Genomic DNA, 55405 nt, shown 5'->3' on the forward strand with positions numbered 1-55405 from the left:
TGGGCCCCGCCGGCGGTGGGGTCGGCTGTGCCGGTGGTAACCAGGGGTCCCTGGCCCGCGCCGGGCGGTGCGCACCGCCCGGCGCTCGCCCGTTGTGTCAGCGTCGACGCGGCCAAGTTCGCGGGCGCGTACTGGGGGCGGGCGCCGCTGCTGTCCCGCGCCGACGAGCTCGACGGCCCCGACGGCTTCCGCGACCTGCTGTCCCCGTCGGACGCCGACGAGCTGCTCAGCCGGCGCGGCCTGCGCGTCCCGTTCCTGCGGGTCGCCAAGGACGGCGCCCTCGTCCCACCGGGCCGCTACACCGGCGGCGGGGGAGCGGGCGCCGAGATCGACGACCAGATCATCGACGAGAAGATCATGGGTTTGTACGCGGACGGCGCGACCCTGGTCTTCCAGGGGCTCCACCGCACGTGGCCGCCGCTGGTCGCCTTCGCGGGAGAGCTCGGCACGGCGCTGGGCCAGCCGTTGCAGATCAACGCCTACCTGACGCCGGCCGGCAACCAGGGCTTCTCGACCCACTACGACACCCACGACGTCTTCGTGCTCCAGGTCGACGGCCGCAAACGCTGGCGCGTCCACCCGCCCGTATTCCCCGATCCGCTGGAGCGCCAGGCGTGGGGCGGCCGCGCCGAAGAGGTCTCCGCGACGGCGGCCGGCGAGCCGGCGCTGGACGTGGTGCTCTCGCCGGGAGACGCGCTCTACCTGCCCCGAGGCTGGCTCCACAGCGCCGCCGCCCAGGACGACTCGTCGCTGCACCTGACGATCGGCATCCGGGCATTGACGCGGTACGCCCTGGTCGAGGCCCTGCTGGCGGAGGCGGCCGAGGACCCGCGCCTGCGCGCGACGCTTCCGTACGCCCTGGACGTCAGCGACGCCGACCAGCTCGAACCGGAGCTGACCGAGACGGTCGAGGCGCTGCGGTCGTGGCTGGAGACGGCGTCGCCGGCGGCGGTCGCTTCGCGGTTGCGCCGGCGGTCGTGGCCGGCCGCGCGCCCGGCCCCGCTGCGGCCGCTGGCCCAGGCGGCCGCCCTGTCCTCCCTGACCGCTGACTCGCTCGTGATGCCGCGGCCCGGCCTGCGCTGGCGGCTGGAGCCGGACGGCACCGAGAAGATCAGCCTGCGCCTGACCGACCGCGTGGTGACCTTCCCGGCGGGCTGCTTCGCGGCGCTGACCGCGTTCCTGAACCGCGACGTGACCCGGGTGGGCGACCTACCGGGCCTCGACGACGACGAGTCGCGCGTGGTCCTGGCCCGCCGCCTGCTGCGCGAAGCGGTCGCGGTGCCGGGCTAACGCGCCCAGAACTCGGTGATCACCTCGGCGGTGTGGGCGTCGAACAGGGGCGCGAGCTCAGCCTGGCCGCCACCTCCGAGCTGGTGAACGACCTGCAACGGCTGGGCTACCTCGAACGCCAGCCGGACCCGCAGGACGGCCGGGCCAAGCTGATCGTCCCGACGGCGCGGGGCCGGGCCGCGCTGTCCGACGCCGGCGACCGCGTCGCCGAGATCGAGCAGCACTGGGGCGAGGTGATCGGCCAGGCCCGGTTCGCGGACGCCTGTCGCACCTTGCAGGACCTGTTGGACGAACTCGAGCGTCGTTAACCGCGACGTGATACGGATTGGTGCCGTGACCGACTCCGCACTCGTGCTCGGCGCCGGCGGCATCACCGGCATCGCCTGGCAGCTCGGCCTCCTCATCGGACTCCGCGAGGCCGGCGTCGACCTCACCGACGCCGACCTGATCGTCGGCACCTCCGCCGGCGCGGTCACCGGCGCCCTGGTGGCGTCGGGCATCGACCCGGTCGACGGCGCGAAGCTCGAGGCCCCGCTGGCAGACGACGACCCACCGATCCGGCCGGACTGGGCACGCGGCGCCGAGGTCTTCTCGCTGCTCGGCGACGAGAGCCGCGACCCGGCCGAGGTGCGTGCCCGGGTGGGTGAGCTGGCCCTTTCCGCGCGGGTGGGCGCGGAGGCGCCGTACGTGGAGTCGCTGCGCCGCCGGTTGCCGCCCGGCGGCTGGCCGACCCGCCGCCTGCTGGTCACCGCGGTCTCCGCCGAGACGGGCGTTCCCGTCGCCTGGGACGCCGACTCCGGGATCCCCCTGGCGCTGGCCGTGGCGGCGAGCTGCGCGGTGCCGTGCGTGTTCCCGGCGGTGACCATCGACGGCATCCGCTACATGGATGGCGGAGTCCGCTCGGGCACCAACGCCGACCTGGCCGCCGAGGCCGCCCGGGTGGTCGTGCTGGCACCCCTGGCCCCAATCCGCCCGCGCGGCGCCCCGGCCGCGGAGCTCGACGCGTTGCGGCAACGGTCCGCGGTGGCGCTGGTCGCACCGGACGAGGCGGTGCTGGAGGCGCTCGGCCCCAACGTGCTCGACGCGGCTCGCTGGGAACCGGCGGTCGAGGCGGCCACAGTCCAGGGCCGGCGGATCGCCGATCAGGTGGCCGCCGTCTGGCGAGGCTAGTTGCGCGGCCCGACGATCCTGGTCCTCATGGACGGACTGTCGTGGTGGCTGGACGAGCTCGACCTTGGCTGGGTCGGCCCGGCCTCCGAGGTTCCGGCGCTACCGGCAGGACTGCCGGACACAGCCACGATCGGCGGCGCGACGGCGCTCCGCAGCAGGTGATCACCTCTTCGATGTAGAGGTCGGCCGGACCGGCCGGACGCCCGATGGCCAACGCTCGATGAACTGGTTCGCCCGCCGGCGGCTCGTGAGGACCACCAGGCGCACGTGAGGACCGTGCGCCGCGAGCAACTCCCGCACCCGTGGGCGCATCCGCCGCCGGAAGCCGACGACGTACCGGACGAAAGCCACGTTGACGAGGCCAGGTTCATGGCGTCGGCGGCGCTGGGCGATGCCCCACAGGCAAGTGGCCGCCGGGAGGTCGAGGAAGACGACCGTGTCGGCGGCCGCCAGCCGGATCGGCAGCGTGCTCGCGTAATTCCCTTCGATGACCCAGCGCGGCGCGGCAACGAGGGTCCGTTGCCGCGCCGCGAATTCCTCCGGTGAGGCCGGTGCCCATCGCTCGTCGTAGTACACCGCGTCCAGGTGGGTCAGCGGCGCGTCGAGGATCCGGGCCAGCTTGCGGGCCAGCGTGGTCTTCCCGCTGCCGCCGCAACCGATCACGAGCACCCGCTCCACGGCGTCAGCCGAGGGGGCGGCGGGGCCAGGTCGTGGCGTCGTGCGGTTCGCCTGTCGGCCTCAGCCCGTTGGCGATCGCATCCGCCTGAGCGTCGCCGCCCGGCAGATAGGTGACCCATGCCTGCAGCCCTGGACTCAGGGTTCGTCTGGCCGTCTCGTTGTTGGACGCGATGCGCCCGCTCGGCTCCGTCGCCTCGACGCTCGTCGGCTGGACCGAGGGATGCATCGTGGGGAGGCCGCTGCTGGCGGCCGCCTCGGGGTCCGCGGGGCCTGGTTCCGCCTCGACCGTGCCGGCCGGGATGGTGCGGTAGTCGACCTCGACCAGCCCGTCGGTATCCAGCACCATGCCGCCGTAACGTAGCTCGCCGCCAGGATCCATCACCGCGACGGTACCGAGGCACGTGAGCTGGCGGGTGTCGCGCGGCACGAACGTCAGCCGGTGGGGTGCGGAGCACGCCGTCGTCGTGTCGAGCCCGCACCGCGTTCGCGAAGTCCACGAGGTCGGCAACGGTCACGGCCGCGGACTGCTCCGCATCGGCCAGACCTTGCGTAACCTCGTCCCGGATGCGACAAGTCCTACCCGGGCTAGCACGTACTCCTCGAACATCACGATGAACAGACGCCGCCCCGGCCGTCTCGCTGACAAGCTCGAGAAATCGATCCGGCGTACGATCGGCGACGCGATGGACTACGACGAGATCTACCGACACGGCGCGGCGCCGTGGGAGATCGGCGGCCCGCAGCCGGCCCTCGCGGCGGTCGTCGACCGCGGTGTCACCGGCCCCCGGGTGCTCGACCTCGGCTGCGGCACCGGCGAGCTCGCGCTCGCGCTGGCCCGCCGCGGCTACGAGGTGACCGGCGTCGACATTTCCCAGGTCGCGATCGACCTGGCCCGCGTCAAAGCAGCGCGGGAGGGACTGACCGCCCGATTCGAGGTCCAGGACGCCACCCGACTTTCGGCGGCGCCGGCCAACACGATCGTCGACTCGGGCCTGCTGCACAACCTGCACCGCGAGGACGAGGCCCAGACGGCCGCCTACCTGGCACTGCTCCCGACGGTCGCGGCCCCGGGCTCGACCCTCTACGTGCTGGGCATCTCCGCGGCCGCCGGCCACGGCTGGAACATGACGGAGGAGTTCCTGCGAAGGAGCTTCCCGGAGCCGACCTGGACCGACACGACGGTCGACGACATCGAGGTGTTCGCGAAGGTCGAGGGCGAAGACCTGAGAATGCCAGGCTTCCTGCTGAGGACGGTTCGCGCCGACGCGTGACCGCTCGCCGCGGACCGGATATCTCGGCCTCACCTCGGCGCGGGTGGGTGACGGTCGCACAGTCTGTGCGACTACGCGGTGCTGTCGGTGCGAGTCTCCCTGTCAAGGATCTGAAGCCGGTGACGTGGCGGGAGGCGGCGTGACGGATCTCGGGACGAAGCTCGAGCTGATCGGAGAGCGGGGCCTGCAGGCACTCTACGGGTCCGAGGAGCGGGCGCGGCGGTTCTACGACACGCAGCTGCTCGACCACCTCAACCAGACGATGCGAGAGTTCATCGGCCGGCAGGAGATGATGTTCGTCGGCACCGCGGACGACGGTGGCAACTGTGACGCGACGTTTCGCGCCGGGCCGCCCGGGTTCGTGGCCGTGCTCGACGAGCGTCGGGTCGCCTGGCCGGAATATCGCGGCAACGGCGTCATGGCCAGCCTCGGCAACATCTCCACCAACCAGCACGCCGGGCTGCTCTTCGTGGACTTCCACGACTCGATCGGCCTGCACGTCAACGGTCGAGCGACCATTGTGGAGCGCTTGGAGCATCCCCGGCTACCGGTCGACTCCGCGCCCGGGCGGCGGCCCGAGCGGTGGGTGCTGGTCGACGTCGACGAGGCGTACATCCATTGCCGTAAGCACATTCCGCGCCTCGTCAAGGTGCCGCACGACCGGAGCTGGGGCACCGACAACCCGCGCTCAAAAGGGGGCGACTACTTCGGCGTCGCCGGCGGACCCGCGCCGGCCGCGCCGCCCGTCGCACGACGCCGGTGGTGGCATCGGCTGACGGGCGGCGCATGACCGGGTCAGCGGGTCAGCGGTAGTCCCGCCGCTCCGTGTAGACGCCGACGATCGCCGCCAGGTGCGGGTCGGACGTGATGGTGAGGAAGCGCCCGGGGCGCAGCTCGACGCTGGACGGGTTGGCCTGGTCGGCCGTGGCCGGTCCATGGATCGCCGCGTCGTAGATCAGGATGTCCTTGTCGGCGTCGATGGAGCGCTCGGGATGCCGCAGCAGCCGCCCGACGGTCGGACGGCCCGGCCCGAAGGTCCCGGACAGGTCGCCGTACGTGAACAGCACGTCGCCGTTGCGCAGCACCAGCTGGTGGTGGGACGACGCGGGCAGCCCCGTCGACACCGGCGTCGTCCAGGTGTGGCCCTGGTCGTACGACCGTGACACGTACGCGATGTTGATCGACGTGCGGATGACCGAGAGCAGTGAGCCGTCCTTGAGCAGGCTGAGGTTCGGCTCCTGGAAGTCGAAGGTCGCGGCGCGGCCGATGACCGACTCGTTCTCCTTCGGCCAGGTGCGGCCGCCGTCGGTGGACCGGACCACCGTCGCCGGACCGGTGCCGCCCTCGGGCAGCCGGCCGTAGAGCGGCACCAGCAGGTCGCCGTTGCGCAGCTCGAGAATCGGCCCGTGGGTGGCCGCGTGGCCGGCGTAGTACGCACCGACCACCACGTCGGACGGTCCCTCCAGGGCAGTGCCGACCTCCAACGGCGTGCTCCAGCTGGCGCCCTGGTCGGTCGACCGCGTGACGAACGTGCCGACCAGCGTCACCGGCTTGCCGGGGTAGCCCGTCCAGTCCGTGCGGAAGAAGTTCATCAGCACGGTGCCGTCGCTCGTCTGCATGAGCTTGGGGTCGCGGTCGTCGATCGGCGTGTCGATCGCGACGCGGGGCGTGCTCCAGGTGTGGCCCTGGTCGCGGCTCTGCACGACCATGATGCGGCCGTCCTGGTCGATGTGCGCGACCGACTCGCGGTAGGCGACCAGGAGGCGGCCGTCCTTGAGCTTGATCATGTCGCCGAAGAACGCACGCTTGCCGCTCTCGGCCGGCGCGACGATGACGGGGTCGGTCGGGGTGCCGGCCGGTCTTTCCGCCGCGGAGGCGGCGGTCGAGGTCGCGGCCAGGGCGGCGGTCGAGGCGAGCAGCGTGGCGCAGACGCCACGGAGGAGACGACGCACGAGAACACTCCCATCAGGTACGGGGTCCGGCGGGTCGGCCCGAAAGCTATCTGGAACGCCATTTCATGTCAATCGATGCGCCCGTTGACATGGAATGTTGTTCCAGATGGACTGTCGGCCTCGGCGACCGCGCTTTTCGGCGCGACCGTTAACATCCGGGCACCCCGACCGCGTTCTGTCGGTTGTGAGAGGTGCAGGTATGTCGGGCTCGCCACCGGACGGGTTCACCGAGTTCGTGGCCGCGCGGTCGGACGCGCTGCTGCGCTCGGCCTGGCTGCTCACGGGCGACGCGGGCCGGGCCGAGGACCTGCTCCAGACGGTGCTCGCCACCGCGTGGGGCAGGTGGCCGCGGATCGTCGCCGGTGGGCATCCGGAGGCGTACGTCCGCCGGGTGCTGTTCACGACGTACGTCTCCTGGTGGCGCCGCCGCTGGCGCGGTGAGGTGCCGTCCGCCGACGTGCCGGAGCCGGCGTCGCGGGTCGACCTCGCGGGTGAGCACGCCGACCGCGACGTCGTGCGCCGCGCGCTGGCCGGGCTCAGCCGGCAGCAGCGGGCCGTCGTCGTGCTCCGGTACGTCGAGGACCTCTCCGTGGAGCGCACCGCCGAGGTGCTCGGCTGTTCGTCCGCGACCGTGCGGGTGCAGGCGTCGCGGGCGCTGCGGGCGCTGCGTGCCGACCCGGCACTGAACCCCCAACCGTCCAGCGAGGAGGTCGGTCGATGAACGTCCGCGACATGCTGCTCGACGCGGTTCCGCCGCTACCGTCACCTCCCGACCGGATCGCGGCCGTCGGGCGGCGCTACCGACGTCGCCGCCGGCGGGCCGCGGTCGCCGGCACGCTCGCCCTCGCGATCCTCGCCGGGGTCGCGGCCGGCCTGCCTCAGCTGACCAGGCGCGAGAGCCTGGAGCCCGTGCGCCCGGTCGGCCCGGCCACCTGTCCCCAGACCACCGGGGACCGCGCGGGCCGGGACTGGGTCAGCGCCGGTGACGGCCGGGTCCTACCCGGCAACCCGGTGGAAGTCGTCGCCTGCGACCTTGACGTCGACGTCCGGTCTCCGGCGGCGGACCCGCTCTATCCACCGGCGAGCCCGCCGCGCGCCCTCTCAGGTGGCGCGGACGTGGTGGCGGCCCTCAACCGCGTCTCGCCCGTCATCGCGTGCTACGACATCTATGGCCTGCGGCAGCCGGTGTTCCTCCTCCGCTATGCCGACCGGCCACCCGTGTTCGTGAACCTCAATCCCGACTGTCGGAGGGATGCCTCGTGGGACGAGCCGTTGCGGGTCTTCCTCACGGACTTCCGCGAGCAGCGGCTGCGGACAACGACGGCGGCCGACGTGCCAACGCCGACCTGCGATCCGACCGTCGATGTTCCCTCCCTCTGGCTGGACCGGACTCCGCCGTGGGCGGGGCCGTTGACCCTTGGCGTGCTGGCCGGCGAGCCGCCGCTGCCCTTCGAGCCCGCCGCCGCGACCTTCTGCCGCTACGCGTTCGAGCGGCCCCTCGCATCGCTGCGCACGGCCGAGCATGCGACGGACGCCGGCCAGCGGTTCCGGACGGCGGTCAACGAGGCACCGTCGAATGGCGCAGGCTGCCCGAAGCGGACCGACCACCTCGTGCTCGACGTGGTCAAGGTCGCCGACCTGGCCGGCGTCGCACCGGCCGAGTTCCGCTACCTGCGCACGCGGTCCTGCGTGGACGGCGTCCAGGCGTCCCCGGCGGTGCTCGCCGCAGTCGACGAGGTGTTGGGTCCGATCAGTTGATCAGTCTCGCCAGGCCGGGCCGGCGGCGGCCTCGGCGGTGTAGTCGGCGAACGACTTCGGGTCGCGGCCAGTGACCTCGCGGACGACGTCGGTGGCCTCCGCGTCGCCGGCCGCTCGCAAGCCCGCGAACGCAGCCAACGCCCCGCGGGTCTCGTCGTCAGACGCGCCGAGTGCGCGCTGCTGCGCCAGGTAGTCGTCCTCCTCGCCGCCGAACCGGACCGGCCGGCCGCTCGCGTGGCTGACCATCGACAACGCCTCGGCGAACGACAACGGTTGCGGGCCGGTGACCTCGTAGGTGCGGCCCTCGTGCCCGTCCTCGGTGAGCGCGACGGCCGCCACCGAGGCGATGTCGTCCGCGTCGACGAAGGCCTGCCTAGTGTCGCCGATCGGCAGGGCGAGGGAGCCGGCGAGCACGGCCGGCCGGAAGAACCCCTCGTCGAAGTTCTGGTTGAACCAGTCGGCGCGGAGGATGGTCCAGCCGGCCCCGGAGTCGCGCACGGTCCGCTCGGCGGACAGCAGCCGCTCGTCGCCCATCTCCTCGATGCCCCGGCTCGACAGCAGCACGATGCGCCGCACGCCCCGCTCCACCGCGAGCCGCACGAACGCCTCGTCGATCGGGGTCTCGTGGGGCGCCATCAGGTACATCCGGTCGACACCCGCCAGTGCCGGCTCCCAGGTCTCGCGATCCGACCAGTCGAACCGCACGTCACCCGAGCGCGACGCGGCCCGCACCTCGACTCCCCGCGCGCGCAGCAGCCGGACCAGCCGCCGACCGGTCGTACCCGTGCCTCCTAGCACCAGGGTCATCTCGCCAGTCAACCAGCCGTCGCGCCCTCCCGCAGGCCGAGCGGGCAGCCGGGCGACCGACATCCGGATATCGTCGGTCGTCGTGGAGACCGCGATCACGGTGTCGGCGTTCCTGGTCACGATGGTCGTGTCCGTGCTGCTGTTCGCCGCGGTCATCCGGCGGCTGCTCGGCGTCCGGGTCGGACCCGTGCGTACCCTCCTGTCCGCCCTGCTCGCGCTCTTCGTCGCCGCACCCGTCCTCCAGGCGCTCGCGCCGCCCGATCCCGAGAGCCTGGGCGCCGGCGAGCTCCTTCTCCTGGGGCTCGTCGCCGTCGTCGTGTCGGCGTTGCTCGCCATGGCCGCGCTGGTGATCCTGGAGGTCCTGCTGCCGACCGGGTCGATGCCCGGGCCGGTCGAGCTCTGGCGCGGCACCCGCAGGAGGATCAACCGCACCCGGCGGTACGCGACCATCGTGCGCATCGCCCTGCGCCACGGGCTCGGCCGGTTCCTGCGTGGACGCCCGGCGCGCGGCCCGTCGTCGGCCGCCGCCCGCCGCCGGCTCGGCCGTTCGTTGCGGGCGGCGCTCGACGAGGGCGGCATCACCTTCGTCAAGCTCGGTCAGCTGTTGGCGACCCGGCGCGACCTGCTGCCGGTGGAGATCGTCGACGAGCTGACCGCGTTGCAGGACCGGGCGGCCCCGGTGGCCTGGCCGGAGGTGGCCGCCGTCCTCGAGGCGGACCTCGGGCGACCCGTCGAGGAGGTGTTCGCCGACTTCGACCACGAGCCGCTGGCCGCCGCGTCGGTCGCGCAGGTGCACGCGGCGCTGCTGCCCGACGGCACCGACGTGGTGGTCAAGGTGCGCCGCCCGGGTGTGGCCGCGATCGTCGAGCGCGACGTGGACATCCTGCTGCGGCTGGCCGGGACGCTGGAGGAACGGACCTCGTGGGGACGCCCGCTGGGGCTGCGGGCACTCGCGACCGGGTTCGCGGCCGCGCTGCACGAGGAGCTCGACTTCACCATCGAGCGCGACAACCTCCAGGCCATGGCGGCGGCCCTCGCCGACTCGCCGGACCGGGGCGTGCTCGTGCCGACGCCGCACGCGGAGCTCAGCTCCGAGCGGGTGCTCGTGATGGGCCGGTTGCCCGGCACGTCGCTGAGCGCGGCGGCCGAGGTGCTCGACGGGCTGGGGGAGGAGCGCCGGTCGGAGATCGCCGCCGGCCTGGTCGACACCATGCTCGACCAGGTGCTCGTGCACGGCATCTTCCACGTGGACCTGCACCCCGGCAACGTCCTGGTGACCGGCGACGGCCGTCTCGGGCTGCTCGACCTCGGGTCCGTGGGCCGGCTCGACGCGGCGACCCGGGAGGCGATCGGCCAGCTGCTGGCGGCGCTCGGCCGGCGGGACTCGGTCGCCGTCAGCGACGCGTTGTTGCAGGTCGTCGACCGGCCCGCCGAGGTCGACGAGCGCGAGCTCCAGCGGGCGATCGGGGCGTTGATCGTCCGGTACGCGGCCCCCGGCAGCAGCGCCGGCGCGGCGGCCGTGGCGGCGTTGTTGCGGACCTTCGCCGCGTACGGGCTGGGCGTGCCGCCGGCCGTCGCCGCCGTGTTCCGCGCCTTCGCGACCCTCGAGGGAACGCTCGGCCTGGTCCGGCCCGGGTTCGACCTGGTGACGCACGCCCGCGCGGCCGGCACGCGACGCTTCGCCGAGGTCCTCGGCCCGCAGCGGCTGCGCGGCTCGCTGGAGGACGAGCTCGCGGCTCTCCTGCCGGTGCTGCGGCGCCTGCCGCGCCGGATCGACCGACTCGGCGACGCCCTGGAGCACGGGCGGCTGCGGCTCAACGTGCGCCTCTTCGCCGACGACCAGGACCGCCGGCTGGTCACCGACCTGCTGCACCGCGTGCTGTTGACCGTCATCGGCTCGGCGGCGGGCATCATCGCGGTGCTCCTGCTGCGCACAGGAGGCGGCCCGCGGCTCAGCGCCGCCGTGGCCCTGTTCCCGCTGCTCGGCTATTTCCTGCTGGTGGTGAGCATGGTGCTGATCCTGCGCGTCCTGGTCGTGGTCTTCCGCCGCGACCAGTGACCGCCCTCAGGCGGGATCGACCGTCTTCACCATGACGCAGTTCTTCAGCCCTTTGGGCCGGTCGTAGGTGAAGCCGAGCCGCTCGTAGAGCCGACGGGTGCCGTTGTAGAGGAAGGACGACGACATCTTCTTGGTCTGGTCGGTCAGGTCGTGGGGATAGCTCTCGACCCGCCCGCCGCCGGCCCGCGCGATGAGGTCGAGCGCACCGGTGATCGCCAGCTCCGTCACACCCCGGCGCCGGTGGCGCTTGTCGACGAAGACACAGGTGATGCGGTAGTCGGGATCCGCGGTCTTCGTGGCGTCGTACTGCTTGCGGTGGTGGATCGTGGGCAGTTCGACCGGCGTGCCGTACTCGGCCCACGCGATGGCCTCGTCGCCGTGCATCACGAGGGCGGCGTGCGCCTTGCCCTGCTCGACGTATGCCCGCTTCAGCGCTCGGTTCGCCTCCGCGCCCTGACCGCGCTCGGGTCCGTCGGGGTGGAACCAGATGCACCAGCAGCCCCCGAAGATCCCGTTGTGTCGCTGCACCAGGGCATCGAAGGCAGGCCACGTCTCGGGGCTGAGCGGCCTGATGGTGTACGACTCGGCAGCCATGCCGCTCACGGTAGTGCGACTCCGCCGGCCGAGGTGACCCGCTAGCCGCGCAGCCAACGAGGACCGTGCGCGGTGGCCCCGAGCGCGGCAACCCGGCCGCGCAGCTCACGGTCCGCGGTGACCACCACGACCGCCCGATCCGAGCCACGCGAGCGGACCACCTCCACAATGGCGTCGTCGCCGGACCCGGAGGCGGAGACCACCTCGACCCCGGGCACCGAGCCGACCCCGCCCGCCTTGCCCTCGACCACCAGCACCAGCTCGGCCGTCGACAGGTCCCCGATCGGATGGCCGGCGGCGACCGAGGCGGCGAGCTCGTCCCGCAACCGCGTCGCCGCGGCGGCCCGGTCCCGCCACCAACCGTCAGGACGCGACCCGATCACGTTGGCCACGTCCACGACCACGAGGGCAGCGACCACTAGGGCTCGTCGATGCTGGGTGCGCTCAGGCCGAAGGCGTCCAGGGCGTCCTGGCGTTCCGCGCGGACCTCTTCCTCGCGCGCCAGCAGGGTCGCGAACTCGGCGATGTCGGCCGCGTCCGGCACCTCCGGCGCCCGGCGCAGGAACGCCTCGAGCTCGCGGGACGCCTCGGTGTGCGCGGCGGCGGCGCGGCGCGCGTTCTCACGATCGTCGGTCATGAACCGCAACCTACCCCGCCCGCCGAGAAGAAGGCGGCGAGCGGGGCAGGAAGGCCTGGCGAAATTACGGGTTCGAGTAGCCCAGCGAGTAGCTGCCCGAGCCGCTGTACGCGTGCACCCGGTAGCGGTAGTAGCCGGCGGTCCCGTTGTAGGACACCGTCTCGTCCGGGTTGGCGGACGTGCCCTGCGCCACGGTGACCCAGGTCGAGCCGCTGTACTTCTGCAGGTACAGGTCGAAGTCCGTGCCGGTCGGGCCGTCGAGGCACGCGCGGTGGGTGCCGGACAGCGACGAGTAGTAGTAGCTGCCGTTCGGCTGGTAGACGCTGCCGCCGGAGGACAGCGAGCCGCTCACGGTGAACTCGTACCCGCTGCACCCGGTCGGCGGGTTCGGGTCACCGCCGCCGCCGGAGGTGCGCAGCGTCAGGCCGTACGCCGAGAGGATCTCGTTGACCGGCTGGTAGTAGGTCGTGCCGCCGCTGGAGCAGTTGCCGGAGCCACCGGAGGTGACGCCCTGGCCCTGCTGGCCGCTCATCCAGCCGCCGCCGGAGTCGCCCGGCTCGGCGCAGACGTTGGTCCTGGTCAGGCCGCTGACCGAACCCTGTGAGTAGTTGACGGTCTGGTTCTTGGCGGAGATCGTGCCGCAGTGCCAGCCGGTGGTGGAGCCCGAGCGGCAGATGGACGCGCCGACGGCCGCCTCGGTCGAGCCCGCCACGGTCACGTTGCCGCCGCTGTAGTTGTTGACCCACGGCTGCGGGGTCCAGTTGCTGTTGACCGACACCCACGCGTAGTCGTTGCCGGGGAACGAGGAACCCTGGAACGTGCCCTGGGACACCTGGTTGTAGCCGGTCGTCGCCTGGCCCCGGGTGCCGCAGTGGCCGGCGGTCACGAAGCCGCCGTTGACCGACAGGCCGACCGAGCAACGCCCGCCGCCCATGTAGTAGGCGTCGCCGCCGCGCACGTCGTACAGCAGGCGCGGTGTCTCGGACGAAGCGACGACCGACACAGCGGAAGCGTCCGCGCCGCTGGCGGCGACGAACCGGGAAGCGGCACCAACCCCGCCCTTCGCGAGCACGACGACCCGGTTGGTCGTGACATCGACATACCAGCCGGGTACGCGCGACGCGGGCGCCTTGGCCGCGGCGGCGTCGAGCCGGGCCTTGACCGCGTCGAGCTCCGCCGAGCTGCGACCGACCACCTTGGCCGTCGCGCCGGCGGCGGTCACCTCGGCGACCCGGGCCGCCGAGGTCACGTTGACGACGAACGAGCCGTCCCGGGTCAGGTACGCGCCGCCGAACGCCCCGCCCAGCGTCTTGCGCAGGCGCAGCTCGGTGCGGCTGGCGGCGTCGTCCTTGGCGATCCGGACCTTCGCCTGATCGGCGGTCAGACCGAGGTCACGCTGCATCGCGGCGAGCATCGCAGGGGAAGCGGCCTCGGCGGGGGCGGGAGCGGGTGCCGGCGCCGGTGCCGCCGCGGCCGGTGCGGCCACGGCCACGGTGATGCCGGCGGGCAGCAGGGTCGCCGCTGCCAGGCCGGCCAGGAATCTGTTCACGGTGCACTCCTTCGGGGGTGAAAGGAAAAGCACCGTCAACGTAGCCAGGGAAAATCGAAGGTGGTATATACCACCTGGCTCATACCGCCGGCTCGAACTCCGTGCCGGCCTGCGCGCCGAAGCCCGGATGGCGGCGCAGCCACGCCTTGTAGTCCGGGTTGCGGTCGAGGATGTCGGCGTACGCGCCGGCCGCGTGCTTGACCATCAGGTCCGCGAACCCGGCCGCCTGCGCCTCGGCGTGCCAGCCGAGCAGCAGCCGCCAACGCAGCGGCGCACCCTTGATCGGCCGCGTGATCAGGCCGGGCACGGGCCGGAACGTGGCCTGGCAGAGCGCGATCGCCTCGCCGGCCTCGACCAGGTCGATGCTGCCCTTCAGGTCGGTCTCGTAGACCTTGCGCGGCGTGAACCCGGACCGCGCGCAGGCGGCCGCGAAGCAGTCGGCGAAGCAGCCGTCGCCGGGCGCGGCCACCCAGCGCTCCTCGCTCAGGTCGGCCAGGTCGATCTCGTCGTGCCCGGCCAGCGCGTGGCTCTCCGGCAGCAGCAGCCAGACCGGGTCGACCGCCACCACCCACCAGGCCAGCCCGAGCTCCGCGCTCGGTACGGCGTCGCCGCAGACCCCGCACAGCGAGTAGTCCAGTCGCCCCGACAGGACCATCCGGGCCAGCTCGTCGACCGACCAGCTCGCGTGCGTGCTGATCTGCGCGGTGGGCTGGTCGGCCGTGAGCCGATGCACGAGCCGCCCGAGGATGGGGCTGTTGACGCCGCCCAGCCGGTAGCGGCTCAGCGCGTCACCCCCGGCCAGCCGCGCGGCCTCGTCCTGGAGCCCCTTCATCGCCGGCAGCAGCACCCGGGCGCGGTCGAGCACCAGCTCACCGAGCGCGGTCGGCCGGGCGCCACGCCGGTCGCGATCGAACAGCGGGCCGCCGAGGGCGCGCTCGATCCGCTGGAGCTGGGCGGTGAGCGCCGGCTGGGCGAGCCCGAGCATGGAGGCGGCCTTGGTCACGCTGCCGGTCTCCGCGATGGCGGTGACCACCCTCAGGTGCCGCAGCTCCAGGTTCATAGCGTGACGGTAGGACTCCGGGGCGATTCATCGGAAGACCTTGATGTTTCCTTTCAGAAAAAACCAGTCCATGTGTCGAATCCGGCGAAGCCCGTTCGAGCTAGGGGTGAAGGGACCCGAACGGGCCCACGAAGGAGATCGACATGACCGCCACGACCGCCTGTGAGACGCCGGCGCTCGCCGAGCGCGTGACGAAGAGCCTGCTCGGGTACGGCGTGATCGCCGGCCCGCTGTACGTCGGCGTCGCGCTGGCCCAGGCGTACACCCGGGAGGGTTTCGACCCGACCCGGCACGCCTGGAGCATGCTCCAGAACGGCGACCTGGGCTGGATCCAGACCACCAACCTGATCATTTCCGGTCTCATGGTCGTCGCGGCGGCCGTCGGAGTGCGGCGTGCCGTCGGTCGCGGCGCCGTCCCGCTCGGTATCTACGGTGTGGGGATGGTAGTGGCCGGTGTGTTCCGCGCCGACCCTGGTCAGGGCTTCCCGCCCGGCTCCGAGGGCGGCACGCTCAGCTGGCACGGCCTCGTCCACCTCGCGGCCGGCGGCGTCGGCTTCGCCGGCCTGGCCATCGCCTGCTTCCTGCTCGCCGCCCGGTCCGGGTTCCCACTGGTCTCGCGCGCCGTCGGGGTGCTGTTCGTCGCCAGCTTCCTGGCCATGACCGCGAGCGCCGGCGCCCCGTGGGGCATCGTCACGTTCACGGCCGGCGTGCTGCTGGTGTCGGCGTGGCTGACCACGATCTCCATCCGCCTCTACCGCACCGTTGCCTGAAAGCGAGGAACCGCCATGCGCTACATCGCCCTGCTCACCGCCACCCGACCCGACACCCCGCCGCCCCCGGAGCTCATGGAGGCGATCATGAAGCTCGGTGAGGACGCCACCAACTCCGGCGTCCTCGTCGACCAGGCCGGCCTCTCGCCGAGCGCGTTCGCCTCACGGGTCGGCGTGGCCGGCGGCGAGCTCACCGTCACCGACGGGCCGTTCGCCGAGGCCAAGGAGGTGATCAGCTACGCCGTGTACGACGTGCGCGACCGGGCGGAGGCCGTCGAGTGGACGTCCCGCTTCATGCGTGCCCACCGCGACCTGTGGCCCGGTTGGGAAGGGGAGTCGCAGGTCTTGAAGGTGATGGGACCCGAGGACTTCGCGCCACCCGCGTGACGCACTCTGGCAGGATCGGCGGCGATGGGGGCCGCCGATCCTGCTCTGGTGCACCGCACGGTCGAGGCGGTGTGGCGGATCGAGGCCGCCCGGATCGTGGCGGTGCTCGCCCGGCTGACCGGCGACATCGGGCTCGCCGAGGAGATCGCCCAGGACACCCTGGTCGTGGCGCTCGAGCAGTGGCCGCGCGACGGCGTACCCGATGATCCGGGTCCGTGGTTGCTCGCGACCGCGCGGCACCGGGCGATCGACCAGATCCGCCGCCGGCAGAACTACGCCGCGAAGCTGCGGCTGGTCGCCGGTGGGGTCACGGAGAGCCATGACGGTGGGTACGACGCGGTGCTCGACTCTCGGATCGGCGACGACCTGCTGCGGCTGATCTTCACGGTCTGCCATCCGGCGCTGCCGGCCGAGTCCCGGGTGGGCCTGACGCTGCGCCTGCTGGGCGGACTGACCACCGCCGAGATCGCCCGGGCGTTCCTGGTGTCCGAGCCGACCATGGCGGCCCGGCTGACCCGGGCCAAGAAGGCCCTGGCGGGCGTGGAGTTCGCCCTGCCGCCGGCCCCCGAGCTGGCCCCCAGGCTCGCGTCCGTGCTGGCCACGGTCTATTTGATCTTCAATGAGGGGTACGCGGCCACGGGCGGCCCGGTCTGGGTCCGGCCGGAGCTGGCCGACGAGGCGGTGCGGCTCGGGCGGCTGTTGCAGGGGCTGCTCCCGCGCGAGCCCGAGGTGCACGGCCTGACCGCGCTGATGGAGCTCCAGGCGTCGCGGCTGCCGGCGCGCGTCGACCCTTCCGGGCGACCCGTGCTGCTGCCCGACCAGGACCGGCGCCGGTGGGACCGGCTGCTGATCCGCCGCGGGCTGGCCGCCCTGGCGGTGGCGGGCGACCTGGGCGGCGGGGTCTACACGGTGGAGGCGGAGATCGCCGCCTGCCACGCCCGCGCCCGTTCACACTCCGGCACCGACTGGGAGCGGGTCGCGGCCCTCTACGAGGTGCTGTTCCACCTGCGACCCTCACCGGTGCTGCGGGTCAACCAGGCCGTCGCGTACGGGATGGCCGGTGATCCCGCCCGTGGCCTGGCCCTGGTCGACGCGGTGGCGGGCGAGAAGTCGCTGCGCGACTATCCACAGTTGCCGGCCGTCCGCGGTGACCTGCTGGCCCGCCTGGGCCGGGCCGACGAGGCGCGGTCGGCGTTCGCCGAGGCGGCGGCGCTGACCCGCAACGAGGCCGAGCGATCACTGTTCGCGGCCCGTGCCGAGAGTGACTGATGTTATCCACAGGCGCGCGTGCCCGGTCGGCCACGGCGGCCGCCCGGCTGGTAAGAAAGAGCGCATGACCAGCCCGACCCCTTCCAGCGCCGACGAGGTCGTCGACCTGTGCCGTGACCTGATCCGGATCGACACCACCAACACCGGCGACAACGCCACCTCGGCGGGGGAGCGGGTGGCCGCCGAATACGTCGCGGAGAAGCTGGCCGAGGTCGGTGTCGACGCCGAGCTCCGCGAGTCCGCCCCCGGCCGCACCAGCCTGATCGCGCGCATCCCCGGCACCGACCCGTCCCGGGGAGCGCTGCTCGTGCACGGCCACCTCGACGTGGTCCCGGCCGACCCGCAGGAGTGGTCCGTCGACCCGTTCGGTGGTGAGATCCGCGACGGCTACCTGTGGGGCCGCGGCGCGGTCGACATGAAGGACTTCGACGCGATGGTGCTCGCGGTGATCCGCGACTGGCAGCGCACCGGCGTCCGGCCGCCCCGCGACCTGGTGCTCGCGTTCACGGCCGACGAGGAGGCCGGCGGCGACTACGGCGCGCACTTCCTGGTCGACAACCACGCCGACCTGTTGGAGGGCTGCACCGAGGCGATCGGCGAGGTCGGCGGGTTCTCCTTCACGGTCTCCGAGGACCTCCGGCTCTACCTCGTGCAGACCGCCGAGAAGGGCATCCAGTGGCTGCGGGCGACCGCGCACGGCCGCCCCGGTCACGGCTCGATGATCCACGACGACAACGCGGTCACGGCGCTGGCCGAGGCGGTCGCCCGGGTCGGGCGGCACCGGTTCCCGATCGTCCTGACCGACACCGCCAAGGCGTTCCTGGCCGAGGTGGCCGGGCTGCTGGGCATCGAGTTCGACCCGGAAGACCCCGAGGCGACGATCGCCAAGCTGGGCCCGATCGCCGGTTTCGTCGGCGCCACCGTGCGCAACACGGCCAACCCGACCCGGCTCGACGCGGGCTACAAGGAAAACGTGGTGCCCAGCCAGGCCCACGCCACCCTCGACTGCCGCACCCTGCCCGGGCAGTCCGAGGCGTTCCTGTCCGAGATCCGCGACCTGCTCGGCCCCGACATCGACATCGCGCACATCCAGCGGCAGCCGGCCGTCGAGACGACCTTCGACGGCCCGCTGGTCGACGCGATGTCGGCCGCGCTGCGCTCGGAGGATCCGGGCGCCAAGGCCGTGCCCTACATGCTCTCCGGCGGCACCGACGCCAAGGCCTGGCAGCGCCTGGGTATCCGGTGCTTCGGCTTCGCCCCGCTGCGGCTTCCGCCGGACCTCAACTTCGCCGGCCTGTTCCACGGCATCGACGAGCGGGTGCCGGTCGAGGGTCTACGCTTCGGCGCGCGCGTGCTCGACCGTTTCCTCCGCACCAGCTGACGGCTCTTCTCTCTCCCCGAGGATGGTTTCACCATGACCGACGACCACGCTTCCCTCGACGCCGCCCTGGAGGAGGTCATCGCCGCCGCGCGCACGCACCTGGCCGCGGTGAAGGCCGCCGACGGGCGCGTCGACGACGACGACGTGTGGCAGGCCTACGTGACGCTCAACAACGCGTCATACCACTACGACGAGCTGCTGCTGGAGGCGTTCGGCGAGGTCACGCCGTGGGATGTCGAGTCGATCGATCCCGACGAGGTCGAGGGCGCGCTCGGCGGCGTGACCGTCGAGGGCGACGAGAGCCGGGACGCCCACCCGCACGTCATCTCCGTCCGGCAGCGCCGCGACTACCGGGTGCCCAGCGTGGTGGCCCTGGTCCGCCGCGCCGAGGAGGTCCGCGCCGAGGCCGGCCCGGAAGAGGCCGGCGGCCCGGTGGAGACGGTGGGCGAGGCGGTGCTGGAGCTGCTCCAGGCGGGCGACGGATCGCTGAGCTCGCTCGACGTCCCGGAGCTCGAGCCGCTCGACGGGGTGGTGATGGTCAGCGAGGTGCCGTCACCGCTCGACCTGGAGAGCTACGAGGAGCACGACAGCTCCGGCCCGTTCGCGCCCGGCGGCACCGACCGCCTGGTCGGCCGCCTCGACGAGCACCCGTTCCTGCCCGGTGACCTCGACGGTGCGCTGCCCGACGACGAGGACGGCGACGACGAGGACGACAACCCCCGCACAGCCTGACGCCCGACGCCGGCCACCCCGCTCTCACAACCCTGGGGTGGGGTCGGCCGCGTCCGGCAGGAGGACCGGTCTATTCAGTAACTGAGGCCCGGTTGCGTCTTGTTGACCAGACGGCGCCGCAGCATCACCTGTCGCGTGCCGTCCCGGAACAAGCGCACCCGGGCCAGTTCCCAGCCGGAGAACTCCGCCTGGATCGCCAGCTGCGCCTCTGCGGTCGGCCGGTCGACATTCGGTGGTAACCGCAGGGGCGCGTATTCGTAGTCCATGGCACCTATCCTGCCCACTCTCCGTGGGCCGGCACCAGCCCTTCCCCCAACCAGCTAACAGCCTGTTCCGGGGCCGGACCCACCCGTCACTCCAGGCGCAGGATCGTCTCCTCGATCTCGGCCTGCCGGGCGTTGGCCCAGGCGATCTCGGTGCCGACCACCTGGAAGCCGGCCCGCCGCAGCACCGTGAGCGAGCCGATGTTGTCGCTGGCCGCCCGGGCATTGATCGGCCGGTCCGGCAGCTCCCGCAGGAACGCCTCCAGCGCCCGGCTCGCCACGCCCTGGCCCCAGAACGCGCGGTCGATCCAGTAGGTGAGCTCGCGCTCGCCGTCGGCGACCCAGCTCCCGATGCTCCCGACCAGGACCCCGTCGAGGGTCACCGCCCGCGACACGATCGTCGGCTCCCGGAGTTGGCGTTCCATGCGGGCGTCGAACGCCGCCCGGTCGGACGGGTCCAGGGGAGTGAACGCCGCCATCCGGACGGACTCCGGATCGCGGGTCTGCGCGTAGAGCGCGTCCAGGTCGTCGCGCGATACGGCGCGTAACGTCACTTCCGTCACGCGGTCACCATGCCACGGGAGCTTGATCATGTCTGCCCCGGCCGCCGCGAGGTCTCCGACCCCGCTGGTTAGGCTGGCGGAATGCAGTCTTGGACCGGGCACGACGTGCCGCGGCTGCCGGGCACCGGCCAGCCTCTCGTGTTGTTCGACTCGGCAGTGCAGAGCGCTCACCAGACGAGCCCGGACCGGGAGACCGGGGCGACGATGTACGTCTGCGGGATTACCCCGTACGACGCCACGCACCTCGGCCACGCCGCCACCATGATCACCTTCGACCTGGTGCAGCGGGCCTGGCTCGATGCCGGCATTCCTGTCCGCTATGTCCAGAACGTGACGGACATCGACGATCCGCTCCTCGAGCGGGCCGAGCGCGACGGCGAGGACTGGGTCGTCCTGGCCATGCGCGAGACCGCCCTGTTCCGCGAGGACATGGAAGCCCTCCGGATGATCCCGCCGGCGCACTACGTGGGTGCCGTCGAGTCGATCCCGACCATCGCGGACCGGGTGGTCCGGCTGCTGTCCGACGGCGCCGCGTACGTGCTCGAGGACGGCACCGGCGACGTCTACTTCGACATCTCCACGACGCCGAACTTCGGCTACGAGTCGAACCTGAGCCGCGACGAGATGCTGGTGCTGGCCGCCGAGCGCGGCGGCGACCCCGAGCGCCCGGGCAAGCGTGACCCGCTCGACCCCCTGCTCTGGCGTGGCGCCCGCGACGGCGAGCCGGCCTGGCCCGGCGGCCCGCTCGGCCCCGGCCGACCCGGCTGGCACATCGAGTGCGCCGTGATCGCGCTCGGCCTGCTCGGCGACACGATCGACGTCCAGGGCGGCGGCAACGACCTGCTCTTCCCGCACCACGAGTGCTCCGCCGCGCACGCCGAGAAGCTCACCGGGCAGGCGCCGTTCGCCTCGCACTACGTACACGCCGGCATGATCGGCCTCGACGGCGAGAAGATGTCGAAGTCCCGGGGCAACCTGGTCTTCGTCTCCCGCCTGCGTGCCGACCACGTCGACCCGATGGCGCTGCGGCTGGCGCTGATCGCCGACCACTACCGCGGCGACCGCACCTGGAACGACGACCTGCTCAAGACCGCGCAGGAGCGGCTGGCCCGCTGGCGCGCGGCCGCGTCGGCCACCGCGGGTCCGTCGGGCGCCGACCTGTTGGCCGGGGTACGCAGCCGCGTCGCCAACGACCTCGACACCCCGGGTGCGCTGGCCCTGGTGGACGCCTGGGCAGACGCGACGCTGGCGGGCGCCGGCGACGACCCGGACGCCCCGAAGCTCATGGCACACACAGTGGACGCCCTGCTGGGCATCACCCTGGAGCAGACGGCGATCTGACGGGCCGCGCGGCGCTCCCACGCCATGCGCCCTGGTCCGGCGCCGCATCCAGGCCGCGTGCTGCGGTCCGGCGCTGCCTACATCGGGGGCCAGGGCACCGACGGCCAGTCGGTGCCCGGCTCCGGAAAGCTGGCGTTCTCCAGCAGCCGGCGCACCCGGCCCCGGACCCGGGCCACCTCGGCCCCGGTCAGGTGCTCGCGGAGCGCACCACCCAGAGAGTTGCGCAGGTCGCTGGTCAGCCGGCCCAGCACGTCGACCGCGTCGTCCGGCAGCACCGCGCCCGTCCAGCCCCACAGGACCGTGCGCAGCTTGGGCTCGACGTTGAAGGTCACGCCGTGGTCGACGCCGTAGACGCGGTCGTCGGGGCCGACCAGCACGTGCCCGCCCTTGCGGTCGGCATTGTTGATCACGATGTCCAGGACCGCGAGCCGGGCCAGCCGGGCGTCGTCGGCGTGGGCCAGCGAGTAGGGGTTCCCGTCCTCGTCCTGAGCCGACGCGATCCGCTTCCATCCGGTCGGCAGCGCGGTGGCCGGCACGAAGCCGACCAGCGGCTGGGCGTTCTCCGGCTCGTCGATCCAGAGCTGGCACATGCCCGGCCCCAGCGGGCCGTCCTCGCGCAGCAGGGTGGGCGGCACCAGGTCCCAGCCGCTGGCCGCGGACACGAGATAGGCACTGACCTCCCGGCCGGCAAGCGTGCCGTCAGGGAAGTCCCACAGCGGACGCTCCCCGCTGATCGGCTTGTAGACGCAGCGCGCGGTGACCCCGTCGAGCGACACGAACGCCCGCAGCGTCGTGTTGGAGGCGTCGACCAGCCGCCCCTCGAGCTCGAGCTCGCCCGAGCGCAGCAGCGTCAGCGCGTCGTGCTCGGAGAGCCGGGACGCGGATGACACCGGCGCGGCACCGTCACCGGTGATAGCCATTGTGGCGCGGGCAGAGGTGTCCGCGGGGGTCGAGCGGTTGGCCGCAGAGCGGGCAGGGTGGGCGGCCGGCGGCGACCACGCGCTTGGCGCGGCTGATGAACTCGCGGGTGGCGGCCGGTGTCAACCGCACCCGGAGCCGGTCGAGGTCGTCGTCGGGCTCGTCGTCCTCGTCGTCTTCGACCGTCTCGGCCTCGGCGTCGTCGACCGCCTCGAGCTCGCCCTCGCCGGCGGCGATCGCCTCGATCACCACGGTCGCCGTGTCGACGTCGAAGGCCAGGCCGAGCGTGCCGACCCGGAACTCCTCGTCGACCGGGCTCTCCAGCGGCTCGTTGTCGGAGCCGGCCGCGGCGGGCTCCTCGGGTGGCAGCTCCAGGTCGACGCCGAACCGGCGGGCCGCCTCGGTGAGCAGCTCCTCGAGCTTCTCGGCCAGCAGCGAGACCTGGACCTTCTCCAGCGCGACGCTGACCACGCGACCGCCACCGCGCGCCTGCAGGAAGAAGCTGCGCTCGCCGGGCGGTCCCACGGTTCCAGCCACGAACCGCTCGGGCGGCTCGAACGCGTGCACCTGGTGGGTCATAACAAGACCCTATCCGCCCACGCGTACGCACGCGTAGCGCACTGCCTCGAATGTGGGGAGCGGATCAGGGGCGTTCGCCCAGAGCGAATTTCAGGTCGTGCCCGCGCCGCCGCCGACGACCGCGTCGGACGAGGTGGCGGCGGTCTTCCGGGGTCGCCGGCGGCGCTTGGGCGGCACCAGGCCGGCCAGATCCCCACCGGTGTCGTTGAGGCGCATCAGGAACGGGCGGGTGGGTGTGTAACGGATCACGGTGACCGACGCCGGGTCGGCCACGATCCTCTGGAACTGGTCGAGGTGCAGCCCGAGCGCGTCGGCCACGATCGCCTTGATGATGTCGCCGTGGGTGCAGGCCAGCCAGAGCGCCTCGGGGCCGTGGGCGGCGGTCACCGACCGGTCCCAGTGGCGGACCGCGCCGACCGCGCGGGCCGACATCGCGGCCATCGCCTCACCGCCGGGGAACACCGCCGCCGACGGGTGCAGCTGGACGACCGGCCACAGCGGATCCTTGGCCAGCTTCTTGAGCGGCTGGCCCTCCCACTCGCCGTAGCCGCACTCGATCAGGCCGTCCTCGATGCTCGGCGCGGCGGACGGCAGGGCCAGCTCCAGGGTCTGCCGGCAGCGGATCAGCGGGCTGCTGACCACCTCGGCCAGCGGCAGCGCGCGCAGCCGCTGGCCCACCGCCACCGCCTGGGCCTTGCCGGTCTCGTCGAGCTCGACCGGCTGCCGGCCGGCCAGGCCGCCGTCCGCGTTGGCCGTCGTGCGGCCGTGCCGCAGAAGGAGGAGGGTCGCCACGGGCCAAAGCCTACGTGGCGGAGATCGTGCCGTTCATGAGCAGAGCCAGCACGATGCCGCCGACCGCGACCCGGTAGAGCACGAAGGGGTAGAACGTGTGGGCAGACACGTACTTGAGCAGCCAAGCGATCGAGGCGTAGCCGAGCCCGAACGCGATGACCGTGGCGACGATCATCTGGGCGCCGGACGGGACCAAGCCCTCGCCGGACTTGTCGAAGACGTCCGGGAGGCTGAACACCCCGGACATCACCACCGCCGGGATGGCCAGCAGGAACGAGAAGCGTAGGGCCGCCTCGCGGGTCAGGCCGAGGAACAGGCCGGCGCTGGCGGTGCCGCCGGAGCGCGAGACGCCGGGGATCAGCGCCAGCGCCTGGGCGAAGCCCATCGTGACCGCGTCCGGCATCTTGAAGCGCTCGAGGTTGCGGGCCTGGCGGCCGAAGTATTCCGCGAAGGCGAGCACGAACGAGAAGACGATCAGGACGATCGAGACCAGCCACAGGTTGCGGGCCGCGGTGCGGATCTGGTCCTTGAACGCGAAGCCGATGATGCCGATCGGGATGGAGCCGATGATGACGTACCACGCCATCTTGTAGTCGAACTCTTTACGCGCCGACTTGTCCCAGAGGCCGATCACCCAGGTCTTGCTTATTCGCCAGATGTCCTTGGCGAAGTAGAGCAGCACGGCGGCCTCGGTGCCGAGCTGCGTGACGGCGGTGAACGAGGCGCCGGCGTCCTGACCGAAGAAGATCGCCGAGGTGATCCGCATGTGCCCGGAGGAGCTGATCGGCAGGAACTCCGTGAGCCCCTGCACGATCCCGAGCACGATCGCCTCGGTCCACGTCATTCCCCGACCCCCGCCATGTCCAAAGCCTCGGCAACCGTACGCAATGTCTGTACACCGGACTCGGCGTCGGCGACGAACGGACTCACCGACAGCGTGGTGACTCCCGACGCGGCGTACGCCTTCATCCGGTCAGCGATCCGTTCCTTGGGACCGAGCAGCGAGGTGCGGTCGATGAACTCCAGGGGCACGGCGGCCGCCGCGTCCCGCGCTCGCTTGTCGAGGTAGAGGTCCTGCACCGTCTTCGCCGCGTCCGCGTACCCCATCCGGATCGCGAGATCGTTGTAGAAGTTCTGCTTGCGGCTGCCCATCCCGCCGACGTAGAGGGCGGCGTACCACCGGATCAGCTCGGCCGCCGACGCGACGTCGTCGCCGACCACGACAGGCACGCTCGGCACCACGTCGAAGCCCGCGGGGGTCTTCCCGGCGGTGGCCCGGCCGGCGTGCCAGCTCTCGTGCTGCTCCGACGCGAACTCGGGGGAGTAGAACACCGCGAGCCAGCCGTCGGCGATCTCGCCCGCCAGCTCCAGGTTCTTCGGGCCGACGGCGGCCAGGTAGATCGGGATGTGGTCGCGCGGCGGGTGGAAGCCGAGCCGCAGCGTCTTGCCCGGGCCGTCGGGGAGCGGGAGCGTGTAGTGCTCGCCGGCGTACTCGACCGGCTTGCGGCCGACCGCCAGCTTGACGATGTCGACATATTCGCGGGTACGGGCGAGCGGCTTGCCGAACCGCACACCGTGCCAGCCCTCGGAGACCTGCGGGCCGGAGACGCCCAGGCCGAGGCGGAACCGGCCGCCGGAGAGGTTGTCGATCGTGGTCGCGGTCATCGCGGTCGAGGCCGGGGTGCGGGCCGGGATCTGCATGACCGCGGCGCCCAGGTCGATGGTCGAGGTCTGCCCGGCCAGCCAGGCGAGCGTCGACGGGGAGTCGCTGCCGTAGGCCTCCGCCGCCCAGACCACCGTGTAGCCGAGGCGCTCGGCCTCCTGAGCCATCACCAGGTCTGTCGCCGGCGAGCTCCACGCGGTCTGGTAGCCGAGGTTGAGTCCCAGTTTCACCGTGCCCCTCCCCAATGCCGCCCGGCCGGCGACGCGGGATCAGACTACGAAATCGTTCTGTCGCGTTTGTCGACGGCCATCCCCAACACGCGGAGCGGACCTGACGTGCATGATGCACCGACCGGCCGGCTATCCGGCGTGCCGCGCGCGGCATAAGGTGCACCCATGCAGGAGCGACCGCTAGGCCGTAGCGGGCTCGCGGTCTCCCGGCTCGCGCTCGGCACCATGACCTGGGGTGCCGACACCGACACCGACGACGCGGCGGCCCAGCTCAAGGGCTTCGTCGACGCGGGTGGCAATCTCGTCGACACCGCCGACGTGTACGGAGACGGCGAGGCCGAAGCCGTGATCGGCTCGCTGCTGGACGCCCTGATCCCACGCGACGACCTGCTGATCGCCACGAAATCGGGCCTGCGGCCGGGCAGCGGCCGGCGGCGCGACGGCTCGCGCGGCCACCTGCTGCGCTCGCTGGACGCCTCCCTGCGCCGCCTCGGCACGTCGTACGTCGACCTGTGGCAGGTGCACGGGTACGACGAGACGACGCCGCTGGAGGAGACCCTGGCGGCCCTGGACTACGCCGTGACCAGCGGCCGGGTGCGCTACGCGGGCGTCTCGAACTTCTCGGGCTGGCAGACCGCACGGGCCGCGGCGTGGCAGCAGGCGGTGCCCGGACGGACGCCGGTGGTCGCCACGCAGGTGGAGTATTCGCTGCTGGAACGCGGCATCGAGCGCGAGGTGCTGCCGGCCTGCGAGTCCCTGGGCCTGGGCGTGCTGGCCTGGTCACCGCTCGGCCGGGGCGTCCTGACCGGCAAATACCGCCACGGCCGCCCGGCCGACTCCCGCGCCGCCTCGCCCCATTTCGGGCCTTTCGTCTCCTCTTATCTGGATTCGCGCTCGTCCTCGATCGTCGAGGCGGTGGCCACGGCGGCGAGCGGCCTTGGCGTGTCGCCGCTGGAGGTCGCGCTGGCCTGGGTCCGCGACCGCCCGGGCGTGGTGGCGCCGGTGCTGGGCGCGCGCACGGTCGGCCAGCTCCTCGGCGCCCTGAAGGTCGAGGAGATGACCCTGCCGGCCGAGATCGAGACGGCCCTGGACGACGTCTCCGCGATCGCCATCGGCTACCCGGAACGCGACGCCTAGACGAGTAAGGCCTAACGGCCCCGCGTTGAAGGGCGCCGTGGCCCGTGGGCTGTGGGCCCTGGCCGTGGCCGTGTGGGCCCGTAAGCGCTGGACCGTGATCGTGTGTGAGCTGTCTGGGAGATCCAGGGTTGAAACATTGATCGGGTGCGCCAGATCTGGTCGACACGCCGTCCCGGGACCAGACCAGCCACACCCGATCACGACCCAGGTCCCTCTGAGACCAGACGAGCCACACCCGATCATGGCCCGCGCCGCCAACGACCACCTCGGGTCACGACACACCCCGCCGCAGCCCGACAACGACCAACCGACCATCGCGGTCCCAGCCAGGCTCCGACCTACACGCACAGCCAGGCCAGACTTATGTTGATCTGTCGTCACAACCGGACCACCGACACCCCTGACCATTCCCACCAGCGTTAGCCAGGACTTACTTGTCTGGGGCGAGTCCTAGCCGCCGAACCAGCCCGGCACGTCCAGCCGGAAGGGCTCGGCACCGGTCACCGTGACCAGGTCCTTCTCCAGCTCGTCGAGGCGGTCGGGGCCGATCCGGGCCGCCCACTCCGCGCGTAGCTCGTCGAAGATCTGTGCCGACCGGACGAGCACCTGGACGCCGCGGTCGGTGAGCGTGACCAGCTTCCGCCGGGCGTCCTGCGGGTCGGTGGTCCGCGCGACGTAGCCGAGGCGTTCCAGGCCGTCGAGCGTCTTGCCGGCGGCCTGCTTGGAGACGCCGAGCCTTCTGCCGAGCTCGACCGCCGTGGTGCCGTCGAGGCCGATGGCCTGGAACACGAACCCGTGCAGAGGTCTGAGCTCGGGATGCCCCTCGCGGGCGAGCTCGGCGTGCACGCCGTCGATGAGCTGCCGGAACCCCACGAAGAGCCGCAGTGGCAGCAGGAACCCGTCGCTTGACACGGTTAGACAACCAGGTTTACGTTTTGGACAACCACGTTGACCATCCTAGAAGGGGAATGCCATGACTGTCATCAGGTCCACCGAGACCCGGCGCCACGAGACACCCGCCGGGGTGACGACCACCCTGGCCTCGCCGACGGTGGGCGGCGCGAGCCGGCCGGTGTGGCGGGTGGAGATGGCGGCGGGCAGCGCCGGTCCGGTGCACACGATCGACACGGAGCAGATCTGGACGGTCCTGTCCGGCGGAGCGTCGGTCCGGCTCGACGGCACCGACGTCCGGCTCGACGAGGGGGACACCCTGGTCCTGGCGGCGGACGTCGAACGCCAGGTCACCGCCGACGCCGAGGGCGGCCTGACGGCGATCGTCACGAGCGCGGCCGGCAGCATGGCGACGGCTGGCGGCAAGCGCGTCCAACCGCCCTGGACCGCCTAGGCCCGATCCGGCCCGGGGTGTCGGATCTGACGGCGGCTGTTCGTGGACAGGATGTGGGGGCAGCCGCCCGCCGGAACCGAAGGGAACTGACATGACCGCCGTCTACACCTGGGACGTCTTCTCCACCCTCGACGGGTACGGCTCGTACGCGGAGCCCGGCGACTGGGGTGGCTACTGGAGCAAGCAGGGCCCGGAACTGCTCGCGCACCGGGCCGCCCTGTTCGACACCGAGCAGCGCATGGTCTTCGGGGCCACCACCTTCCGGGAGAACGCGGAGATCATGCTCTCGGGCCTCGACCCCCACACCCTCGACGAGTGGAACCAGCGGACGTTGCGGATGCCCGCGACGGTGATCTCCTCGACGTTGCGGGACACCCTCGGCTGGCCCGACGCGACCATCGTCAGCGGCGACGCCGTCGACATCGTCAGGCGGCTCAAGGAGGAGTCCGACGTGCCGATCCGGTCGCAGGCCAGCCTGTCGCTGAACTGGGCGCTGCTGGCCGCCGGCCTGGTCGACCGCATCCAGGTGACGATCTTCCCGGTCATCTCCGGCCGCACCGGCACCAGCCCGATCCTGCGTGGGGCGGCCGACTTCGACCTGGAGCTCCTCGAAAGCCGGACGCTGGACGGGCGCACCCAGGAGCTGGTCTACCGGCCGACGCTCCGGTGACGGGCGGCCCCTGCCTTCATGGGCTGGGGGCGAGCGTCCGCAGGGCGATGTCGACGGAGGCCTGGAGCTCTTCGCGGCTGGCGCCGGCCGCCGCGTGAACCGCGTGGCCCTCGCTGAGCGCCATCACGAATCGCGCCAAAGCCCGGGCATCCATGCCGTCCGGGAGATCGCCTTCCGCGGCCGCTCGGGACAGCCGCTCCTGGAGGGCGGACTCGGTCGCGGCCCGGCCGGCGGCGAGGAACTCGGAGATCCGGGCGTTCTCGGGCGAGCAGGCCAGGCCTCCCTGGATGGAGAGGCAACCCGCCGGGTGATCGTCAGCCGTGAGGCCGTCGGCGCTGGAGCGCAGGAACGCTTCGACGGCCGCGTACGCCGTGGGCTGGTCGAGCGCGGCGCGCGCCTTGGCCACCTGGTTCTCGTGGTAGCGGGCGAACGAACGCTGGAACAGCTCCTCCTTGCTGCCGAAGGTGGCGTACAGGCTCGGCCGGTTGATTCCCATCGCGCCCGTGAGGGTGCTCAGTGACGCGCCCTCGTAGCCGTGCCGCCAGAAGACCTCCGTGGCTCGGTCGAGGACCGATTCCTCGTCGAAGGCCCGGGGGCGTCCGGTGGTGGGCGTCTTGGTGCTCATGGACCCAGCCTACCGCTCGGTACAAATAGTGTTCCAGCTCACCGACCGCTCGGTACAAAACTTGCTACCGTTCCATCTACCGAGCGGTACAAAACAGGGAGCGAACGCATGACGATCACGTTGATCACCGGCGCGAACAAGGGCATCGGTTTCGAGACCGCCAGGCAGCTCGTCGAGCTGGGCCACACCGTCTACATCGGCGCCCGCGACGTCGAGCGAGGTCAGCGGGCCGCGGCGGCGTTGGGTGCACGGTTCGTGCGGCTCGACGTGACCGACGACGCGTCGGTGGGCGACGCGCTGGCCGCCGTCGACGCGGCCGAGGGCCGGCTCGACGTCCTGGTGCACAACGCGGGCGTCCTCGCGGACGGAGTCGTCGACGGACCCGCGGCCCTGCGGGCGTTCGACACCAATGCGGTGGGAATCGTCCGCGTCACCGAGGCGGCGTTGCCTCTGCTCCGGAAGTCCGCGAATCCCACGGTGGTGACCGTTTCGAGCAGCATGGGATCGTTCTGGGCGGTCACCAACCCCGAGCGGCCGGAGTTCGGCATGCCGCTCGCGCTCTACGCGGCGTCCAAGTCGGCAGCCACCATGCTCACCGTCCAATACGCGAAATCTGAGCCGGGCATCAAGTTCAATGCGATCGAGCCCGGCACCACCGCCACCGACATGACCGCCGCGTACGGCATCGGAAGGCCGGTGGTGGAGAGCGCCCGGACCGTCGTGCGCCTGGCCACCCTCGGTGCGGACGGCCCGACCGGGACCTTCTCCGACGAGCTCGGAGTGCTGGCCTGGTAGGCCCGGCTGGCTCAGCCCAGCGCCATCCCGGGCTCGTCGTCCGGCAGGTCCTCCGTCGGGCCCGGGATCTTGTAGTTCTCCGTCAGCGTGGTCATCGGGCCCGGCCAGGTCGCCTGGCTGACCTCGATCGCCCGGTGCTTGTCGTCGTAGGCCACGTGCAGCAGGTGCAGCACCGGCGTGTCGCCGCGGATCTGCAGGATCTCCGCCTCGTCGCGGTCCGGCTGGCGGGCGGTGATCACGTCGGACGCGGTCGCGTAGCGGCGGCCGATCGCCTCCTCGGCCTCCTGATACAGCGGCCGGCCGAAGCCCTCGAACCGCTCCAGGCTCGTGCCCGAGGCGTCCTCGACCCGGAACCAGGCCGCGCCGATCTCCACGGGTACGTCGTCGGTGCGCACCAGGTGCCGGCGCACCACCAGGGGAGTGTGGTCCGGCACGCCGAACGCGTCCGCGACCTCCGGCGGTGCCGGTGCGCGGCCGACCTCGGTGAGGTGCTGCCGGTACCGGGCCGCCAGGTCCGCGTGGTAGCCCCGGTGGCCGCCGTACCGGCCCCGGGACAGCCGGTTGAGGCGGCGTTTGGTGCCGCGGACGTACGTACCCGAGCCGGGTTTGGTGATCAGGACGCCCTCGACCCGGAGCTGGTCGATGCTGCGCTGGAGGGTCTGCTTGGCCACCCCGAACGTCTCGGCCAGCGCCGGGATCGACGGCAGGCGCTCGCCGGCCGCCCAGTCACCTCGGCGGATCTGGGCCTTGATCTGCTCGGCTATCTGGCGGTGCGGCACCTCGGCCGCACCCGGGTTGCTCTGCATGACGCGACCTCCCGCCGGGCGACCCTCCTAGGATGCACCCCGGCGGCGCTCGGTCGCGCCCGACACGCCGTCTACCAGGAGCCGGCTGTCGGCCCGGCCGAGCCGCCGCGGCGGCGGAGGTACTTCTCGAACTCCTGGGCGATCTCGTCGCCGCTGACCGACTGGATGCCGGCGTCGCCTGCGCGTTCCTCCAGCTCACGGACGTACTCGCCGAGCTCCGCGTCCTGCTCGGCGGCCGCCTTGACCCGCTGCTCCCACTCGGCCGACTCCTCTGCCAGGTCGGCCATCGGCACCGGCAGGTCGAGCACCTCTTCGACCCGGTGGAGCAGGGCCAGGGTGGCCTTGGGGCACGGCGGGTTGTTGGCGTAGTGCGGCACGTGCACCCAGAACGACAGCGCGTCGACCTCGGCCTTCTGGCACGCGTCGTGCAGCACGCCGACGATGCCGGTCGGGCCGTCGTACCGCGTCGGGGTGAGCTGGTAGCGGTCCGCCGCGTCCTTGTCGGAGGCGCTGCCGCTGATCGGCAGCGGACGGGTGAACGGGACGTCGGCGAGCAGGGCGCCGAGCAGCACCACCCGGTTGATCTCCAGGCTGTGGCAGAGCTCCAGCACCTGCTCGCAGAACGTGCGCCAGCGCATGCTGGGCTCGATGCCGCGGATCAGCACGACGTCGCGGTCGGTGCCCTCGGGGCTGGCCACCATGAACCGGGTGGTCGGCCACTCGATGCGCCGGGTCTCGCCGTCGGCCATGGTGATGGTCGGCCGGCTGACCTGGAAGTCGTAGAAGTCCTCGGGATCGAGCGCCGCGACCTCGCGGGCGCCCCACACCTGCTCCAGGTGCTCGATCGCGGCCGTCGAGGCGTCGGCGGCGTCGTTCCATCCCTCGAACGCCGCGATCGCGACCGGGGAGCGCAACTCGGGCAGGCCATCGAACTCGGTCATGCCACGCCCTCCGTCCACCGTGTCGTCCCGGTCGCCTTGCTGGTCCGTACGTTCACCTCGCCAGCCTACGTGGCCCCGCCGGTGAGGGCTCGGCGGCGCGGCGCCGGTGGGTGACCGGGAGCGACCCCGGTCACATCGGCGTACCGGTTTGGATCATCGCTTCCTACGCGAAACGGACGGACGCCGTAGCCTGAGAGGGTGTCGAACTCGTTCCTTGACGCGCTGGCCGGCCGGGTACTGATCGCCGACGGCGCGATGGGCACCATGCTCCAGGCGGCCGATCTGACACTCGACGACTTCGAGGGCCACGAGGGCTGCAACGAGGTGCTCAACGTGACGCGGCCAGAGGTCGTCGGCGGGGTGCACGACGCCTACTTCACCGCCGGTGCCGACTGCGTGGAGACCAACACCTTCGGAGCCAACCTCGGAAACCTGGGGGAGTACGGGATCGAGTCGCGCATCCGTGAGCTGGCCGAGGCCGGTGCCCGGATCGCGCGCGCGTCCGCCGACCGGTTCGCCACCGCTGACCGGCCGCGGTTCGTCCTCGGGTCCATGGGGCCGGGCACCAAGCTGCCGACACTCGGGCATGCGGCGTACCGGGACCTGCGCGACGCGTACCAGGAGAACGCCCTGGGGCTCCTGCTCGGTGGGTCCGATGCATTGATCATCGAGACCTGCCAGGACCTGCTCCAGCTCAAGTCGGCGGTCAACGGCGCGCGCCGGGCGATGACCGACGCGGGGCGCACGGTGCCGATCGTCGCGCACGTGACGGTCGAGACCACCGGGACGATGCTGCTCGGCAGTGAGATCGGGGCGGCGTTGACCGCGATCGAGCCCCTCGGCGTCGACCTGATCGGCCTCAACTGCGCCACCGGGCCGGCGGAGATGACGGAGCATCTGCGGTACCTGGCGCAGCACGCGCGCGTACCCCTGTCGGTGATGCCGAACGCGGGGTTGCCGCAACTGACCTCGGACGGTGCGTACTACCCGTTGACGCCTTCCGAACTGGCCGACGCCTTGGGTGATTTCGTCTCCTCCTACGGGGCCGCGCTGGTCGGCGGGTGTTGCGGCACCACCCCAGATCACATCGCCGCGGTTGTTTCCGCGTTGGGCGTCGACCCGCCGCGGGTGGCGCGGGACGCCGTCGTCGAGCCCGGAGTGTCCTCGATCTATCACCACGTGCCGTTCGCGCAGGACGCCAGCGTGCTCATGATCGGCGAGCGGACCAACGCCAACGGCTCGAAGGCGTTCCGCGAGGCCATGCTGGACAGCGACTGGCAGGCGTGCGTGGAGATGGCGCGCTCGCAGGCTCGCGACGGCTCGCACCTGCTGGACCTGTGCGTCGACTACGTCGGCCGGGACGGCACGGTCGACATGAAGGAGCTGGCCGGCCGCTTCGCGACCGCGTCCACCCTGCCGATCATGCTGGACTCGACCGAGCCGGCGGTGGTGGAGGCCGGGCTGGAGATGCTCGGCGGGCGTTGCGTGGTCAACTCGGTCAACTTCGAGGACGGCGACGGGCCGACCTCGCGGTACGCCCGGGTGATGCCGGTCGTCAAGGAGCACGGCGCCGCGGTCGTCGCGCTGCTGATCGACGAGGAGGGGCAGGCGCGGACGACGGAGTGGAAGGTGCGGGTCGCGCACCGGCTGATCGACGACCTGACCGGGCGGTGGGGGCTGTCGCGGTCGGACATCCTGATCGACGCGCTGACGTTCCCGATCGCCACGGGCCAGGAGGAGACGCGGCGCGACGGCATCGAGACGATCGAGGCCATTCGCTCCATCGCATCCGCGTACCCGGGCGTGAACTTCACGCTCGGCATCTCGAACATCTCGTTCGGCCTCAACCCGGCGGCGCGGCAGGTGCTCAACTCGGTGTTCCTGCACGAATGCGTGTCCGCGGGTCTGACCAGTGCGATCGTGCACGCGAGCAAGATCCTGCCGATGTCGCGGATCCCCGACCGGCAGCGAGAGGTCGCTCTCGACCTCGTGTACGACCGTCGCGCGTCCGGCTACGACCCCGTGCACGAGTTCATCGCGCTCTTCGAGGGCGTGGACGTGGCGTCGGCGCGAGCCTCCCGGTCGGCCGAGCTCGCCGCGCTGCCGTTGGACGAGCGACTCAAGCGCCGGATCATCGACGGTGAGCGGAACGGACTGGAATCCGACCTGACCGAGGCTCTGGAGACCCGGCCCGCCCTGGACATCATCAACGACACGCTGCTGGACGGCATGAAGGTCGTCGGCGAGCTGTTCGGCTCGGGGCAGATGCAGCTTCCGTTCGTGCTGCAGTCGGCCGAGGTGATGAAGGCCGCGGTGGCCCACCTGGAGCCGCACATCGAGAAGTCCGACGACGACCAGGGCAAGGGCAGGATCGTGCTCGCCACGGTCAAGGGCGACGTGCACGACATCGGCAAGAACCTGGTCGACATCATCCTGTCCAACAACGGGTACGAGGTCTTCAACATCGGCATCAAGCAACCGATCGCGTCCATCCTCGATGCGGCCGAGTCGCACGACGCCGACGCGATCGGCATGTCCGGGCTGCTGGTCAAGAGCACGGTGGTGATGAAGGAGAACCTCCAGGAGATGCTGTCGCGGGGCGTCGCCGCGCGGTGGCCGGTCCTGCTGGGCGGCGCGGCCCTGACGCGGTCCTATGTGGAGGACGATCTGCGTTCCCTCTATTCCGGTGGCGAGGTCCACTACGCCCGCGACGCCTTCGAGGGTCTGTCCTTGATGGACCGCGTGATGACGGCACGGCGTGGCGGTGCGCCGGTCGTCGACCCGGCTCGGGAGGCCGCGCTGGCTGCCCGGCGGGCCCGACGGGAGCGACAGCGCGCCCAGGTCTCGTCCGACCTGCCGCCACTGGAGGACGACTCGGTGCGCTCGGACGTGGCCGCGTCGGTGGACATCCCGTCGGCCCCGTTCCTGGGCACGCGGGTGGTCAAAGGCGTGCCGCTGGCGTCGTACGCGGCCCTGCTGGACGAGCGCGCCCTGTTCCTTGGCCAATGGGGTCTGCGCGCGGGTCGGGGCGGCGGCCCGTCCTACGAGGAGCTGGTCGAGACGGAGGGCCGGCCGCGCCTGCGCTACTGGCTGGACCGCCTGGCCGCCGACCACGTCCTCGAGGCGTCGGTGGTCTACGGCTACTTCCCGGCCCGCTCGTCGGGCAACGACCTGGTGGTGTTCGCGGCCGACGGCGGGGCGGAGCTGACCCGCTTCTCGTTCCCCCGCCAACGCCAGGAGCGCCGCCTGTGCCTGGCCGACTTCTTCTCGTCGACCTCTTCTGATGTGGTCGCCCTGCAACTGGTGACGGTGGGCCAGCCCATCAGCGAGTACACGGCGAAACTGTTCGCCCGCAACGAGTACCGGGACTACCTGGAGGTCCACGGCCTGTCGGTCCAGCTGACGGAGGCGCTGGCCGAGTACTGGCACCAGCGGATCCGGTCGGAGCTCGTCCTGCCGTCCGGGGAGACGGTGGCGTCGTCGGACCCGCCGTCGCTGGCCGGCCTGCTGCGGACCGAATACCGGGGCTGCCGCTACGCCTTCGGCTACCCGGCGTGCCCAGACCTGGAAGACCGCGCGAAGGTCGTGGACCTGCTGGACGCGGGCCGGATCGGCGTGCACCTGTCGGAGGAGTTCCAACTGGTCCCGGAACAGGCCACGGACGCCATCATCGTCCACCACCCGGAAGCCAACTACTTCAACGCCAAGTGACCCGAGGCCGTTTGGCGGCACCGACGAACACATCCTGCTCGGTCGTCGCCCGGGACGGTCGAAGGAGATCATCTTCGTTATCCTCGGGAGCCATGCGCCGGGGGTTTCGTGTCCTTCTTGTTCTCGGTTTGTTCGCGACCGGGTTGTCGGCCTGCGGCGACGAAGCCGCGCCGTTGGCGGCGCGGGTCATCGTCTTTCTCGACGACGACGTCGCCAACCAGACCGGCCCGGTCGAGCAGCGCATTCGGACGATGCCGGGCGTCACCGACGTGGTCGTGACCACGAAGGAGCAGGCGTACGACCAGTTCCAGCGCGACTGGTCCGACGCCCCCGCGACGGCGAAGGCCGTCAGGCCCGGCGACCTGCCCGCCTCGTTGCAGGTCACCGTCACCGACCTGTGGCACGCGGAGGCCGTGGAACTGGCGATCGCCACGTTCGACGGTGTCCAGGACGCGTCGCTCAGCGTGGCCGACGGCGACCTGACAGCGCAGGAACGGGTGGGCTTCATCGTGCGGATGGAGCCGAACCCCACGTCCGCGCAGCGGGACGGGGTCGAGACGTTCATCCGCGGCCTGCCGGGTGTCGACGCCATCGTCTACGAGACGCCGGAGCGGACGCGGGAGCGGCTGCGGGAGCGCTGTCGCGACCACGCCGAGCTGGCCGCCGCCTTCGAACAGGTCGAGGTGGCTGACATTCCCGCGTCGTTCCGGTTCCGGCTCGAGCTTGGTGAGAAGGTGCCGCAGCTGACGGAGCTGATGAAGCTCGACGGCGTCACGCCGTTCTCCTTCGTGCCCGCCGAGCTGGTGAAGGACTGAGCGCTACGCGTCGTACCCCATGGCCGGGATGATGTCGCCGAGGGTGCGTTCGACGTACGCGCGGGTCTCGGGGTCGAACTGGTCCTTGCGGTGTTCCAGCTTCCGCGGCTCGAACGTCAACCCGGTCGCGAAGTCGTCGACGCCGAGCCGTTCGAACAGGGCGCGGCGTTGCCCGGGCCAGTCGGCCGCGAGGTCCTCCGCCTTCACCTCGACGTATCGCCTGTTCGTGAGGTCGGTCCCGGCCTTCCAGCCGAGCCATCGGTCGTAGACCGGCTTGACCCAGTCGAGCGCACCGTCGACCGTGGACGGTGCCCAGTCCTGCTCGACGTGGGAGGCGACCACCGCCACCGGGTGGCGTTTGATGTGCACGATCGTCGCCTCGGGGACCAGCTCCCAGAGGAAGTCCATCGCCAGGAGGTTGAACGGGGTCTTCTCGCACCACGTCGGCTTGCCCGCGTCGGCGGCCGCGCCCCCGAACATCGTGTCGATCGTGCGTCGCAGGACGCCGATCAGCTCGCGACGGTCCGTGAAGTGCTTCGGGAGCGCCCGTCGGAAGCTTCGAGGCGCGAACGGCCCGGCGTGCTCGACCTCGACGGCGGGCAGGGTCTCGTCGAACGTGTGCGCGACGAGGTCCGACCACAGCCGCCCCAGTGCCTCCCAGTAATGCCGCTCGCCGATGACCATCGGGACGGTGTGGCCGCGGTCCCTGTCGTACCGGCCGACCAGGCGTCTGGTCAGCATGTCGCTCAACCTGCGCAGGGCGTCGTCGCCGACGATCGGGTCGTATCTCACCGTCAGGGCGTCGGCCAGGTCGCGCAGGCCGCCCGGGTCGACGATGAACCTGGTCTCGATCGGCATCCGGTGGATCAGCGGATGCTGGCCGATGACGTCGGCGATCTGCGATGTTCCCGAACGACCTGTACCCGCGACGAAGACCGGTGAGGGAGCAGACATGCCGCTCAGCTAAGTGTCCGCGTCGCGCCGCGCGCAACGCGATTTCGCTAGGGTGAGCGCGAACTCAGCTTTCGAGGGGGAAGCAGTGCGGGCCGACGCCGCGCGCAACCGGGCGCGCATCCTCGCCGCTGCCGACGCGGTGTTCGCCGAGCGCGGGGCTTCCGCCTCGACCGAGGAGGTCGCCGCCCGGGCCGGGGTCGCGATCGGCACCGTCTTCCGGCACTTCCCGACCAAGGACGAGCTGCTCCGGGCCGTCCTCAAGGACCTGCTCGGCCGCCTGAACGACCAGGCCGCGGCACTGGGCGGCGGCGACGGGCTCTTCCGCTTCCTCACCGACCTGGTCGCGCGGGCGGCGGCGAAGCGCACGGTGATCGACCTGCTCCCGATCTCCGTGGACGACACGCTGCGGGGCTTCACCGACGCGGTCGCCAACCTGCTCACCAGCGCTCAGGCCGCGGGCACCGTCCGCGGAGACGTGGGCGTCGCGGAGGTCATGGCCCTGTTGACCAGCACGACGCAGGGCGCCGTGCGCGGTGGCTGGTCTCCCGAGCTTCAGCGCAAGACCCTCGACATCGTGTTCGCGGGCCTGCGCTCATAGCGCAGGTTCGGGACGCAGCCGTACGGTCGCGACCGTCGCCAGGACGGCGACCGCGAGCACGGCGAACCCGGCCATCGCGACACGTGTGCCCACCACCTGACTCGCGGCACCGAGCCCGATCACCGGGACCGTCAGCCCGGCATAGCTGGTCACGAACAGCGTCGCGAGCGTCCCGGCCCGCCGGGAGAGCGGGCTGAGCCGCACCACGGTCGTCAGGCAGGCCCGGAACAGCAGCCCGGCGCCGGCACCGGTGATCGCGCCGCCGACGACGAACAGCGCGAGCGAGCCCGCCCACACCCCGCCGACGACGAGCGCGAGACCGACGGGCATGCCGGCCAGGACCGTGGTCATCGCCTGGCGGGGAGGGAGCCGGCGCAACCCGATCTGCGCGACGGCGGCCGCGCCGAGACCGACGAAGGCGACCACCCCGGCCAGGGCGTGCGAGCGGTGTCCCAGCGTGCCGGCCACGAACGACGGGCTGAGCGCGGCGAACAGCCCGAACATCGCGAACGCGACGAACCCGCCGAGGCAGGAGGCGAGGAACAGCTCACGCCGGTGTGCGGCCACCGCCAGCGGGCGGGCCGCGGCCCGCCCGGAAGGCGTGCCGGTCTCCGGGACGACGGCCAGCAGCACGGCGGCCAGCGCGAGCACGAGACCGATGGCCACGTACGGCAGGTGCAGCGGCGCCGGCGCCCATTCCGCGAGGACCCCGGACAGCAGCGGACCGGCCGCGAGACCGCCGAGGTTGGCCGCCGTCGCGACGACCTCGGCGTGCCGCTGGTCCCCGTCCGGCGCCGCCTTTCGGCGCAGCTCGATCAGGAAGGCGGTCGCGGGACCCGAAAGCAGGCCGACGGACAGCCCGGAGAGCACGCGGCCGGCGAGGATCGCCGGTAGCGCCGGCGAGGCCAGGAAGACGGCGCAGGCGGCGAGCTGCACGGCGAGCGCGGCGCCGAGCAGGGTGCGCCGCCGGAGCCGCTCGGCGTGGGCACCCGCGAGGAGCAGGCCGCCGATGACGCCGACGACGTACACGGCGAAAACGATGCTGATCATTGTCGTGCCGAAGTGGTCCCGGCTCTGGTAGAGCACGTAGAGCGGCGTCGGCACGGATCCGGCGGCCATGGTCGCGGCGTAGGCGGCAGCGACCAGCGCGAAGCCGGCGCGATGCGTGGTGCTGGGCATGAGAGCGAGTCTGACTGGAAGATCTATTCGAAACCAACATCAAGTTTGGATATCTTTATCGGATCTTGAGATGATCGCGTACGTGGATTTCCGCAAGCTCGAGGTCTTCGCCACCGTCGCCGACGAACGCAGCTTCACCCGCGCCGCCGAGAAGCTGCACACCGCGCAGTCGGGGGTCTCGACCGCGATCCGGGCACTGGAACGCGACCTCGGCACGACCCTGCTGGACCGCACCACCCAGCACGTCGAGCTCACCGAGGCCGGCCGCGCGCTCCTGCCTGAGGCCCTGCGCATCCTGGCGGCCGTCGAGGCCGCGCGGGAGACGGTCACCCAGGTCGGTCAGGGACTCCGCGGCCGGCTGCGGCTGGGCATCCTCTACGGCCTGACCCCGGGTGGCGTACGCGAGGCGCTGGCCGCCTTCCGCGCCGAGCTGCCCGGTGTCGAGATCTGGCTGACCGCCCCGGGGGAGCGCGGGACGCTCGACCACCTGGACCGCCTCCGCGAGGGCGCGCTCGACCTGGCCGTCGTCCTCACCCAGGGCCCGCTGCCGGGCATCGACCAGCGGGTCCTCGGCACCGACGAGGTGGTGCTGGCCTGCCCGGCCGGCCACTGGCTCGCCGGCCGGTCAGAGGTCGACCTCGCGGAGCTGGCCGACGAGACCTTCGTCGACTTCCCGCCCGGCTGGGGTGTCCGCAGCGCGGTCGACCAGGCGTACGGTGCCGCCGGCCTGACCCGGCGGACCACCGTGCAGATGAACGACCTGGCGACCATCCTCGACCTGGTGCGGCTCGGCCTCGGGCTCGCGTTCATGCCGCGCTCGATCGCCGACGAGACCGACGACCTGCACTTCGTGGCGATCCGGGGCGAGCCGCCGAGCTACCGCGTCGCGATCGCGACCGTCGCCGGTCGACCCCTCGGCCCCGTCGCCCGTCACTTCCTGCGGATCGTCGGGTCCGCCGTCACGCCGTCCACGGCCGCAGCTTCTCGGGGTTCAGCACGGCCCAGATCCGGGTGATCCGGTCGGCGGCGACGTCGAACGCCATGACCATCACGGTCTTGCCGTCGTGCACGCCGACCAGGCCGGGCTGGCCGTTGACCGTGCTCTCGACGAGCGTGAACTCGGTCGTGGCCCGCGCGACCAGGCCGACCAGGTAGCTTGCCACCTCCGCGCCGCCCACGATCGGCTGTGGCGAGGCGTTGACGAGCCCGCCACCGTCGCCGGTCGCGGTCGCGTCGGGGTCGAGCAGGCCGACGAGCGCCGCGATGTCCTGGGCCTGCCAGGCCTGTTTGAAGTCGCGCACCAGCCCCGCGCGGCGGGTGTCCGGGGCTGCCACCGGGGCGCGCGACCCGGCGACCCGCTTGCGGGCAGAGGAGGCCAACTGCCGGCAGGCGGCGGGGGTACGACCGACGATCTCCGCCACCTCGCCGAACGGATAGCGGAAGACGTCGTGGAGCACGAACGCGACCCGCTCGGCCGGCGTCATCGAGTCGAGTACGACGAGAAAGGCCATGCTGACGGACTCGTCGAGGGTGATCCGGTCGGCCGGGTCCGCGCCGCCGCGGCCGTCCTCGGGCAGTGGCTCGGGGATCCACTCGCCGACGTAGCGCTCGCGCCGGACCCGCGCCGAGCGGAGCTGGTCGAGGCAGATCCGGCTGGCCACCGTGGTCAGCCACGCACCGGGCGACTCGACGGCCTCCTGTTGCGCGCGGGACTGGGCGTACCAGCGGGCATAGGTCTCCTGCACCACGTCCTCGGCATCGGCCAGGGAGCCGAGCAGTCGGTACGCGACGTTGATCAGTTGCCGCCGCTCGCTCATGATCTCGCCGAGGTCTGCCATGGTGGTCTCCCTTCCTCTGCCTCTTCCGACGAACCAGCGCGGCGAAACGTCAGGCCTGACATCCGCCGGTGCCACGTCGTCGTGCTTTGTATGACTGATTTCCACGCTATCGCCGACCGGGTCGAGATCGACGCGCTGCGGGCCGAGTACACGGACGCGGCGCTGCTGCGCGACTACGACCGCTTCGCCTCACTGTTTACTGTGGACGGTGTGATGCGGATCCCGGACGCCGGCATCGAACTGGCCGGGCGGTCCGAGCTCCGCGCCGGGATCGAGCGGCTCCAGCAGGTCTGGGAGTTCCTGCTGCAGCACACCCATGCCGGTGCTCTCGTGGTGGACGGCGACACCGCCACGGGCCGGGCACACATGCACGAGCTGGGCCGGTTCCGCGACGGCACGTCACACGTGAACTACGCCATCTATCACGACCGCTATGCGCGTACGCCGGACGGCTGGCGGTTCGCGGAGCGCACGTACGAGATCCGTTACCACGACGCCACTCCGCTGGGAGGCACGACGGGCGCCTTCTACCTGGCGGCGGCCGGGTGACGCTCAGGACCGCCGGCGCAGGAACAACGCGGCGACCACGGCAACGATCCCGGTCACCCCCAGGCAACAGAACGCGGTGAGGGCGAGATGCCACGGTTTGATTGCTCCCACCCATCGCAATCTACCGGGCCCCGGCCGGGAAACCGGGTGCGGTGGCCGCGTGCGGTGGTTACCGTCCGGGCGTGGGCCACACCTATCCGCCGCTGAACGTCGAAGTTCGCACGCCGCGTCTGACGTTGGCGGGCGCGTCCGACGAGTTGCTCGAGCGGCTCGTGCCGCTCGTGCGGGCCGGGATCGCCGACGCCGAGCCGTGGCCGTTCGACGACCCGATCTCGTTCTACGCCGACAGCCCCGAGCGCGAATGGAGGTGGCTGCGCGGCATCTGGGCCGGGCGCGGCCGGATGAGCCCGGACTCGTGGCGGCTTTACTTCGCCGTGCTCGTCGACGGTGAGCCCGTCGGCATGCAGGACCTCGTCGGCAGGAACTTCACGAAGTTCGGCACCGTGTCCAGCTTCTCGTGGCTCGGTCCCGCCAGCCGTGGGCAGGGACTGGGCACCGAGATGCGGGCCGCCGTGGTGCACCTGGCCTTCGCCGGTCTCGGCGCGCGCGAGGCCGGCAGCGACGCGTTCGTCGACAACGCGGCGTCCAACCACATCTCGCGCAAGCTGGGCTACGAGCCCAACGGCACCGACTGGGACACCCGCCGCGGCGAGCCGGCCCGGATCCAACAGTGGCGGCTCACCCGCGAGGCATGGGAGCAGACCCGCCGCGACGACATCGACCTCGCCGGCGTCGAGGAGTGCCTGCCCGTCCTGGGAATAGGCTGACGGCATGCGCCTGTACCTTTCGTCGTTCCGGACCGGCGCGCACACCGACGCGCTGCTCGCCATGGCGAGCGGTCGGCGGACGGCCCTGATCCCCAACGCGTACGACGCGTGGCCCGCCGACATCCGCGGGAATCTCCTGCGCCGTGACCTCGACGACCTCTCCGCGATCGAGCTGGACGTGACGCTGGCCGATCTCACGGAGCCGGGGACGGTCAAGAGCCTCTCCGCGTACGACATCGTGTGGGCCCGGGGCGGCAACGTCTTCATGCTGCGCAGGGTGCTGGCGGACAGCGGCGCCGACGGCGTCCTCCTCGACCTGCTGCGCGACGACGCCCTGGTCTACGGCGGCTACAGCGCCGGCGCCTGTGTCCTGGCCGACGACCTGACAGGCCTGGCGGCCGTCGACGACCCTGGCGTGGTCCCTGACCCGATCATGACCGGCCTCGGTCTGCTCGACCGGCCGTTCGTGCCGCACGTGCGCTCACCGGGCCACCCCGAGACAGCGGCGTGTGACGCGGTCTCGGCCACCTACGCGGCGGCGGGCCAGCCACACTGGGCATTGCACGACGGCGACGTGCTGCTGGTCGACGGCGACAGGACGGTCGTGCTGCCGGTCCCGTAGGGGCGGCGAGTTCGTCATGATCCACGTGATCTCGGCGGTCACGTCGCCGTCCTAGCGCCAGGGCCGATGCGTCGTCCGTCCAAACGGGGGAGTCGCGGTCCGGCGGGAGTCCGTACCTTGCCGAGTCATGACCTTGATCACCGCCGATCCGCCCGTGCCGCGTCCGCCCCGCCCGGTGACGGTGACGATCGCGTTGTGGCTCCAGATCTCGGCCGTGGTGATGCTGCTCGTGCTCCTCGGGCTGTTGATCGGCCACGCCGTGTACTTCGACGACCTCATCTCGCGAGCCGTCGAGCTGGTGCCGGACGCCGATCCGGACGAGGTCAGCGGGGAGCGGACCGGCAACGTGGTCACGACGGTCGTACCCGGCGTGGTCGTTCTCGTCGTCGCGATCTGGTTGGCCGTGACCGCCGTGCCGATGTTCCGGGGCAGCAACGTCGCGCGGATCTTCGTCTTCGTCGCGGGCGGCGCGCATCTCCTGCTGTGCGCCTCGCCGTTCGTCGCAGGCGCCGCGATCATCCCGCTCTTCCTTGCCGCCGGCGAGCCGGAGTACGGGCCTGAGTACGAGGACCTCCCGCCGGACGATCTGGTGTGGGAGGACTCGAAGTTCTACGACGCGCTGTACTCGCACACGACCGCCGCCGAGGACGCCTTCTTCGCGGGACAGGCGGCGGTCACGGTGGTCGAGGTGTGCCTTCTCCTGGCGGTCGTGGTGCTCCTCGCCGTGCCGCCCGCCTCGCGCTGGTTCGTGCCGCGGCCGGCCTGGCCGCCGGCGCCGGTGCCGGTGCCGGTCGGCCCGTATGTGCTGCATCCGAGCGGTCTGCCGTACCTGGTCTGCCCGGACCCGTCGGTGCACGTGCCACAGCCGCCGAACCCGCCGACGGACCCGCCGGCATGATGTCAGCGTGAGCGAGGAGGCGACGACCACCGGCACCCTGCACCACGTCGAGCTGTGGGTGCCGGACCTGGACCGCGCGACCACCAGCTGGGGCTGGCTGTTGGGCGCGCTCGGCTACACGGAGTTCCAGAGCTGGCCCGCCGGCCGTAGCTGGCGCCTCGGCGCCACCTACGTGGTCGTCGAGCAGTCGAAAGCCATGTCCGCCGCCCACCACGACCGGCTGCGGCCGGGCCTCAACCACCTGGCCTTCCACGTCGCCACGACGGCAGAGGTCGACGCCCTGGTCGACGAGGCGCCGAAGCACGGCTGGTCGCTGCTGTTCCCGGACCGCCACCCGCACGCCGGCGGCCCGGACACCTACGCCGCCTATTTGGAGGACGCCGACGGCTTCGAGGCCGAGCTGGTCGCGCCTTAGCCCGCGAGGTCGCAGGCCGACAGCGACTTCTCGTAGCCCAGGAAGAACGACTCCGTGCGCTGCTCGGCCGTGCCGTGCGCGCCCGGTGCGAACCACGGCACGCTCGGGTCGTCGCCGACGGCGAGCAGCCCGTCCTGGAACTCGTCGAGGTCACCCTTGTCGATCGTCAGGTCCTTGTTGCGGACCGAGTCACCCAGGTACGCGCCGGCCATGCAGTCGGCCTGCAGCTCGTGGTCGATGGTCAGCCGGTGCTCGATGCCGAGCCGGGCCTGGATCGCGTGCGCGTACTCGTGGCCGAGCAGGTAGTAGAGGAACGCGTCGCCGACCTGCTGGAACGCGGCGACCGCGAAGTTCACGTCGTACGCGATGAAGTCGCCGGCCGGGCAGTAGACGGCGTTGTTCCTGGGGACGGGCTCGCCGCCGCAGTCGACCTCGCCGTCGCGGGTGTAGGAGACGATCTGGCGTACGGGACGGAACCGCTCCCCGGAGTCCTGGAAGCGCGCGTTCCAGTAGCCCTCGGCGGAGCTGGCCGCGCCCTCGATGTCGCTCTTGAACTCCGCGGCCGTCATCGTGCCGTCCTCGCCGGGGCTGCCGGTCGCCGCGGGCGGGTCGGCCGTCGGGTCACCGCCCGTGCCCAACCCGCAGGCGGCCGCGACCACGGCGACGACCAGCATGCTGAGCACCCGGGTCAGAACCGGTCTGGTCATCACGGCGTCCCCTCTCGTCTGCTAGGGACGGTGTACCCGCGGGGCACTCCCGTCACACGGCCACCATTGTCGGCGAAGCGGACAAGGGCGGGGTGATGCGTGCCACCGCCGCGTGCGTAGATGCCGGGGCGCGAACCCATCCGGGCGATACTCGTCCTGATGACGGATCTGGTGGAGAGCGAGCGGCGGCCCGCGTCGGTGCTGTTCGACATGGACGGCACGCTGCTCGACAGCGAGCGGGTCTGGGACATCGGACTCCGCGAGCTGGCCTGGTCGTACGGCGGGGAGCTCTCGGACGAGGCCCGGATCGCCATGGTCGGCGGCAGCATGGCCACCTCGATGGAGATCCTGCACAACGACATCGACCAGCCGTGGCGCGACGCCGAGACCTCCGCGCGGTGGCTGGTCGACCGGATGGCCGAGCTCTACCAGACCGAGCTGCGCTGGCGGCCCGGCGCCCGTGAGCTGCTCGACGCCGTCCACGACGCGGGGATTCCGGCCGCCCTGGTGACCAACACCGGCCGGCATCTGGTCGACATCGCGCTTGGGGTGATCGGCGGGCACTGGTTCGATGCCGTGGTCTGCGGCGACGAGGTGTCCGTGGGCAAGCCGGACCCCGAGCCGTACCTGATGGCCGCGCGCCTGCTCGACGTGCCGATCGAGCGCTGCGTCGCGATCGAAGACTCTCCGGTGGGCGTCACGAGCGCCCTCGCGGCGGGAGCGGCGGTGATCGCCGTTCCACACGACGCGGCGGTCGCCCCGCGCCGCGGCCTGCACATCGTCAACAGCCTCACGGCCGTCGACCTGCCACTGCTGGCCGACCTGGCCGACCGCGCGGTGCCTACCCCCTGACAGCGGGCGATGCCCATCCCCTGACGGCGGCGGGCGGTGCCCGCCTCCTGACAGCGGCGCGCGGTGCCCCCCTGACGGCGGCGGGCACCGCGCTCCTCGACTACTCGTGGGCGATGGCGCCCAGCACGTTGAGCCGCGCCGCCCGGATCGACGGCAGGATCGCCGCGACGACGCCCACCAGGGCCGCCACGCCCAGGTAGAGCACGATCGTCGACCACGGCAGCGTCAGGTCGGTGAAGCCCTGGTCGCGCAGCGCGCGGACGACCGCCGTGCCGAGGCCGGTGCCGACCACGACGCCCAGCAGCGCGCCGAACACCGAGATCACGACCGCCTCGACCGTGATCATCCGCATGGTCGCCGCCCGGCCCAGGCCGATCGCGCGGAGCAGTCCCAACTCGCGGGTCCGTTCCAGCACCGACAGGGCCAGGGTGTTGATGATGCCCAGCACCGCGATCAGGATCGCCAGGGCCAGCAGGATCTGGATCATGACGAGCACCTGGTCGAGCATGCCGGCCTGCTGCTGGGTGAAGGTGTCCTGGTCGATCACGGAGACCAGCGGGTTGTCGGCGACCAGCGCCTCGATCCGGGGCTGCACCGACGCGACCGGCGTCCCCTCGTCGAGCCGCACGAAGCCGAGTGACAGGCCGGGTTGCGTGAACTCCGCCATCGCCGCCGCCGGCAGCATGATCTCGCCGATCGACTTGTCCGTCGGCGCGATGCCGCTGACCGTGTAGCGGTGCTCGGCGCCGCGGGTCAGCTGCACGGTCAGCACCGAGCCGACCGACCACTTCTGCTCCTTGGCCGCGTCCGCGTTGACGATCACCTGGTCCGGACCCTGCGCGGAGATGTTTCCCGCGACGGCCGTGCTGCCGTAGATGGCGGGGATCGGCGCCGCGTCTGTCACCGAGGTGACGAACCGCTGCTCCCCGTTGACCGTGGCCAGGTCGCTGGCGACACCCACCACATCGCGGACGCCGGGTACGGCCTTGGCCTGGTCGACCACCTCCGGGGCGAAGGTCGGCGCACGCGGGCCGCTCTGGGTGCCCTGGATGATCAGCTGGGCGTCGATCGAGTCGACGGCCCCGGCGATGCTGGTCTTGGCCGACGAGACGATCACGCCGACGCCGGTGACCAGCGCGATGCCGACCATCAGCGCGGCCGCGGTGATCGCGGTGCGGCGCGGGTTGCGGCCGGAGTTGAGCCGGCCCAGCTTGCCCGGCACGGACCAGGCGAAGACCCGGCCGAGCAGAACGACGACCGGCCGGCTCAACACCGGGGTCAGCAGGGCGACGCCGATGAACGTGAGCAGCACGCCGCCGGCGACCAGCACGAGCCCGCCGTCCGCGTACAGTCCGACGCCGAGCAGCGCCAGCGCGACCGCGGTGACGACGCCGCCGATCCAGGTGATCCGCGTGAGCGGACGGTCCGGGGTCGCCACGTCCGCCATGGCGGCGATCGGCGGGATCCGCGAGGCCCGCAGGGCCGGCATCACCGCCGCGACGACGGTAACCAACAGGCCGACCACGAAGGACGCGATGATCGCGATCGGCGGCACGCCGAGCCCGGCGAGGGTGAGCCCGCCGGAGAACTGGCCGGCGAGGTACGCGAGCAGCGCGCCGACCCCGATGCCGGCGCCCAGGCCGATCACCGACGCGATCGTGCCGACGATCACCGCTTCGGTCAGCACCGAGCCGATCACCTGGCGGCGGCCGGCGCCGATGGCCCGCAGCAGGGCCAGCTCGCGGGTCCGCTGGGCCACCACGATCGAGAACGTGTTGATGATCAGGAAGATGCCGACGAACAACGCGACGCCGGCGAACCCGAGCAGGATGTTGTTGAAGAACTTCAGGGCGCTCTTGAGGCCCTCGGCGTCCTCGGCCGCGGCCTCCTTGCCGGTGCGCACCGTGTAGTCGGTGCCGAGGGCCGTCGCGACCTGCTGCTTGAGCGCCTCGGGGCTCGTGCCGTCGGCGGCCTTCACGTCGATGCTGCTGAACACGCCCGGCTCGCCGAGCATCAGCCGCTGTGCGACGGGCTCGGTGAACGCGACCTCGTTGACACCGCCGATGCTGTCGCGGTCGCCGCTGTAGCCGAAGGTGCCGACGATCGTGAACATCCGCTGCTTGGCGTCGAGGGTCAGCACCCCGACCCGGTCGCCGACCTTGACCTTGCCGGCCGTGGCGAGGGCGACGTTGATCGCGATCTCGTCGTCGGCGGTGGGTCCGCGGCCCTCACGGAGCTGCGTGAGCTCGTTCTCGCCCATCCAGTTCTCGCCGAGCTGCGGCGGCCCGAACGAGCCGACCGCCTTGCCGTTGCTGCCGATCATCGTGGCGCCGGCCGTGGCGACCACCCCGCGCGCCTGGGCCACGCCGGGCAGCGCGGACACCGTGGAGATCGCGGACTGCGGGATGTTGGTCGGCACCGGCTCGCCGTCGAGCTCGTCGACCTGGACCTTGGCCTTGCCGGCCACGGTCACGTCGGTCTGCGAGTAGACGTCCGAGAAGATCGAGTCGAACGAGCGCGACAGGGTGTCGGTGAGCACGAACGAGCCCGCGACGAACATGACGCCGAGCACGACCGCGAGGCCCGACAGGACCAGGCGGACCTTGCGGGCCAGCAGGCTCTTGAGCGTGGCGCGCAGCATCAGCGCGTCACCTCGGCGGGCGCGTCGAGCTTCTTCATGCGGTCGAGGACCATGTCGGGCGTCGGGTCGTGCAGCTCGTCGACCACGGAGCCGTCCGCGAGGAAGATGACCCGGTCCGCGTACGAGGCGGCCACCGGGTCGTGGGTCACCATGACGATGGTCTGCCCGTACGTCTTCACCGAGTCCCGCAGGAAGCCCAGCACGTCGGCACCGGACTTGGAGTCGAGGTTGCCGGTCGGCTCGTCGGCGAAGATCACCTCGGGCCGGGCGACCAGCGCCCGCGCGCACGCCACCCGCTGCTGCTGGCCGCCGGAGAGCTGGGCGGGCCGGTGGTCGAGCCGGTCCTGCAGCGCCACGGTCCTGATCACCGTGTCGAACCAGTCGCCGTCGGGCTTGCGACCCGCGATCGACAGGGGGAGCAGGATGTTCTCCTTGGCCGACAGTGTCGGCAGCAGGTTGAACTGCTGGAAGATGAAGCCGACCTTGTCGCGCCGCAGCTTGGTCAGACCGGCGTCGCCGAGCCCCGTGACCCGCGTCTCACCGATGTGCACCTCACCGCGGGTCACCGAGTCGAGCCCGGCGAGGCAGTGCATGAGGGTCGACTTGCCGGAGCCGGACGGCCCCATGATCGCGGTGAGGACACCCCGCTGGAAGGTCACGCTGACCCCCCGGAGCGCGATCACCTCCGCTTCGCCGCTGCCGTACACCTTCCACACGTCGTCCGCACGGGCCGCCACCGGATCGCTGGCCGTCACCTGGTTCCCCCTCGTAAACAGGTCATGGTCCGGCCGGACCAGGACGGTCCGGCCGGCAGCTTCCATGCTGGGGGACCAGGTCAAACGGTTTCGTCAGCCGCACGACGGAGGACCTGCGGATTTTCTGATACGGGTAACCCGTACCCCATCTCAGGGTTTGCCCTTATTCGTAAGCGATGGCCTGGAGGACGTTGAGCCTGGCCGCGCGGATGGCCGGGAGGACCGCCGCGATCGCTCCGGCGAGGATCGCGAGGGCCAGCGTGATCAGCAGGTAGCCCCAGGGCACGGTCAGGGACAGGAACTCGTCGCCGAGCGCCTTGACGATCGCCACGCCGAGGCCGACGCCGATCACGATGCCGAGGAGCGCGCCGAAGACCGAGATCAGCACCGACTCGACGGTGATCATCCGGCCGACCTGGGCGCGGCTCATGCCGACCGCGCGGATGAGGCCGAGCTCCCGGGTGCGCTCGAAGACCGACAGCAGCAGCGTGTTGACCACGCCCAGGACCGCCACGATGATCGTGAGGGCCAGCAGCGTGTTGACGATGCCCAGCAGGATGTCGACGAAGTTGTTGGCCTGGTCGATCAGCTGCGACTGGTCGTTGACGGTCACCTCGGGGTTGTTGGCGAACAGGCGGTCGAGCTCCGCGCGTACCTGTGGGACCTGGCTGTCGTTCGCCACCTGCACGAAGCCCTGCTGCGCGAACGGCGACCGGAACCCGCCCGCGTCGGCGCTGCTGATCAGCGAGCTGGAGATCGCCTGGTTGGGCTTGAAGATGCCCACGACGTCGAGGGTGAGCGGAGCGCCGCGGGCGGTCCGCATCGTCACCTGGTTGCCGACGCCGAGGCGCAGGGCGTCGGCGGTGTCCTGGTCCAGCAGTATCTCGCCGGGGTTGAGCTCGCGGACGTTGCCGGCCACCTGCTTGAGGTTGAAGATCGTCGAGGCGGCCTGCGCGTCACCGGCCAGCACGAAGCGGTCGCTGCCGTTGAGGTTGACGGTGTCGGTCCGCAGCGCGACGGCCGCCGACACGCCCGGCAGTGCCGCCATCGTCTGCTCGAGCTCGGGCGGGAAGCCGGCGTTGGCGCCCGGCCCCTGGCTGAAGCTGGTGGTCACGGCGAGCTGGGCGTTGACGTCCCGCTCGAACGCGTTGCTGATGCCGGCTTTGGCGGACTGCGCGAAGACGCCCGCGCCGGTGGCCAGCGCCACGCCGATCATCAGTGCGGCGGCGGTGACGGCGGTCCGGCGCGGGTTCCGGCCGGTGTTGCGGGCGCCGAGCCGCCCCGGCACCGACCAGGCGAAGGCCTTGCCGGCCGCCGTGGTCAGCGGCCGGCTGATGATCGGCGCGAGCAGCGCGACGCCGAGGAAGGTCAGCCCGGCCCCGATCCCGAGGGTCAGCCAGGTCGGCAGGTCACCGACGTGCGCGACGCCGAGCCCGAGCAGCAGCCCGCCGGCGGCCAGGATCACCGAGCCGCCGACGGTGAGCCGGATGAGTGGCTTGTCCGGGGTGACCGCGTCGCGCATGGCGGCGATCGGCGGCACCCGGCTGGCCCGCAGCGCCGGGATCAACGCCGCCACGACCGTGAAGGCGGTGCCGACGGCGAGGGTCGTGAGCACGGCGTACGCCCGGACGACGACGCCGCTGACGGGCAGGCTGGCGTCGATGAACGCCTGGAGCGCCTTGTTGAGGATGTAGCCGACCAGGATGCCCAGCGCGAGCCCGACGATGCTGGCAGCGAGCCCGAGCAGCACCGACTCGAGGAGCACGGACCGGTTGACCTGGCCGCGGCTGGCCCCGAAGGACCGGTAGAGCGCCAGCTCCCGGGTCCGCTGCGCCACCAGCATCGAGAACGTGTTGAAGATCAGGAACGCGCCGGTGAACATGCCGATCAGCGCGAACACCACCAGGCCGGTCTTCAGGATGTTGACGAAGCTCGACGTGGCGCTCTGCTGTTCCTCGGCGACCTGCGCCCCGGTCCGGACGACGTCATCGGGCAGCGCGGCCGCGATCCGGTCGCGCAGCGTCTCGTCGCTGACCCCACCGGCGGCGGTGACGTCGATGCTGGTGAACTTGCCGGGCGCGTTGAGCAGCACCCGCTGCGCCTGGGCGAGCGTGAACGCGACCGTGGTCTCGCCGGCCAACGAGGGCCGGTCGCCGGGAAAACCGAAGATACCGACGATGGTGTACGGGGTAGGCGGCTCGAGCGTGATCACGTTGGCGGTCTGCCCGAGCCCGAACCCGCTGTCCGTCGACAGCCCCTGGTTGATGGCGATCTCGTTGGCGGCCTGCGGCGCCCGCCCCTGCCGAAGCTGGATCAGCGGGTCGTCGTTCTGCCAGGCGATCCCCTGCTGGGGAGGCCCGTTGCCGCCGACCACCTTGCCGTCGCTGCCGATCAGCCTCGCGCCGGCGGAGTAGACGCCCGGGGTCACCCGCTCGACGCCGTCGACCTGCTGGACGGTGTCGACGTCCCGCTGGTCGAGCAGCGCGGTAGGGGTGCCGAGCTGCGCGTTCTGTCCGCCGGGGGTGGTGTCCTGAGCGGTGACCTCGACGTCGATGTCCCGGTTGACGGTGGAGAAGAGCGCGGTGAACCCCTGCGCGAACGTGTCACCGGCGACGAAGGCACCGCTCATGAACATGGTGCCGAGAATGACCGCGAGGGCGGACAGGGCGAGCCGCAACTTGTGCGTGAGCAGCCCGCGCAACATGGACCGGAACATGCCCCGCACGTCTCCTTCAGTTGTCGTCGTCCACGATGGACTCGCTGGTCTCGGGCTTCGCGGTGGTCTTCTTGCGCGGCGCGGCCCGCTTGGCCGCGGCCTTGCGCGGCGTGGCCTTCTCGTCCTCGGGCGCGGCCTCCGCGGCGCTCTGGTCCTGCGGTTCCTGCCGATCGGGGCGCTTGCTCGGACGGCCCTTGGGCGGGTGGGTGGCGACGGGCCGCTGCGCGGCCTTGCGGCGGGTGGTCGCACGTCGCTCGCCGACCTCGGTGCCGGCCCGCACACCCGCCACCTCCGCGTCGGCACCGGCCGCGCCGTGCGAGCCCGTCCCCGTCGCCGTCGGGCCCGCCTGGGCGGTCTGGCTCGGCTGCGCCGGGCTTTGACCGAGCGCCGCCTGGCCGGTGTGGCCGGGCGGTGCCGTGCCTGCGTTGCCGTGCCCGGCCCGGTCGGGCGGCGCCGCGCCTGCCTTGCCTTGCGCGGACTGGCTGGGCGGTGCCGTGCCTGCGTTGCCGTGCCCAGCCTGGTCGGGCGGCGCCGCGCTTGCCTTGCCTTGCGCGGCCCGGCCGGTCCGTGTCGACGGCGGTTGGCTCGTTTGGCGTCGCTCTGTCTGCCTTGTTCGGCCGCGTGCCTGGTCCGGCGGGGCGTGGCCGGTCCGGCCGGTCTCGCCAGCCGATGCCGCGTCTGACGAACGGCCTTCGGCCTGGCCCGGCGCGGCGGGGCTCACGCCAGGCGCCGGCGCGGCGCTGCCGGGTTCCGGTTTTGCCCTGCCCACCGCGCGGGTGGCCCGCCGGGGCGCGTCCGGTGGGGCTTCCTCCGACCCGGCCGGCCGCCGGCGCCGGGGCGTCGCCGGCGCGTCCAGGGCGCGTCGGGTCCGCGGCGCCGGTTCGCCGGGCGCGCCCTGGGGTATCGGCGCCACCGTCTGCGGAGTCGCCTGCGCCGGCGCGGCGGTCAAGGTCGACGGAGCCGTGGACGTCAGCGTCGCCGTCGGGCCGTTGTCGGCCGCGTACACCCGAACCGCGTGCCCCGCGCCCGAACCGCCCAGTCGCGCCGACGGGTCGCGGGAGCCGCCGCCCGCCTCCGTGCCGCCTTCCATCCGGGCCGGGCCACCACCGACCGGGGGCGGGGGTCCGGGATGCGGGGTCCGCCCGGTCGGGTCGGTGGTTCCGCGGCTCTCGTGCGGAAGGCCGGCGGCCGGTCCCAACCCTCGCGGACCTTCGTCGATCGTGCGCATGCGGTCGAGGACGGCGTCGGCGGTGGGTTCGAGGATCTCGTCGACCACGGCGCCGTCGGCGAGGAACAGGACGCGGTCCGCGTACGATGCCGCGACTGGATCGTGGGTGACCATGACGATGGTCTGGCCGTGCGTGGTCACCGACTCGCGCAGGAAGCCCAGGACGTCAGCGCCCGAGCGCGAGTCGAGGTTGCCCGTCGGCTCGTCGGCGAAGATGACGTCGGGTCGCGCGACCAACGCCCGCGCACAGGCCACCCGCTGCTGCTGGCCGCCGGAGAGCTGCGACGGGCGGTGGCCCAGCCGGTCGCCGAGGCGGACGGTGTCGATCACGGTGCGGTACCACGCCGGGTCCGGTTTGCGCCCCGCGATCGACAGGGGCAGCAGGATGTTCTCCTCGGCCGTCAGCGTGGGCAGCAGGTTGAACTGCTGGAAGATGAACCCGATCTTGTCTCTCCGCAGGCGGGTCAGGCCCGCGTCGCCGAGGCCGGTCACCCGGGTGTCGCCGACGAAGACCTCGCCCCGGCTCACCGAGTCGAGCCCCGCCAGACAGTGCATCAGCGTCGACTTGCCGGACCCGGACGGCCCCATGATGGCGGTGAACTTGCCGCGCTCCAGCTCGACGCTCACGTCGCGGAGCGCGACGACCTCGGTCTCGCCGGACCCGTACACCTTCCACACCTGGACGGCCCGCGCGGCCGGTCCGGTCACGCTCGTCGTGGTCACGTCTTCCGATCTTTCCGCAGCTACTCGAGATAAGCGGACATTTGCTGGCTAAACACCCAGCCGCGTTCGGCTGGAGCCGGGGGAGCGGGACGAAGCGGCGGTACGGGAAGATGACCGGTGAACGCTTAAGGGGGCAAGGGTGGCTGACGACGCACGGCCGGTGCGGGTGCTGCTCGCCGACGACCAACCGCTGCTGCGCACGGGCTTCCGCCTGGTCCTCGGCGCCCAGCCGGACCTCGACGTGGTCGGCGAGGCCGGCGACGGCGCCGAGGCGGTCAACCTGGCCCGCCGGCTGCTGCCCGACGTGGTGCTGATGGACGTCCGGATGCCCAGGATGGACGGCGTGGCCGCCACGCGCGCGATCGTCGAGGCCCGGCTTCCGGTCCGGGTCCTGGTGCTGACGACCTTCGACCTCGACGAGTACGTGGTCGGCGCCCTGCGCGCCGGCGCCAGCGGCTTCCTCGCGAAGGACATCCCGGCGGACGACCTGGTGACGGCGATCCGCACCGTAGCCGCCGGCGAAGCGGTCGTCGCTCCCCGGATCCTCAAGCGCCTGCTCGACCGCTTCGCCGCCGCCCTGCCCGACCCGCACGAGACGACCCCACCGGCCCTGGCGACGCTCACGGAACGGGAGCGCGAGGTGCTGGTCCAGGTCGCCCGCGGCCTGTCCAACGCGGAGATCGCCCGCAAGCTCTCGGTGAGCGAGACGACGATCAAGACCCACGTGGGCCACGTCCTGACCAAACTCGGCCTCCGCGACCGAGTCCAGGCGGTCGTCCTCGCGTACGAGTCCGGCCTGGTCCGTCCCGGCATCTGAGTCCCGGCCGTCCGCAAGATCGACATCAGGGTCGACGACTGCGATCCTGACTCGCCAATGGCTGCTTCGAAAGGGCGTGGTGGGGCCTGGCTCGGTCGATCGACGAATCGGGCGTGGTCGCCCGCGGACGACAAACCCGACGACGACGTCCCCGATCGTGGTCCCGACGCATGGGTGGGTCGGCTCGCCGCCGCTCCCGTGGAATGCGCGGCGTCGGACACCGGACCCGGACCGGATAGGGTGTGCCGCGTGGGGGACGGATCGGTGCGCGTGGATCCGGTGGCGCAGTTCTGTGCCGATCTGCGGCGCCTGTGGCGGGCTACCGGCCGTGACCTGCCGAGCGTCGCCCGTGAGGTGAAGATCAGCCGGGCGCAGCTCTACGCGATCCTCGGTGGCGAGATCCGGCGCCCCCCGGACTTCGAGGCGCTCGTGCGCCCGCTCGTGCTCGCCTGTGGTGGCACCGACGCCGAGCTGGCCGACTGGCGGCGCCGTCACGACGTGCTCGTCGGCGTCCACGAAGGACTCCGG

At 71.9% G+C, this 55405-nt stretch carries 58 protein-coding genes and 1 pseudogene (1 of these 59 cut by a window edge); 31 read left to right on the forward strand and 28 right to left on the reverse strand.

Annotated features, from left to right (window positions below; translation table 11 throughout):
• The first annotated feature begins 27 nt into the window (after positions 1–27).
• From AB0J88_RS05950 to AB0J88_RS05965, 4 genes are read left to right on the forward strand one after another with little or no spacing between them, the layout of a single operon-like run.
• Positions 28–1290 (forward strand): cupin domain-containing protein, encoded by a 1263-nt coding sequence (locus AB0J88_RS05950; protein WP_364737856.1) that lies wholly within the window; start codon positions 28–30, stop codon positions 1288–1290.
• A 32-nt stretch (positions 1291–1322) separates the two neighbouring features.
• Positions 1323–1598 carry a MarR family transcriptional regulator gene (locus tag AB0J88_RS05955; protein WP_364356696.1) on the forward strand — a complete coding sequence of 92 codons (276 nt, stop codon included), beginning with the start codon at positions 1323–1325 and terminating at the stop codon, positions 1596–1598.
• Positions 1599–1623: 25 nt separating this feature from the next.
• Positions 1624–2460 carry a patatin-like phospholipase family protein gene (locus tag AB0J88_RS05960; protein ID WP_364356693.1) on the forward strand — a complete coding sequence of 279 codons (837 nt, stop codon included), beginning with the start codon at positions 1624–1626 and terminating at the stop codon, positions 2458–2460.
• A 27-nt stretch (positions 2461–2487) separates the two neighbouring features.
• Complete coding sequence (locus AB0J88_RS05965) at positions 2488–2622, forward strand: hypothetical protein (RefSeq protein WP_364356690.1); 135 nt, start codon at positions 2488–2490, stop codon at positions 2620–2622.
• On the opposite strand, the gene AB0J88_RS05970 is transcribed toward AB0J88_RS05965, so the two are convergent.
• Positions 2623–3138 (reverse strand): topology modulation protein, encoded by a 516-nt coding sequence (locus tag AB0J88_RS05970; protein ID WP_364356687.1) that lies wholly within the window; start codon positions 3136–3138, stop codon positions 2623–2625.
• 4 nt (positions 3139–3142) lie between these two features.
• Positions 3143–3517 carry a hypothetical protein gene (locus tag AB0J88_RS05975; protein WP_364356684.1) on the reverse strand — a complete coding sequence of 125 codons (375 nt, stop codon included), beginning with the start codon at positions 3515–3517 and terminating at the stop codon, positions 3143–3145.
• A 232-nt stretch (positions 3518–3749) separates the two neighbouring features.
• Here AB0J88_RS05975 and AB0J88_RS05980 point away from each other — a divergent pair, with 232 nt between their 5' ends.
• The gene (locus AB0J88_RS05980) at positions 3750–4409 is read left to right on the forward strand and encodes a class I SAM-dependent methyltransferase (protein WP_364356681.1); all 660 of its coding nucleotides are present in this window, start codon (positions 3750–3752) and stop codon (positions 4407–4409) included.
• 139 nt (positions 4410–4548) lie between these two features.
• Positions 4549–5199 carry a pyridoxamine 5'-phosphate oxidase family protein gene (locus tag AB0J88_RS05985; protein ID WP_364356678.1) on the forward strand — a complete coding sequence of 217 codons (651 nt, stop codon included), beginning with the start codon at positions 4549–4551 and terminating at the stop codon, positions 5197–5199.
• A 13-nt stretch (positions 5200–5212) separates the two neighbouring features.
• Here the strand turns inward: AB0J88_RS05985 and AB0J88_RS05990 are convergent, their stop codons facing one another.
• A complete protein-coding gene (locus tag AB0J88_RS05990) occupies positions 5213–6361 on the reverse strand; it encodes a sialidase family protein (protein ID WP_364356676.1) in 1149 nt (382 codons plus the stop codon).
• 199 nt (positions 6362–6560) lie between these two features.
• Between AB0J88_RS05990 and AB0J88_RS05995 the strand changes: the two genes are divergently transcribed.
• Entirely contained in the window at positions 6561–7082 is a 522-nt protein-coding gene (locus AB0J88_RS05995; RefSeq protein ID WP_364356674.1) for a SigE family RNA polymerase sigma factor, read from the forward strand.
• Complete coding sequence (locus AB0J88_RS06000; RefSeq protein ID WP_364356672.1) at positions 7079–8119, forward strand: hypothetical protein; 1041 nt, start codon at positions 7079–7081, stop codon at positions 8117–8119. Before AB0J88_RS05995 ends, AB0J88_RS06000 begins: the two co-directional genes overlap by 4 nt.
• On the opposite strand, the gene AB0J88_RS06005 is transcribed toward AB0J88_RS06000, so the two are convergent.
• Positions 8120–8926: an NAD(P)H-binding protein gene (locus tag AB0J88_RS06005; RefSeq protein ID WP_364356669.1), complete on the reverse strand. Its 807-nt coding sequence runs from the start codon at positions 8924–8926 to the stop codon at positions 8120–8122.
• 82 nt (positions 8927–9008) lie between these two features.
• On the opposite strand from AB0J88_RS06005, the gene AB0J88_RS06010 reads away from it, so the two are divergent.
• Complete coding sequence (locus AB0J88_RS06010) at positions 9009–10985, forward strand: AarF/ABC1/UbiB kinase family protein (RefSeq protein WP_364356666.1); 1977 nt, start codon at positions 9009–9011, stop codon at positions 10983–10985.
• Positions 10986–10991: 6 nt separating this feature from the next.
• Here the strand turns inward: AB0J88_RS06010 and AB0J88_RS06015 are convergent, their stop codons facing one another.
• The 5 genes from AB0J88_RS06015 to AB0J88_RS06035 all read right to left on the reverse strand — a co-directional run bounded on the left by AB0J88_RS06015 (position 10992) and on the right by AB0J88_RS06035 (position 14825).
• On the reverse strand, positions 10992–11579 hold the full coding sequence (locus AB0J88_RS06015; protein ID WP_364356663.1) for a GNAT family N-acetyltransferase: 588 nt from the start codon (positions 11577–11579) through the stop codon (positions 10992–10994).
• A gap of 41 nt (positions 11580–11620) precedes the next feature.
• Positions 11621–11998, reverse strand: coding sequence for a hypothetical protein (locus tag AB0J88_RS06020; protein WP_364356660.1), 378 nt, complete (start codon positions 11996–11998; stop codon positions 11621–11623).
• Positions 11998–12216, reverse strand: coding sequence for a hypothetical protein (locus AB0J88_RS06025; protein WP_364356657.1), 219 nt, complete (start codon positions 12214–12216; stop codon positions 11998–12000). The genes AB0J88_RS06020 and AB0J88_RS06025 overlap by 1 nt, the downstream gene beginning before the upstream one ends.
• Positions 12217–12280: 64 nt before the next feature.
• Complete coding sequence (locus AB0J88_RS06030; protein WP_364356654.1) at positions 12281–13765, reverse strand: S1 family peptidase; 1485 nt, start codon at positions 13763–13765, stop codon at positions 12281–12283.
• Positions 13766–13844: 79 nt separating this feature from the next.
• Positions 13845–14825: a LysR family transcriptional regulator gene (locus AB0J88_RS06035; protein WP_364356651.1), complete on the reverse strand. Its 981-nt coding sequence runs from the start codon at positions 14823–14825 to the stop codon at positions 13845–13847.
• A 143-nt stretch (positions 14826–14968) separates the two neighbouring features.
• Here AB0J88_RS06035 and AB0J88_RS06040 point away from each other — a divergent pair, with 143 nt between their 5' ends.
• The 5 genes from AB0J88_RS06040 (at position 14969) to AB0J88_RS06060 (ending at position 19364) form a co-directional block, all read left to right on the forward strand.
• On the forward strand, positions 14969–15595 hold the full coding sequence (locus tag AB0J88_RS06040) for a DUF998 domain-containing protein (protein ID WP_364356648.1): 627 nt from the start codon (positions 14969–14971) through the stop codon (positions 15593–15595).
• 15 nt (positions 15596–15610) lie between these two features.
• Positions 15611–15982: a YciI family protein gene (locus AB0J88_RS06045; protein WP_364356645.1), complete on the forward strand. Its 372-nt coding sequence runs from the start codon at positions 15611–15613 to the stop codon at positions 15980–15982.
• A 24-nt stretch (positions 15983–16006) separates the two neighbouring features.
• The gene (locus AB0J88_RS06050; protein ID WP_364356642.1) at positions 16007–17251 is read left to right on the forward strand and encodes a DUF6596 domain-containing protein; all 1245 of its coding nucleotides are present in this window, start codon (positions 16007–16009) and stop codon (positions 17249–17251) included.
• A gap of 64 nt (positions 17252–17315) precedes the next feature.
• A complete protein-coding gene (locus AB0J88_RS06055) occupies positions 17316–18632 on the forward strand; it encodes a M20/M25/M40 family metallo-hydrolase (protein ID WP_364356639.1) in 1317 nt (438 codons plus the stop codon).
• Positions 18633–18665: 33 nt separating this feature from the next.
• Positions 18666–19364 carry a hypothetical protein gene (locus tag AB0J88_RS06060; protein WP_364356636.1) on the forward strand — a complete coding sequence of 233 codons (699 nt, stop codon included), beginning with the start codon at positions 18666–18668 and terminating at the stop codon, positions 19362–19364.
• Between the two features lie 74 nt (positions 19365–19438).
• Here AB0J88_RS06060 and AB0J88_RS06065 read toward each other — a convergent pair whose 3' ends face one another.
• A complete protein-coding gene (locus AB0J88_RS06065) occupies positions 19439–19630 on the reverse strand; it encodes a DUF5703 family protein (RefSeq protein WP_364356633.1) in 192 nt (63 codons plus the stop codon).
• Positions 19631–19716: 86 nt separating this feature from the next.
• Entirely contained in the window at positions 19717–20190 is a 474-nt protein-coding gene (locus AB0J88_RS06070; RefSeq protein WP_364356630.1) for a GNAT family N-acetyltransferase, read from the reverse strand.
• Positions 20191–20271: 81 nt separating this feature from the next.
• Between AB0J88_RS06070 and mshC the strand changes: the two genes are divergently transcribed.
• A complete protein-coding gene (gene mshC, locus AB0J88_RS06075) occupies positions 20272–21531 on the forward strand; it encodes a cysteine--1-D-myo-inosityl 2-amino-2-deoxy-alpha-D-glucopyranoside ligase (RefSeq protein ID WP_364356627.1) in 1260 nt (419 codons plus the stop codon).
• Between the two features lie 77 nt (positions 21532–21608).
• On the opposite strand, the gene AB0J88_RS06080 is transcribed toward mshC, so the two are convergent.
• From AB0J88_RS06080 to AB0J88_RS06100, 5 genes are all read right to left on the reverse strand, one after another.
• Complete coding sequence (locus AB0J88_RS06080) at positions 21609–22421, reverse strand: SCO1664 family protein (RefSeq protein ID WP_364356624.1); 813 nt, start codon at positions 22419–22421, stop codon at positions 21609–21611.
• Positions 22422–22434: 13 nt separating this feature from the next.
• Positions 22435–23028, reverse strand: a complete 594-nt coding sequence (locus tag AB0J88_RS06085; RefSeq protein WP_364356621.1) for a DUF3090 domain-containing protein — start codon at positions 23026–23028, stop codon at positions 22435–22437.
• Between the two features lie 90 nt (positions 23029–23118).
• Positions 23119–23820, reverse strand: a complete 702-nt coding sequence (locus tag AB0J88_RS06090) for a histidine phosphatase family protein (RefSeq protein WP_364356618.1) — start codon at positions 23818–23820, stop codon at positions 23119–23121.
• 10 nt (positions 23821–23830) lie between these two features.
• Entirely contained in the window at positions 23831–24664 is an 834-nt protein-coding gene (locus tag AB0J88_RS06095; RefSeq protein WP_364356615.1) for an undecaprenyl-diphosphate phosphatase, read from the reverse strand.
• Positions 24661–25713 (reverse strand): LLM class F420-dependent oxidoreductase, encoded by a 1053-nt coding sequence (locus tag AB0J88_RS06100; protein WP_364356612.1) that lies wholly within the window; start codon positions 25711–25713, stop codon positions 24661–24663. Before AB0J88_RS06100 ends, AB0J88_RS06095 begins: the two co-directional genes overlap by 4 nt.
• A 165-nt stretch (positions 25714–25878) precedes the next feature.
• Here AB0J88_RS06100 and AB0J88_RS06105 point away from each other — a divergent pair, with 165 nt between their 5' ends.
• The gene (locus AB0J88_RS06105; RefSeq protein ID WP_364356609.1) at positions 25879–26850 is read left to right on the forward strand and encodes an aldo/keto reductase; all 972 of its coding nucleotides are present in this window, start codon (positions 25879–25881) and stop codon (positions 26848–26850) included.
• Between the two features lie 450 nt (positions 26851–27300).
• On the opposite strand, the gene AB0J88_RS06110 is transcribed toward AB0J88_RS06105, so the two are convergent.
• A complete protein-coding gene (locus AB0J88_RS06110) occupies positions 27301–27762 on the reverse strand; it encodes a MarR family transcriptional regulator (protein WP_364356606.1) in 462 nt (153 codons plus the stop codon).
• 61 nt (positions 27763–27823) lie between these two features.
• Here AB0J88_RS06110 and AB0J88_RS06115 point away from each other — a divergent pair, with 61 nt between their 5' ends.
• Both AB0J88_RS06115 and AB0J88_RS06120 read left to right on the forward strand, forming a co-directional pair.
• Positions 27824–28195 (forward strand): cupin domain-containing protein, encoded by a 372-nt coding sequence (locus AB0J88_RS06115; RefSeq protein WP_364356603.1) that lies wholly within the window; start codon positions 27824–27826, stop codon positions 28193–28195.
• Between the two features lie 91 nt (positions 28196–28286).
• Entirely contained in the window at positions 28287–28865 is a 579-nt protein-coding gene (locus tag AB0J88_RS06120) for a dihydrofolate reductase family protein (RefSeq protein ID WP_364356600.1), read from the forward strand.
• 16 nt (positions 28866–28881) lie between these two features.
• Here AB0J88_RS06120 and AB0J88_RS06125 read toward each other — a convergent pair whose 3' ends face one another.
• On the reverse strand, positions 28882–29490 hold the full coding sequence (locus tag AB0J88_RS06125; protein ID WP_364356597.1) for a TetR/AcrR family transcriptional regulator: 609 nt from the start codon (positions 29488–29490) through the stop codon (positions 28882–28884).
• A 108-nt stretch (positions 29491–29598) separates the two neighbouring features.
• Between AB0J88_RS06125 and AB0J88_RS06130 the strand changes: the two genes are divergently transcribed.
• Entirely contained in the window at positions 29599–30285 is a 687-nt protein-coding gene (locus tag AB0J88_RS06130; protein WP_364356594.1) for an SDR family NAD(P)-dependent oxidoreductase, read from the forward strand.
• A gap of 11 nt (positions 30286–30296) precedes the next feature.
• Here the strand turns inward: AB0J88_RS06130 and AB0J88_RS06135 are convergent, their stop codons facing one another.
• Entirely contained in the window at positions 30297–31091 is a 795-nt protein-coding gene (locus AB0J88_RS06135) for a GntR family transcriptional regulator (RefSeq protein ID WP_364356591.1), read from the reverse strand.
• A gap of 71 nt (positions 31092–31162) precedes the next feature.
• A complete protein-coding gene (locus AB0J88_RS06140; RefSeq protein ID WP_364356588.1) occupies positions 31163–32032 on the reverse strand; it encodes a PAC2 family protein in 870 nt (289 codons plus the stop codon).
• Positions 32033–32230: 198 nt separating this feature from the next.
• Here AB0J88_RS06140 and metH point away from each other — a divergent pair, with 198 nt between their 5' ends.
• Both metH and AB0J88_RS06150 read left to right on the forward strand, forming a co-directional pair.
• Positions 32231–35743 carry a methionine synthase gene (gene metH, locus AB0J88_RS06145; RefSeq protein WP_364356585.1) on the forward strand — a complete coding sequence of 1171 codons (3513 nt, stop codon included), beginning with the start codon at positions 32231–32233 and terminating at the stop codon, positions 35741–35743.
• Between the two features lie 92 nt (positions 35744–35835).
• Positions 35836–36558 carry a permease-like cell division protein FtsX gene (locus tag AB0J88_RS06150; protein WP_364356582.1) on the forward strand — a complete coding sequence of 241 codons (723 nt, stop codon included), beginning with the start codon at positions 35836–35838 and terminating at the stop codon, positions 36556–36558.
• Between the two features lie 3 nt (positions 36559–36561).
• Here AB0J88_RS06150 and AB0J88_RS06155 read toward each other — a convergent pair whose 3' ends face one another.
• Positions 36562–37512: a sulfotransferase gene (locus tag AB0J88_RS06155; RefSeq protein ID WP_364356579.1), complete on the reverse strand. Its 951-nt coding sequence runs from the start codon at positions 37510–37512 to the stop codon at positions 36562–36564.
• A gap of 85 nt (positions 37513–37597) precedes the next feature.
• On the opposite strand from AB0J88_RS06155, the gene AB0J88_RS06160 reads away from it, so the two are divergent.
• Positions 37598–38110, forward strand: a complete 513-nt coding sequence (locus tag AB0J88_RS06160; protein ID WP_364356576.1) for a helix-turn-helix domain-containing protein — start codon at positions 37598–37600, stop codon at positions 38108–38110.
• Here the strand turns inward: AB0J88_RS06160 and AB0J88_RS06165 are convergent.
• On the reverse strand, positions 38105–39289 hold the full coding sequence (locus AB0J88_RS06165) for an MFS transporter (protein WP_364356573.1): 1185 nt from the start codon (positions 39287–39289) through the stop codon (positions 38105–38107). The genes AB0J88_RS06160 and AB0J88_RS06165 overlap by 6 nt on opposite strands.
• A gap of 70 nt (positions 39290–39359) precedes the next feature.
• Between AB0J88_RS06165 and AB0J88_RS06170 the strand changes: the two genes are divergently transcribed.
• Positions 39360–40304 (forward strand): LysR family transcriptional regulator, encoded by a 945-nt coding sequence (locus tag AB0J88_RS06170; protein ID WP_364356570.1) that lies wholly within the window; start codon positions 39360–39362, stop codon positions 40302–40304.
• On the opposite strand, the gene sigJ is transcribed toward AB0J88_RS06170, so the two are convergent.
• Positions 40249–41127 (reverse strand): RNA polymerase sigma factor SigJ, encoded by an 879-nt coding sequence (gene sigJ, locus AB0J88_RS06175; RefSeq protein ID WP_364356567.1) that lies wholly within the window; start codon positions 41125–41127, stop codon positions 40249–40251. The genes AB0J88_RS06170 and sigJ overlap by 56 nt on opposite strands.
• Before the next feature lie 90 nt (positions 41128–41217).
• Between sigJ and AB0J88_RS06180 the strand changes: the two genes are divergently transcribed.
• The 5 genes from AB0J88_RS06180 to AB0J88_RS06200 all read left to right on the forward strand — a co-directional run bounded on the left by AB0J88_RS06180 (position 41218) and on the right by AB0J88_RS06200 (position 44438).
• The gene (locus AB0J88_RS06180; RefSeq protein ID WP_364356564.1) at positions 41218–41676 is read left to right on the forward strand and encodes a nuclear transport factor 2 family protein; all 459 of its coding nucleotides are present in this window, start codon (positions 41218–41220) and stop codon (positions 41674–41676) included.
• Between the two features lie 182 nt (positions 41677–41858).
• Complete coding sequence (locus AB0J88_RS06185) at positions 41859–42503, forward strand: GNAT family protein (protein ID WP_364356561.1); 645 nt, start codon at positions 41859–41861, stop codon at positions 42501–42503.
• Positions 42504–42507: 4 nt separating this feature from the next.
• Positions 42508–43125: a Type 1 glutamine amidotransferase-like domain-containing protein gene (locus AB0J88_RS06190; protein ID WP_364356558.1), complete on the forward strand. Its 618-nt coding sequence runs from the start codon at positions 42508–42510 to the stop codon at positions 43123–43125.
• Between the two features lie 127 nt (positions 43126–43252).
• Positions 43253–44023, forward strand: a complete 771-nt coding sequence (locus AB0J88_RS06195; protein WP_364356555.1) for a hypothetical protein — start codon at positions 43253–43255, stop codon at positions 44021–44023.
• 7 nt (positions 44024–44030) lie between these two features.
• Positions 44031–44438 carry a VOC family protein gene (locus AB0J88_RS06200; protein WP_364356552.1) on the forward strand — a complete coding sequence of 136 codons (408 nt, stop codon included), beginning with the start codon at positions 44031–44033 and terminating at the stop codon, positions 44436–44438.
• Here the strand turns inward: AB0J88_RS06200 and AB0J88_RS06205 are convergent.
• Complete coding sequence (locus AB0J88_RS06205) at positions 44435–45145, reverse strand: neutral zinc metallopeptidase (RefSeq protein ID WP_364356549.1); 711 nt, start codon at positions 45143–45145, stop codon at positions 44435–44437. The two genes, AB0J88_RS06200 and AB0J88_RS06205, sit on opposite strands and share 4 nt — an antisense overlap.
• Before the next feature lie 198 nt (positions 45146–45343).
• Here AB0J88_RS06205 and AB0J88_RS06210 point away from each other — a divergent pair, with 198 nt between their 5' ends.
• A complete protein-coding gene (locus AB0J88_RS06210; RefSeq protein ID WP_364356720.1) occupies positions 45344–45997 on the forward strand; it encodes an HAD family phosphatase in 654 nt (217 codons plus the stop codon).
• Positions 45998–46097: 100 nt separating this feature from the next.
• Here the strand turns inward: AB0J88_RS06210 and AB0J88_RS06215 are convergent, their stop codons facing one another.
• The 4 genes and pseudogenes from AB0J88_RS06215 to AB0J88_RS06230 all read right to left on the reverse strand — a co-directional run.
• The gene (locus AB0J88_RS06215; RefSeq protein ID WP_364356546.1) at positions 46098–48638 is read right to left on the reverse strand and encodes an FtsX-like permease family protein; all 2541 of its coding nucleotides are present in this window, start codon (positions 48636–48638) and stop codon (positions 46098–46100) included.
• The gene (locus tag AB0J88_RS06220) at positions 48638–49393 is read right to left on the reverse strand and encodes an ABC transporter ATP-binding protein (protein WP_364356543.1); all 756 of its coding nucleotides are present in this window, start codon (positions 49391–49393) and stop codon (positions 48638–48640) included. The genes AB0J88_RS06215 and AB0J88_RS06220 overlap by 1 nt, the downstream gene beginning before the upstream one ends.
• Positions 49394–49556: 163 nt before the next feature.
• The gene (locus AB0J88_RS06225) at positions 49557–52109 is read right to left on the reverse strand and encodes an FtsX-like permease family protein (protein ID WP_364356540.1); all 2553 of its coding nucleotides are present in this window, start codon (positions 52107–52109) and stop codon (positions 49557–49559) included.
• 1213 nt (positions 52110–53322) lie between these two features.
• Positions 53323–54060 (reverse strand): annotated as a pseudogene (locus AB0J88_RS06230) (ABC transporter ATP-binding protein); the annotation flags it as partial.
• Between the two features lie 139 nt (positions 54061–54199).
• On the opposite strand from AB0J88_RS06230, the gene AB0J88_RS06235 reads away from it, so the two are divergent.
• Together AB0J88_RS06235 and AB0J88_RS06240 are read left to right on the forward strand one after the other, a co-directional pair.
• Positions 54200–54877: a response regulator transcription factor gene (locus AB0J88_RS06235; protein WP_364356537.1), complete on the forward strand. Its 678-nt coding sequence runs from the start codon at positions 54200–54202 to the stop codon at positions 54875–54877.
• Positions 54878–55126: 249 nt separating this feature from the next.
• Positions 55127–55405, forward strand: partial view of a tetratricopeptide repeat protein gene (locus AB0J88_RS06240; RefSeq protein WP_364356534.1) — the 5' end (the start) only. The gene runs 1932 nt beyond the window's last position; the window shows 279 of its 2211 coding nt (coding positions 1–279); it begins with the start codon at positions 55127–55129; its stop codon lies off the right edge, out of view.

It is taken from the genome of Asanoa sp. NPDC049475 (assembly GCF_040676915.1).
Lineage (GTDB): Bacteria > Actinomycetota > Actinomycetes > Mycobacteriales > Micromonosporaceae > Asanoa.

Excerpts from the sequence above, each read along its gene's own strand:
- AB0J88_RS06215 (WP_364356546.1), bottom strand. The coding sequence starts at position 48,638 with ATGCTGCGCGCCACGCTCAAGAGCCTGCTGGCCCGCAAGGTCCGCCTG.
- AB0J88_RS06060 (WP_364356636.1), top strand. The coding sequence starts at position 18,666 with ATGACCGACGACCACGCTTCCCTCGACGCCGCCCTGGAGGAGGTCATC.
- AB0J88_RS06140 (WP_364356588.1), bottom strand. The coding sequence starts at position 32,032 with ATGACCGAGTTCGATGGCCTGCCCGAGTTGCGCTCCCCGGTCGCGATC.
- AB0J88_RS06225 (WP_364356540.1), bottom strand. The coding sequence starts at position 52,109 with ATGTTCCGGTCCATGTTGCGCGGGCTGCTCACGCACAAGTTGCGGCTC.
- AB0J88_RS06025 (WP_364356657.1), bottom strand. The coding sequence starts at position 12,216 with ATGACCGACGATCGTGAGAACGCGCGCCGCGCCGCCGCCGCGCACACC.
- AB0J88_RS06205 (WP_364356549.1), bottom strand. The coding sequence starts at position 45,145 with ATGACCAGACCGGTTCTGACCCGGGTGCTCAGCATGCTGGTCGTCGCC.
- AB0J88_RS06000 (WP_364356672.1), top strand. The coding sequence starts at position 7,079 with ATGAACGTCCGCGACATGCTGCTCGACGCGGTTCCGCCGCTACCGTCA.
- AB0J88_RS06105 (WP_364356609.1), top strand. The coding sequence starts at position 25,879 with ATGCAGGAGCGACCGCTAGGCCGTAGCGGGCTCGCGGTCTCCCGGCTC.
- AB0J88_RS06045 (WP_364356645.1), top strand. The coding sequence starts at position 15,611 with ATGCGCTACATCGCCCTGCTCACCGCCACCCGACCCGACACCCCGCCG.
- mshC (WP_364356627.1), top strand. The coding sequence starts at position 20,272 with ATGCAGTCTTGGACCGGGCACGACGTGCCGCGGCTGCCGGGCACCGGC.
- AB0J88_RS06170 (WP_364356570.1), top strand. The coding sequence starts at position 39,360 with ATGATCGCGTACGTGGATTTCCGCAAGCTCGAGGTCTTCGCCACCGTC.
- AB0J88_RS05975 (WP_364356684.1), bottom strand. The coding sequence starts at position 3,517 with ATGGATCCTGGCGGCGAGCTACGTTACGGCGGCATGGTGCTGGATACC.
- AB0J88_RS06040 (WP_364356648.1), top strand. The coding sequence starts at position 14,969 with ATGACCGCCACGACCGCCTGTGAGACGCCGGCGCTCGCCGAGCGCGTG.
- AB0J88_RS06195 (WP_364356555.1), top strand. The coding sequence starts at position 43,253 with ATGACCTTGATCACCGCCGATCCGCCCGTGCCGCGTCCGCCCCGCCCG.
- AB0J88_RS06065 (WP_364356633.1), bottom strand. The coding sequence starts at position 19,630 with ATGGACTACGAATACGCGCCCCTGCGGTTACCACCGAATGTCGACCGG.
- AB0J88_RS05995 (WP_364356674.1), top strand. The coding sequence starts at position 6,561 with ATGTCGGGCTCGCCACCGGACGGGTTCACCGAGTTCGTGGCCGCGCGG.
- AB0J88_RS05965 (WP_364356690.1), top strand. The coding sequence starts at position 2,488 with ATGGACGGACTGTCGTGGTGGCTGGACGAGCTCGACCTTGGCTGGGTC.
- AB0J88_RS06085 (WP_364356621.1), bottom strand. The coding sequence starts at position 23,028 with ATGACCCACCAGGTGCACGCGTTCGAGCCGCCCGAGCGGTTCGTGGCT.
- AB0J88_RS05980 (WP_364356681.1), top strand. The coding sequence starts at position 3,750 with ATGAACAGACGCCGCCCCGGCCGTCTCGCTGACAAGCTCGAGAAATCG.
- AB0J88_RS06120 (WP_364356600.1), top strand. The coding sequence starts at position 28,287 with ATGACCGCCGTCTACACCTGGGACGTCTTCTCCACCCTCGACGGGTAC.
- AB0J88_RS06095 (WP_364356615.1), bottom strand. The coding sequence starts at position 24,664 with ATGACGTGGACCGAGGCGATCGTGCTCGGGATCGTGCAGGGGCTCACG.
- AB0J88_RS06165 (WP_364356573.1), bottom strand. The coding sequence starts at position 39,289 with ATGCCCAGCACCACGCATCGCGCCGGCTTCGCGCTGGTCGCTGCCGCC.
- AB0J88_RS06015 (WP_364356663.1), bottom strand. The coding sequence starts at position 11,579 with ATGGCTGCCGAGTCGTACACCATCAGGCCGCTCAGCCCCGAGACGTGG.
- AB0J88_RS06005 (WP_364356669.1), bottom strand. The coding sequence starts at position 8,926 with ATGACCCTGGTGCTAGGAGGCACGGGTACGACCGGTCGGCGGCTGGTC.
- AB0J88_RS06150 (WP_364356582.1), top strand. The coding sequence starts at position 35,836 with ATGCGCCGGGGGTTTCGTGTCCTTCTTGTTCTCGGTTTGTTCGCGACC.
- AB0J88_RS06035 (WP_364356651.1), bottom strand. The coding sequence starts at position 14,825 with ATGAACCTGGAGCTGCGGCACCTGAGGGTGGTCACCGCCATCGCGGAG.
- AB0J88_RS06180 (WP_364356564.1), top strand. The coding sequence starts at position 41,218 with ATGACTGATTTCCACGCTATCGCCGACCGGGTCGAGATCGACGCGCTG.
- AB0J88_RS06190 (WP_364356558.1), top strand. The coding sequence starts at position 42,508 with ATGCGCCTGTACCTTTCGTCGTTCCGGACCGGCGCGCACACCGACGCG.
- AB0J88_RS06135 (WP_364356591.1), bottom strand. The coding sequence starts at position 31,091 with ATGCAGAGCAACCCGGGTGCGGCCGAGGTGCCGCACCGCCAGATAGCC.
- AB0J88_RS06115 (WP_364356603.1), top strand. The coding sequence starts at position 27,824 with ATGACTGTCATCAGGTCCACCGAGACCCGGCGCCACGAGACACCCGCC.
- AB0J88_RS06055 (WP_364356639.1), top strand. The coding sequence starts at position 17,316 with ATGACCAGCCCGACCCCTTCCAGCGCCGACGAGGTCGTCGACCTGTGC.
- AB0J88_RS06050 (WP_364356642.1), top strand. The coding sequence starts at position 16,007 with ATGGGGGCCGCCGATCCTGCTCTGGTGCACCGCACGGTCGAGGCGGTG.
- AB0J88_RS06130 (WP_364356594.1), top strand. The coding sequence starts at position 29,599 with ATGACGATCACGTTGATCACCGGCGCGAACAAGGGCATCGGTTTCGAG.
- sigJ (WP_364356567.1), bottom strand. The coding sequence starts at position 41,127 with ATGGCAGACCTCGGCGAGATCATGAGCGAGCGGCGGCAACTGATCAAC.
- AB0J88_RS06155 (WP_364356579.1), bottom strand. The coding sequence starts at position 37,512 with ATGTCTGCTCCCTCACCGGTCTTCGTCGCGGGTACAGGTCGTTCGGGA.
- AB0J88_RS06125 (WP_364356597.1), bottom strand. The coding sequence starts at position 29,490 with ATGAGCACCAAGACGCCCACCACCGGACGCCCCCGGGCCTTCGACGAG.